The sequence below is a fragment of the Terrabacter aerolatus genome (assembly GCF_007991735.1).
Classification (GTDB): domain Bacteria; phylum Actinomycetota; class Actinomycetes; order Actinomycetales; family Dermatophilaceae; genus Terrabacter; species Terrabacter aerolatus.
In genome coordinates this window covers 54929-112173 of sequence record NZ_BJYX01000001.1, presented here as the reverse complement: position 1 = coordinate 112173, position 57245 = coordinate 54929, and the positions used below count along the sequence as shown (strand labels likewise).

Here is a 57245-nt window from a genome sequence, read left to right as displayed (position 1 = left end):
GACCGCGAGCTCGGCCCCGCCTGACCGGGGTCACGGACGGGGCGTATGCCGTGTCCTCGCCACCCGGCATACGCGACGCAACGTGGTTGCAACGTTGCGCTGCCTACGGTCTCGCCAACCCCTCTGCGGGGAACCACCAAGGATGTTGGGAGATCAACCATGACCGTCTACGCACCGCCCGGCTCGCCGGACTCGCTCGTCACCGTCCTCGACCGCTACGGCCACTTCATCGGCGGCAACTGGGTCGACCCGAAGAAGGGCCTCTGGTTCGAGAACATCTCGCCCGTCAACGGCAAGCCGTTCTGCGAGGTCGCGCGGGGCACGGCCGAGGACGTCGACGCCGCGCTCGACGCCGCCCACGCGGCCGCCCCCGCCTGGGGCAGGACGTCGCTCGGCGAGCGCTCGCTCATCCTCAACCGCATCGCCGACCGCATCGAGGCCAACCTCGAGGCGCTCGCCGTCGCCGAGACGTGGGAGAACGGCAAAGCCGTGCGCGAGACGCTGGCCGCAGACCTTCCTCTCGCCGTCGACCACTTCCGCTACTTTGCGGGCGTCCTTCGAGGACAAGAGGGTTCGAGCAGCGAGATCGACGAGAACACCGTCGCCTACCACTTCCACGAGCCGCTCGGCGTCGTCGGCCAGATCATCCCGTGGAACTTCCCGATCCTCATGGCCGTGTGGAAGCTCGCCCCGGCCCTCGCCGCCGGCAACTGCGTCGTGCTCAAGCCGGCCGAGCAGACCCCGTGGTCGATCCTCAAGGTCGTCGAGCTCGTCGGGGACCTGCTGCCCCCGGGCGTGCTCAACGTCGTCAACGGCTTCGGTGTGGAGGCCGGCAAGCCGCTCGCGAGCAGCCCCCGCATCGCCAAGATCGCCTTCACGGGCGAGACGACGACCGGCCGGCTCATCATGCAGTACGCCTCGCAGAACATCATCCCGGTCACGCTCGAGCTGGGCGGCAAGAGCCCCAACGTCTTCTTCGAGGACGTCGCGCAGGAGCGGGACGCCTTCTACGACAAGGCACTCGAGGGCTTCACGATGTTCGCGCTCAACCAGGGCGAGGTCTGCACGTGCCCCTCACGGGCACTCGTGCAGAGCTCGATCTACAGCGACTTCGTGCCCGACGCCGTGGCCCGGGTCGAGAAGATCAAGCAGGGCAACCCGCTCGACACCGAGACGACGATGGGCGCCCAGGCGAGCAACGACCAGCTCGAGAAGATCCTCTCCTACCTGGACATCGGCCGGCAGGAGGGTGCCAAGGTCCTGACCGGCGGCGACCGCAACGTGCTCGACGGCGACCTCGCCGAGGGCTACTACGTCGCTCCGACGATCTTCGAGGGCGACAACTCGATGCGGATCTTCCAGGAGGAGATCTTCGGCCCCGTCGTCTCGCTCACGAGCTTCGACGACGAGGCGGCCGCGCTCTCGATCGCCAACGACACGCTCTACGGTCTCGGGGCCGGCGTGTGGACGCGCGACGGGTCCCGCGCCTACCGGATGGGCCGTGGCATCAAGGCGGGGCGGGTCTGGACGAACTGCTACCACCAGTACCCGGCGCACGCCGCGTTCGGTGGCTACAAGCAGTCGGGCATCGGCCGCGAGAACCACAAGATGATGCTCGACCACTACCAGCAGACGAAGAACCTCCTCGTCTCCTACTCGCCCGACGCGCTCGGGTTCTTCTGAGCGGGCCGGTCCACGTGGACCACACGCCCCCCGAGACGGTCGCGCCCGGTGAGCCATCGGCTTCCCCCAGCCGGGTCGACCTCACCGGTGAGGCGGCGGACCTGCTCCGCCGCCTCACCGGGATGCACGGCCCGTTGATGTTCCACCAGTCCGGTGGCTGCTGCGACGGCAGCTCTCCCATGTGCTACCCGGCCGGGGACTTCATCACGAGCGAGGCCGACGTGCACCTGGCCGACCTCGCCGTCGACGGGGTCGTGCAGGTGCACGGGCCGATCGGCTTCTGGATGTCGGTGTCGCAGTACGAGTACTGGAAGCACACGCACCTGACCGTCGACGTCGTGAAGGGCCGCGGCAGCGGCTTCTCCGTCGAGGCGCCCGAGGGTGTGCGGTTCCTCATCCGCTCCAGGCTTTTGACCGACGGCGAGCTCGCCGCCCTCGGCATCGCCGCACCGCTCGTCGGTCGGGTCGGTCGCGTCGGCTGACCTCGCAGCGACCGTGGAGGTCCGCACCCGCTCCCCGGGGTGCGGACCTCCTCGTGCGCGTGCCGTGACGCGGCCGTATGCCGTCAGGCGGCCGCGTGCCGTCAGGCAGAGGGCGCTGCGGCCTCGCGTCGCTGCCCGGAGCGTCCCAGGGCGTCGGCCACGAAGCCGGTCGCCTTGAGCTCCTCGACGAGCTCGCGCAGGAAGTCGACCGTCTCGGGTGAGCGGGTCCGGGTCGTCCCGACGGCCTGGCGGATCTGCATGAAGGGTTCGTCGATGACCCGGAGTCCGGCGCGCGACCGGGCGAAGGCCGTCACGGGCTCGCGGATCCCCGCCCCGACCTCGAGTCCTTCGGCGGCGAACACGTCGACGCCCTCGTCACCGCGGACGAGGCTGGCGTGCTCGAGGGTGCGCGTGAGGTGCAGGTCGTAGGCCGACCCGGTCTTGACGCCGATCCGGACGCCGCCGGCGTCGACGTCGGCGACCGTGCTCAGTGGCGAGTCCTCCGGCACGACGTAGACGCCGTCGATGAGGACGTAGGGCTCGGTGAAGGCGACCTCGTCCTCGCGCGCCGGGTCGATCGCGAGGAAGCAGATGTCGGCTGCGCCGGTGGCCATCGCGTCGTACGACCTGCGTGCCGCGTCGAAGCACAGCAGCTCGAGACGCAGCCCGAGTCTCTCGGCGACGGCACGAGCGATGTCGACCGTGACCCCGGTGGGCGCCTGCGGAGTGCCTTGCGCGAGAACGGGGTTGCCGAGGTTGATCGAGGCCCGTAGCGGACCGGTCGGAGCGAGGTCGCGGGCCACGGCGGTGAGGTCGGCACTCATCGGCTCACCCTACGGGGCCGCGCGGCGCCGTGCCTCCCGGCCCGACGGCATACGACCGTCGGGCCGGGAGGTGTCGTGCTCAGGGGTAGTCGACGACGGTGACGGGCACGTCCGGGTTGGCGGTCGTCGACGAGCCGCCGACGCCGTTGACGACGTTGCGGATGCCGCCCTTGCCGGTGGACGGGTCGAGGAAGATCGTCAGCAGGTCGTGCAGGTGCACCCCGGGTGTCATGGGCACCTCGAAGGCGTTGGCGGCGAAGACGTCGACGCCCTGGTTGAAGAAGCTGTAGGAGCCCATCCCGGACCCCGAGAAGCTCTTCACGCCGGGCCCGACGAGCAGGGCCGGGTAGCCCTCGTGCCCGGGAGCCGACATCCAGGCGGCCTGGCTCGGCGGGTCGTAGGGCAGCTCGTTCTGGAAGAAGGTCACCGACCCGTGCTCACCGTTCCAGATGACCTCGGCCTTCTGGTAGTGCTCGACGAACAGGCCCGTGGCCGTGACGTGGTCTCCGTTGACGACGAGACCGGTGTCGGCGGTGTTGCTCGTCCACCCGACGCCGTTGCCGTGGTCGGCGCGCCACGCCCAGATGTCGTCGAGCACGACGTGGTCGCTGTTGACCTCGAGGCTGACGGTCGCCTTGCCGACGTACGGGCCGCCGATGCGGAAGAAGACGTCCTGCAGTCCAGTGGGGTCGGCGGCGCTGCTCCAGCCCGCCCGGCTCGCGGCCGGCGTCCCGGCAGCCCGCTGGTTCCCGATCCGGAGCAGGACCGGCGAGCTGACGGGCCCGGCGTCGAAGGTGATGCCGGCGATGTCGACGCCCGGCACGTCGGCGACACTCATCGCGACCTGTCCGTTGGTCGGCGTGAGGCTGGCAAGACCGAGCCCGAGCACGACGGTGTCGGCCCGCTTGACCTTGAGGGTCTGGTCGAGGTGGTAGACGCCGGGGGTCAGGAGCAGGTTGCGACCGCGGGCGAGCTCGCGGTTGATCGCCTGCGCCGAGTCCGACGGCCTGGCCACGTAGAAGTCGCCGATGCCGATCGAGCGGCCGGGAGTCGACCCGGACGCCCACGAGACGCCGCGCGAGTCGGTCGCGGCCGCCGGCACGAAGACGCGGTAGGCGCCCGAGGCGTCGACGTAGAGGTAGGGCTTCTCACGGCTCACCGACGTCGTGTCGACGGTCGTGTAGGGCCCGCAGCCGTTGGCCACGCCCGGGAAGCACTCGGCCGGAGCGCCCTCGGTGCCGGAGAAGACCTGGTTCCAGACCCCGTTGGTCCAGCTGCCCAAGGAGCTGTTGCGGGTGAAGAACTGCTGCTGCGAGCCGTTGATGACGACCCCGTCGAACCTCGAGTCGGCGATGAACCCGCCGCTGGCGAAGGACGGCCCGGTGCAGTAGTCCATGAGGGTCGTCTGGCCCTTGACGTGGACGCGGCGCAGCGGCGCGGCCTGCGAGACGGCCCAGAACTGGCCGCTGTAGCAGCCGAAGCCGGGGGTGGTGACGTTGACGGTGAGGTTGGACAGCGATCGCCAGAAGTTGTTGAGCGCGATGCAGTTCCCTGTCGCGCTGCACTGGTTGCGCACGTAGACCGAACCGTTGATGACGACGTCGCCCGGGTTCTGGCCGAGGCCGGCGACCTCGGTGTAGTAGCCGACCTGGAAGTTGAGCGGCTTGTCGGCGGTGCCGTAGGTGCCGGGCTTGAAGAGGATCGCGTGGCGTTCCGGACCCATCTCGTTGGACACCTGTGCGGCGGCGACGGCGTCCACCTTGGCCTGGATGTCGGCGGTGGACATGGACGGGTCGAGCACGAGGGTGCCCGGCCCGAGGTCGGGGGCGGCTGGGGCCGCGGCCACGGCGGACGAAGGCGCGGGGGTCGCTCCGGCCCCGGCGACGGCAATGGTCGGGACGGCCGCGGTGGCGACGGCCAGGGCCGCGAGGGCCAGTCGGTGGAGCCCGCGGGAGGGCCACCCACGTCGATCTCGTCGTTGAGTCATGGGCTCACCCTTCACCGTCGCGGGGGGTTGGGCAAGAGTTTGTGAGAGCGTTCCCACGGTTCGGCGGCGACGGTGTCGTCACCGGGCACGCCGAAGGCCCCCTCCCGTGGGAGGGGGCCTTCGTCACTGCGGAGAGGACGTATGCCGTCCGCCGGGCTCAGCCGACCGGCGTGGGCTCGGGGTCGGGCTGGGGCTCGGGCGTCTGTGCCTCGTCCGGCTCGCCGCCGCCGTCTCCGCGTCGGACCGCGGCGAGGAGCATCTGCGCGACGTCGACCACCTCGACGGCGTCGGTGGCCTTGCCGTCCTGGATGGCGGCGTTGAGGCCGTCGGAGAGCATCACCTTGCAGAAGGGGCAGCCGACGGCGATGCGCTCGGCGCCCGTCGCCAGGGCCTCCTCGGTGCGGTTCGTGTTGATCCGCGTGCCGAGCTTCTCCTCCATCCACATGCGGGCGCCACCGGCGCCGCAGCAGAACGACTTCTCCTTGCTGCGCTCCATCTCGGCGTACTCGACGCCGGGCAGGATCTGGAGCAGCTCGCGCGGCGGGGCGTAGACCTGGTTGTGCCGGCCGAGGTAGCACGGGTCGTGGTAGGTCACCTTGGCGCCGGTCGAGGCGGCTCCGGTCAGCGTGCCGGCGGACGAGGCGTCACCCGGGCGGGCCACCGGCGTCAGGCGCTTCTCGCGGACGAGGCGGTTGAGCAGCTGCGTGTGGTGCAGCACCTCGTACTGGCCGCCGAGCTGGGGGTACTCGTTCTTGATCGTGTTGAAGCAGTGCGCACAGGTGACGACGATCTTCGTCGCGCCGACCTCGTTGAGCGTCTCGACGTTCTGCTGGGCGAGCATCTGGAAGAGGAACTCGTTGCCGGCTCGGCGGGCCGAGTCGCCGGTGCAGGCCTCGCCGTCCCCGAGCACCGCGAAGGAGACGCCGGCGGTGTCGAGCAGCTCGGCGACGGCGCGGGTCGTCTTCTTGGCTCGGTCCTCGTAGGCACCGGCGCAGCCGACCCAGAAGAGGTAGTCGACCTCGTCGAGGCTCTCGACGTCCTGGCCGACCTGCTTGACCTCGAAGGGGAGGTCCTTGGCCCAGTCCATCCGCAGCCGCGGCGCGAGGCCCCACGGGTTGCTGTTCTTCTCGAGGTTCTTGAAGAGGCCGTTGAGCTCGGCGGGGAAGGCCGACTCGATGAGGTTCTTGTAGCGGCGCATGTCGACGATGGCGTCGACGTGCTCGATGTCGACGGGGCACTGCTCGACGCAGGCGCCGCACGTCGTGCACGACCAGAGGACGTCCTCGTCGATGACGGCGTCGGGTCCGTGGGGGTTGTACGCCGTGAGCGGGTGGCGGATGTCGTAGCCGGTCTCGCCGACGAGCTGCTCGGTGGCGACGGCGCCCTTCGTGGCGTCGCTGAAGCCGTCTGCCGACTCGATGCCTCCGGCCCGCACCTCCTCGGAGGCGAGCAGCCACGGGGACTTGGCGTGCGCGTGGTCGCGCAGCGTCATGACGAGCAGCTTGGGGGAGAGGGGCTTGTCGGTGTTCCAGGCCGGGCACTGGCTCTGGCAGCGGCCGCACTCGGTGCAGGTCGTGAAGTCGAGCAGGCCCTTCCACGTGAAGTCCTCGACCTTGCCGACGCCGAGCGCGGCGTCCTCGTCGAGCTCGTCGACGTTCTCGAAGTCGAGGGGCTTGCCGTCGACCCGGATCGGCTGGAGCTCGCCGAGGCTGGTGCGGCCGTCGGCGTGGCGCTTGAAGAAGATGTTGAAGAAGGCGAGGAAGCGGTGCCAGGCCACGCCCATCGTCGGCTGCAGGGCGATGGTGATCATCCAGGCGAAGGAGATGAGGATCTTGATCGCGGCGATGATCACGATGAGGTTCTCGATCGCGCCGACCGACAGGCCGGTGAAGAAGTTGCCGATCCAGCCGGTCAGCGGGAAGTGCAGGGCGTTGTCCATGCCGGTGCCGGTCTCGCGAGCGAGGGTCCACTCGAGGGCGCGGAGCAGGCCGATGCACAGGGTGACGCCGAGGATCGTCAGCTCGACGTAGTAGGCCTGCCACCACGTGGAGCCGAAGAAGCGGCTGCGGCGCCCGTCCTCACCCGCGGCCGAGCGCGGGTGGTTCTTCTGGCGGATCGCCATGAGCACGACGATGCTGATGAAGCCCGCGAAGGCGAAGAAGTCGGTCACCCACTCGTAGAGGAAGAAGTGCCCGATGACCGGCAGCGCGAACTCCGGCGAGAAGAGCTGGCCGAACGCGTTGAGCAGGGTGAAGAAGAGGATGCCGAAGCTGACCATCGTGAACCAGTGGGCGATGGCGACGACGGGCAGCCGCGACATGCGGGTGTGGCCGAGGAACTCGCGCAGCAGGGTGCGGGTGCGGGCTCCCTTGTCGTCACCGCGGTCCTCGGGCTGCCCGAGCCGGAACGTGGCGAGGAAGTGGTTGACCGTCTTGACGAGCAGGGCGACGGCGACGGCTGTGACGCCGAGGCAGACGACGACGGCGACGATCTGGAGCGCACTCATGCCGGGGAGTCTACTGACGAGTTAGCAAGCGCTTAGTGAATGTGACGGCCGTCGCGCCGTGACGCTCGTCCCGTTCCGTCCCCTTCGTTCCGGCACCCTCCGGCGGCGCCTCGTCCGCCGTGCCGCACCGGCGGCCGACTCGACCCGGCCACGCCGGGAGATCGGGTATGCCACGTCCTGGCCACCCGGCATACCGGATCATGGGCGCTTGGTGGCGCGAGATAACGACGTGTTGGAATATGTATAACGAGGACCCGGTTGTCGACAACGACCAGGTCGCCAGACCGATCCGCACCCCGGCGAAAGGGCTTCCGCACATGCCGATCTACGACGACGTGACCCAGCTGATCGGCAACACGCCGCTCGTGCGCCTCAACAAGATCACCGACGGCGCCGACGCGACCGTGGCGGCCAAGCTCGAGTTCTACAACCCGGCCAACTCCGTCAAGGACCGCATCGGCGTCGCGATCGTCGACGCGGCCGAGGCGAGCGGGGACCTCCAGCCCGGCGGCACGATCGTCGAGGCGACGTCGGGCAACACCGGCATCGCGCTCGCCATGGTCGGCGCGGCCCGCGGCTACAAGGTCGTGCTGACGATGCCCGAGTCGATGAGCAAGGAGCGCCGCGCGCTGCTGCGCGCCTTCGGCGCCGAGCTCGTCCTCACCGACCCGTCGACCGGCATGAAGGGCGCCGTGGCCAAGGCCGAGGAGATCGCCGCCGAGCGTGGCGGGGTGCTCGCGCGCCAGTTCGCCAACGTCGCCAACCCGGAGATCCACCGCAAGACCACCGCGGAGGAGATCTGGAAGGACACCGACGGCCAGGTCGACATCGTCGTCGCGGGCATCGGCACCGGCGGCACCATCACCGGCATCGGCCAGGTGCTCAAGGCCCGCAAGCCCGGCGTGCAGATCATCGCCGTCGAGCCCGAGGAGTCCGCGATCCTCAACGGAGGCCAGCCCGGCCCGCACAAGATCCAGGGCATCGGCGCCAACTTCGTCCCGGAGATCCTCGACACCGAGATCTACGACGAGGTCATCGACGTCAACGCCGAGACCTCGGTGAAGTGGGCCCGTCGCGCCGCCACCGAGGAGGGACTGCTCGTCGGACTGTCCTCCGGCGCCGCCCTCGCGGCCGCCGTCCAGGTCGCCCAGCGCGAGGAGAACAAGGGCAAGACGATCGTCGTCATCATCCCCTCGTTCGGCGAGCGCTACCTGTCGACGATCCTCTTCGAGGGTCTCGTCGACTGACGTCCCTTCTGTCCTCAGCGTCCCCGTCGTCCCCAAGGAGTCGTGCCCATGAGCACCGCACCACAGATCGAGCCCGAGCCGCGCCCGGCCGAGAAGCCGCTCACGCTCGTGCGCGGTGACGACGTGCCGCAGACCGGTGCGCTTGCCAGCCTGGCGCCCGAGGAGCGGTCGTATGCCGGCCCGCTCGGCTTCGTGCGCAAGCTCGCCGACCGTGCGCTCGAGGACGTCGACGGTGCCATCGCGCGGGACCCGGCTGCGAACTCCCGCCTCGAGCTCGTCCTGACGTCGCCGGGCCTGCACGCGGTGTGGGCCCACCGGGGCCTGCACGCGCTGTGGAAGCAGCCGGGCGGGCGGCTGCCGGCGCGGGTGCTCGCGACCCTGGCGCGCTCCATCACCGGCGTCGAGATCCACCCTGCGGCGCGACTCGGCCGGCGCTTCTTCATCGACCACGGCATGGGTGTCGTCATCGGCGAGACCGCCGAGGTCGGCGACGACGTCATGCTCTACCACGGGGTCACCCTGGGTGGTCGCTCGCTCGCCCACGTCAAGCGCCACCCGACGGTCGGCAACCGCGTCACGATCGGCGCCGGTGCCCGGGTGCTCGGGCCCGTCCTCGTCGGGGACGACGTCCAGATCGGCGCGAACTCCGTTGTCGTCAAGGACGTTCCGGCCGGCGCGGTGGCGACCGGTATCCCGGCCGTCATCCGCTTCCCGAAGCGCGACGCCACCAACCAGTGGCTCGACCCCGCCATCTACATCTGACCTGCCTCCGCGAGCCGGCCTCCGGCGAGTGGAGCGTCGTCCTGCAGATGGTCCTGCGTCTGGTGGCGTCCTGACCCCACTGGACGCAGGACCATGACGCGCACCACCTGGCAGGTCATGGCCGGCGGCTCGCGTGATTCGGACGGTGGGGCCGGCCGCGGATAGACTTCCGCGGACACTGGAGGGCTCGCATAGTGGCCGAGTGCGGCGGTCTTGAAAACCGCTATGGGTTCATAGCCCATCGTGGGTTCGAATCCCACGCCCTCCGCCATCGCCCCGAGGGCGCGGAGCGCCCTCGAAGCAGCCGGCGCAGTCGGGATGCAGACGTCCGGGCACGAAAAAAGGGGCCCCGGAGATCCGGAGTCCCTTTTGTTCTCGAGCGCTGACCTCGACGGTGAGCTCAGCGTGCAGACGTCCTCTCAGAGCAGGCCGAGCCTCTCCTCGAACGTCGTGCTGGAGTTGTACTGACCGACCGGCATGGACGTGGACGGACGGTTCATGGCCGCGAAGAACGACACGATGTACGACATTGCTGTATTCAGTTTCCTTCTGGCTGAGCCCTGACAACGCGTCGAAGGGGCTCGGTGGTCGACCGTCATTGCGGGACGATCAGGACCGGCGGACCACCCGCGACCAGGCCGGGAGCGTGGCCGGGCCGGGGGTGACGTCTGCCCCACAATGGTAACAGTTGCGCAACCATGCTCGGTGCACCGTTGACCTTTGACCAACCGCGTGAAAGACGACAGTGTGACCTCACTTCCCGGCTCGGATGCCGTGCCCGACAACGCCGAGATCCTGAGCCGGATCGCTGCGGTCCAGCTCTCGTCGGCGAGCCCACTCGTCCTGCGCGGCAAGCGATTCGACGCCGGGTCGCCGGCGGTCATGGCGATCGTCAACCGGACCCGGGACTCCTTCTTCAGCGGCAACCGGCACGCCGACCTCGAGTCGGCCAAGGCGGCCTTCGTCGGCGCGGTCGAGCTCGGCGCCGACCTCGTCGACGTCGGCGGCGTGCGGGCCGGTCAGGAAGGTGAGGTGGTCGACGCCGACGAGGAGATCCGGAGGGTCGTCCCCTTCCTACAGTGGGCGAGATCCGAGCACCCCGACGTCCTGCTGAGCCTCGACACGTGGCGCTCGGAGGTGGCGCGCGAGGCCGACGGTGTCGTCGACCTCGTCAACGACACCTGGGCCGGCCACGACCGCGACCTCGTCCACGTGGCCGCGGGCATCGGCGCCGGCTACGTCATCTCGCACACCGGCGGTCTCCCGCCCCGCACCGACCCGGTGGACGTCACGTACGGCGACGACCCCCTCGACGTCGTCCGGGACGTCGTTCGCACCCTGGCCGACGGTGCCCGCGCGGCCGAGCGGGCCGGCATACCTCGTGAACGCATCCTCGTGGACCCCACGCTCGACTTCGGCAAGACGACGGCGCACTCGCTCGAGGTGCTCCGGCACACGGCCGACGTCGTGGCCCTGAACTACCCTGTGCTGCAGGCGATGTCACGCAAGGACTTCGTCGGAGAGTCGCTCGACCTGCCTGCCGAGGAGCGGCTCGAGGGGTCGCTGGCGGCCACCGCCGTCGCGGCCTGGCTCGGGGCGACGGTCTTCCGCGCTCACGACGTCCGCGCGACCCGCAGGGTGGTCGACATGGTGGCCACGATCCGTGGTGACCGACCGCCGCGGCTCGCCCTGCGAGGCACTCGGCGTGACGACGCGGCCAACGCTTCCTGAACGACCAAAATCTGGTGTCATCCGACAGGCTGACCGCGCGGTATTCTGCTAGGTTCGTCGCGGTTGCAGTTGCAGTTCCTCGAAGTCGAGCAGGTGCCCGTCATCCGCAATGGTGGCGGGATTTCTTTTCGACAGCGGCGGGTTCGCCCGTCCCATGGAGTCAAGGCGGCAGCTTGGGATGCGCGAGGTGCGTCGTTCCACACGCTAAAGAAGGAAGAGTTACCCGTATGGCACAGGGCACCGTCAAGTGGTTCAACGCCGAGAAGGGCTTTGGCTTCATCGCCCAGGACGGCGGCGGCCCCGACGTTTTCGTCCACTACTCGGCCATCCAGTCGAACGGCTACCGTTCGCTGGAAGAGGCGCAGCGAGTCGAGTTCGAGGTCACCCAGGGTCCCAAGGGTCCCCAGGCTGACGCGGTTCGCCCGCTCTGATCACTCGAGATCAACAGCAACGAGCGACACACAACCTCAGTCGTTTGTGACAAAGCCCCCGGCCATCGGCCGGGGGCTTTGTTGTGACGGCGGGCCGGCGCTGGCCGGCCCGCCGTCAGCACTTGTCGTACGGCGTCGTCGTCGGCGACGGGGTGCTCGTCGGCGTCTTCGCGGGCGTCTTGGGCGTCGCCGGGGTGGTCGACGGGGTCGCCGGCTTCGGGGCCTGCAGGCTCTTCTGGACGAAGGCGTGGATCTCGTCGTAGTTGGGCCTGACCGAGTTGAAGTCGGGGATCTGGGCCAGCGAGATGCTGCTGATCTTGTTGCCCTTCTGGACCCGCTCGATGAGGTCGACGAACGCCGGGAGGTTCTGGGCCGGGATGTCGGTGTAGATGTTGTCGCGCGCGATGCGGGCGATCTCCGGGTACTTCGAGACCATCTGCGACGGGTCGACCTGCTTGACGACCGCCTGGACCACGCAGCGCTGGCGGTCCTGGCGGTAGGTGTCGCTGTCGGCCGCACGGGTGCGGGCGTACCAGAGCGCCAGGTTGCCGCCGAGGTGCTGGACGCCCGGGCTGAAGTAGCCGGTCTCGCCGATGACGCCGCCGTTGCCGTCGCTGTGGCCGCCGATGGGCAGCTTGGTGCCGAACCCGCTGAGCTTGACGTTGATCGTCACGCCGCCCATGGCGTCGATGAGCTGGGAGAAACCCTTGAGGTCGACGACGACGGTGTGGTCGATCTTGAGCCCGAGCACCTCGGAGATGACGTTGCGGGTCTCGTCACGGCCCGGTGCGGTGCCCGTGTAGGAGCCGGGGTGGTCCTGGCGGTACTGGTCGACCTCGGTCCACACGGCGTTGAGCATGCACTGGTCGTTGGGGTCCTTCTGCTCCCGGAAGCACACGGGGCGCCCGTACGTGCCGCTCGGGTAGAGCCCGCGCAGGGGGCTCGACTTGGGCAGCGGCACCCGCTGGAGGTTGCGGGGGAGGGAGATGAGGGCAGTCCGACCGGTCTTCGTGTCGATGCTCGCGACGATCATCGAGTCGGTTCGGGTGCCGGTGCGTCCGACGCCGGCGTCGGAGCCGAGCAGCAGGATGTTGACGCGGGCCTGGTCGGCCCACGGGTCCTCACCCTGGGCCACCTGCGCACCCACGCCCGGCTTCACCGGGGCGGTGCCGAAGACCTGCGCGACGGTCGTCTGCGTGATGCTGGCGTACTCGGCGAACTTGAAGGAGGACGCCGCGACGAGGAAGACCATGAGCGTCGTGAACCCGGCCAGCAGGCGCGTGCGGGCCTTGTCGAGGCGCGTGGGCCGGGACTGGACCGCGGTGAGGATGATCGATCCGCACCACAGGATGCCGATCACGACGAAGGCGACGGCGATCGCCTGCAGGACGGCGGGCCGGGCCACGAGCGACAGCACGGCGTTGGTCAGGCCGGTGCGCAGCACGTAGTAGGCGCCGAGCCCGATGCCGATGAGGGCGATGACGAGGATCACCCAGCCCGTCTTGCGGCTGCGGGTCTGCGTCAGCCCGGCACCCGGGACGACCGTGCCGAGCGCCGTGAGGCCGAGCGACCTGCGGAAACCAGACCTGAGTTCACGTCGCAGCGCGTCGCGTGTCGGGGGCGCATCCTGACCTCGCGTGTTCGGATAGCTCATGAAGTCCTCTCTGATCGGCCCATGCGCACGGGCCGATGCACATTGTGCCCTGCGAACCTGTTATGCGCCGCATCGACTCGGGTAACGCGTGCGGGTCTGCGCCACCCCGGTTTGGGCCCGGGCCACGGCTGCCGGTAGCCTGTGCTCGCCCGTGCATCCGAAGTCGCCTCGGCGGCCTCGTGCCGGGCACGGAGGCGTCGCATAGTGGCCTAGTGCGCCCGCCTGCTAAGCGGGTTGAGGATAAAACCTCTCGCGGGTTCAAATCCCGCCGCCTCCGCCAGCAGGGGCTAACGATTCGCAGCGAGAATGCGGACGTTAGCCCCGTCGGTTGAACCCAGAAGCGGCGCCCACCATCACGGTGGGCGCCGCTTCGGCGTGACGGTCCCGGCCCACCGCCGAACGGCCCTCTCGCGGCGTCCAGGCACTCGATGGGCGGGTCCGCGGGCATGCGTGCGGCCCGTCCGGCGTGGGGGCCTGACGGGTCGTGGTGGTGCGGGTGGTGGAGCTCTGCTGCGGTCGGGCGACGGGTGCGGGCTACGCGTCCGGTGGCGGGTCCGGGACGGCGCCTGCTCCGCCTCCTGGTGCAGGTTGATGGGCGGCGACTGCGTCGGCGGCGGCTCGTGCTGCCGCGACCCGGGCGCGGGTGGCCTCGATGAGGAGGGTGCGCCGGCGGGGCCGGCGGGCGCGCGGCGCAGGCCGGGTCAGCTCGTCACCGGCTCCGGCTCGGGCCTGGGCGTCGCGGCGCAGCTGCCACGCGTCAAGCAGGCGCAGGTTGACGGCCATGACGGCGACCATCGTCATGAACGCGGTCTTGGCCAGGCCCATGACGCGGAAGTTGCCGCGGGTGATGTTCTGGGTGGCGTCGTTCTTGAGGTTGCCGAAGATGCCCTCGATGCGGTTGCGCCGGTTGAACGAGTCGTACCAGGCCTTGGAGCCGTAGAGGTCCGGCTGCCAGTACGGCAGCTCGTCGCGGCTGATGCGCGACTTCTCCTGCCCGCAGACCTTCGGGGTCCGGCCGGCCGGGGGCGTGAACACGGTGGGTGTCGTGGTCGGCTTGGTGAGTGGCAGGGTCAGCGAGCGGGGCTTGAGGTCGCAGCGCAGCTGCCCGAGCAGGGCCATGGCGCGGCAGCCGAAGTCCCAGGAGCCGTCTTCGTTGCGTCCGCCGACGGCGTGCAGCGCGTAGATGGCGCGCTGGGCGATGCTGGCCTGGTACGCGGCGATGGTGGCCCGGTCGGCGCCGATGGGCGGCGGGGTGAGGGTGCGCAGGTGCGCGGGCAGCCTGGGGGAGTAGGGCTGCCCGTCGATGACCAGGGCGCCGGAGGTGGGCTTGGGGGTACCGCGGCGGGCCGGGCCGAGCTGGTGGACGGTCAGGTCGTGCACGGAGGTGAACCCGAGCTCCCACAGCGGCCAAATCCAGTCCTCGGCCTTGCGGTTCTCGGAGGTGTAGGCGCGGTCGGCGAGCACGTCGCGGCGGGGCCGGTCAGGCGTTCCGGCGGCGGCGTCGGCGTTCTCGTGGTCGGCGACCATCCGGGTCAGCATGCCCAGGCCGGCCTCGCGAACGTCGGCGTTGGCCGCGGTGAGGTCGATGCGTTCGACCAGGCACGGGACGTCATCGCCGTTGCCGGTGCTGGCGTTGGTGGCGGCGCGGCTGGCTTCCGGGACACGGACCAGGGCGTGCAGCCAGTAGCCGTACCAGCCGTTGGAGCCGTGCGTCTTCTTCCCGTTCCAGGACGCGTCCGGGTCCGGGTAGAGCCACGGCGCCTTCGGCTGCTTGCGGTTCTGCCGGGCCCAGGTGCGCACCTCGGAGGAGTCCAGCGCGTAGGAGCCGGTGTGCGCGATCTGGCGCGGGTGGGTGGCCTCGACGCCGCGGTCCAGGACCCAGCGCAGGCGGGTGAACCGGTCGGCGAGCGCGTCGGCGTGGCCGGCCTTCAGCTCGGTCAGGGCCGCGCCGAGGGCGGTCTCGTCGATGACGCCGTCGGGGTCGGCGTGCGCGGCCACGGCGTCATCGCGGGCGCGTTCGTAGGCGTCCCGATTGCTGGCGGCGTGCGGGGACGGGTCGATGAGGGCGAGCATCCGGTTGAACAGGTAGGAGACCATCCGTTCGGTGACGGCGCCCTCGCCGGTGACCCCGGTCCGGGGGATGCCCAGGCGGTGCTTGGTGCTGGGGGTCATCGCGTTCAGCAGCCGGGCGGCGTCGCGCAGGATGAGGGGCTGCTCGGCGGCCGAGAGCGTGAGAAGCGCGACGAGCAGGGCGCGGGCGTTCAGGGTCCGGCGGCGGCCGCCGGCGCGGGTGTCGGCCCCGGCGAGCTCGGCCTCGAACCAGGCGCCGAGCCCGGAGGTGTCGATGACCGCCTCGAGGCGGTGCACCAGGGCGGGGTCGGCCCGCAGGTGGAAGACGCGGGCCGGCCCGGCCAGCACAGCGGTGGTGCTCATCGGCGCGCGCCCTTCCCGCTCGAGCTCTTCGTGGTGGTTCTCTCGGTGATGGCGACGTCGTCGCGGAGCGGGACGCGGGGGCTCTCCCACGGGTTCCCGTCGAGCTCGGGCCAGCCAGCTGCGACCGCCTGGCTGTCACGGTTGCCTGCGCTGTCCCCGCTGTCCCCGCTGTCTCCACGGACCTGGGTGAGGTAGGCGTGCTCGTCGAGGGGCTCGAGCAGGGGGACGCTCGCGTACCAGGTGTCGGTGCTGGTGATGTGCGCGGCGCGTACGTACGCGGGCAGCCCGCATCCGGAGGCGAGGACGAACGCGCTCCACGTGGCGCGCAGCCGCTGCCCGGTGGGGCGGATGCCGGGCGGCAGCGCCAGCTGTTCCCAGAGCCGGTTGGAGACACCGTGCGCGGCGAAGAGCACGGGGGCGCCGTCGGCGTCGCTCTGGCGGTCGTGGGTGAGCATGAGGGCGTGCGCGCGTGCCGCCAGGGGTGCGAAGTCGCGGTAGACCGGCACGAGCCGGCCACGGCCGGCATCGTCGGGCACGAGGACGCGGACCGGACCGGGGTCGGTGACGAGGCTGTCGGGGCGCAGCAGCCGCAGGTCGGCATCACGCAGTCCAGCGCCGACGGTGAGCGCCAGGACCAGGCTCGCGCGTCCACGCCACCGCGGGGACTCCAGCGTGGTGACGGTCTCCATGAGGGTGGCCAGCTCGTCGGTGCAGTAGGGCAGTTGGGCGCCGTGCCGGGTGAACTGGACGGGCTGGAGCGGCTGTCCGACCGGGACGAGGTTGCGGGAGATGCGCCGAAGCGGCGCCGCCATCGTCGCGGTGCTGCGCGCGCTCCAGGGGCCGGCGCCAAGCGCGAGGGTGTGCTCGACCTGGGGTGGGGCCCACACGCCGGGCACCGACAGGTCGGCGCCGCGGGCCTCGCACGCACACACGTGCGCCAGCACGATGCGCCCGATGCGCTCGACGACCTTCACGCTCGGGGGTAGGTAGCCGGCCAGGCCGACCCGGACCAGCGGCGCCACCCGGTTCCAGGTGGCCGGCACGTGGTGCGGGCGGTAGCCGGAGATGCGCTCGGCGACCGGCGAGGACAGGTGCGCCATCAGGTGCTCCAGAGCCGTGTCCGGTGCCGCCGGTACCGTGGTCTTCCACGGCGGTCTGGGCGGCGTAGGGCGGGGGTGAGCTGGCGTGCTGGCCATGGAGTCGGTGTCCTTGCTGGCTTCGGTGTCGGGCTGCGTTGTGCCGTCGCCGGCGGCGGTGTTGTTGAGTCGCCGGATACGGGGGTCGCTGTGCAACGTGCCGGGGAGGTCCCGGTCCGACACGCCCGCGTGTGCGTCGAGGTGCACGGTTCATGGCGTTGTAGGTTCACGTTTCGGCGCGTAGCTCAGACGAAGGCAGCGACAGGGTTGGCGACAGGGGTGCACGTGGGGTACAAGCGGCTACCAGTGGAGTTCTGCGCGCCGGGGACATGGCCCCGGGGCCCGTTCCAGGACCGGGCCACCGGGACTGGTGAGGGCGCCGTCAGCGACGGTGATGGTGGGCAGGGGGATGGGGTCGTGACCGCAGCCGCGACCGTGGGCCGGCTTGCGGCAGCCCTGCACAACCGGCGCACGATGCGCGGGTGGTCGCAGGCGATGCTGGCGCGCCAGTCCGGGGTCGGGCAGCACACGATCGGCAGGATCGAGGCTGGCCGGACCTGGCCGGACCTGGCCACCGTGGCTCGGCTCGCTCAGGTCCTCGGGATGGCGGTGACGATGGGCTCCGCAGGCACCGGGCCCGTCGGTGACGCAGTCCCGGCGGCACCCGGAACGCCGGCTGCTGCTGGGGTGGCGGGTGGTCCGTTGCGGCTCGGTGGCGCCGGGGTGTCCGCGGCGCAGGCCATCGACCTGCTGTTCGCGCACGACCCGCGGCTGGCCTCCGAGGTCGCTGCACTCGCGCAGACCCGGCGCCGCACGGCGTACACGGCCGCAGCAGCAGGGGCAGCACGGGCGGCAGGCGCGCGCGCATGAACCCGGACGACTACCACCTCGAGTTCTACGACGACGGCAGCCGGCAGCCGGTCCGGGACTGGCTCGAGGACCTGGAGCAGGACGAGCCGGCCAAGCACGACGCCCTGATGTACGGGCTGTCCGTGATCCTGGCCCGGCAAGGCACCAACGTGTGCGGCACCGAGTTCGGGAAGAGCCTCGGCAAGGGCCTCTACGAGTTCCGGCTGCGGCACACCCGAGACGAGTTGCAGGCCAAGACCCAGCCGCACCTGAGCGCCAAGCAGCCCGAGGGTGACACCGGGGCTGCGCCCGAAGGAGCAGGCGGGGCAGCCTCTGGACCCCGGGGCGATGACCCGGTCCGACTGGTGCTGCGGGTCTTCTTCTCCGTGCACGGCGACAAGATCGTGCTGCTGCTCGGTGGCTACGACAAGGGCAAGGACCCCTCGCCGCGACGGCAGAACAAGGAGATCGCCGAGGCGCGCAAACGCCTCAAGGACCACCAGGCAGAGATGGCGGCCGAGGCGAAGCGGGCCGCGAAGGACGCAGCCAAGGAGTCGGCGAAGGGTGCGGTTGGGGCAGGCCGGTCGTCGCCCGGCCTAGCGGCCGGCACGGCGTCGACCGACTCCGAGGACCCGACCCGCGCGGCCGAGCAGCGGGTGTCGGCCGGTCGCAGCTACCTGCTGTGGTTCCGCAAGCGCCGTCAGCGGGGCGCCCGCGGCACCCGCCCCGGCCGATGAGGGAAACCTCTTGGCCGTATGTGGCAAAACACATATGATGGAGCACGGTGAGTGTGAGGAGGACACGATGAGCACCCGCAGCAGCAGGAACACCAGCTTCGACAGCTACGTCGCCGACAAGGAGGCGTCCGCGACGCCCGAGCGGCGCGCCCAGATGGACGCTGCCCGCGAACACGCGGAGGTCCTCTACAAGGAGCACTTCGGCCTCGGTGAGCAGCTGGCGTCGCTGCGCAAGGCCCACCACCTGACCCAGGGCGAGCTCGCGAGTGCGACCGGCATCGGCCAGTCCGAGATCAGCCGCATCGAGCAGGGCAAGGCGAACCCGACCCAGGAAACCCTGTCCCGGCTGGGCGCCAGCCTCGGGGCAGTCCTGACGTTCGCCACCGAGGACGGGCGCCCCGTCTCCGTCTGAAGAGACGCCGCCGACCCGCACCGGCCACCGCGGTGACTGGCTGACCAGTGCGCTCACGGAACGCGGAAGCACTCCTGCGGGCATGCCGATGAACGGGTGTGCCTCAGCGACCTCCGGCTCAGTGCGCTGTTCGAAGGCGGCGGCACTCTTCATGACATGCGGAAGTTGCGGCCCAGCCACGGACCGGGTCATGGGCGATGATCAGCACATGTGGCCCCGACGCAGCACCTCCCCAGGCGGGCCGCCCCCAGCGGCGCTCATACTCGCGGACGACTTCCGGGTCCTCCAGATCACGATGGCCACCATCGTGATTGGACTGATCGCGGTCGCGATCGCGGTCGGGAACGCGGCGGATTGGGCACCGTGGGCCGGCATCGCCTCGGCCATTGTCCTTGTCCCGGCGTGGCTGCTCCTGGTTGTCCGCGCTGGCCGCTCCCGCGTCGAGGTCAGCACGGGCGGCGTGCGAGTCCGTCGAGTCTTCTCCACCCGGGAAATCGCACCGCAGGACTACGACGGTGTCACTTGGAACCCAAGCATCTTCCCCGTACAAGGCGCCTCCCTTGCGGTCCGGCGCAAGTCCGGTCGACCGGTCAGTGCCCCCTCAGCCATAGGCATGCTGAAGAACCCCCTCAGAACTGTTGAAGACGAAGTCGCCGAGATCGGGGAGCAGGTCGCCGCCTGGCTGAGCGGGCCGCCGGCAGGCTCCCACCCATACTCGTCCCCCTGAGGCCGTTCTAAGCGCCGTCGTTCCGAGGCGTGCTCCTCTCAAGCTTCGCGCGGACATGCCGCTGGTGGTGCAGCAGCCGGCCGCCGTTGCCTCCAGAACCCCACGAAGCCGAACAGGTCCGAGACAGGGCCGCCACTCAGCCGCTCGTTCGCGGGCATCCGCCACGACAGCGCGCGCCCGGGCGGGCCCACGCCGCCGTGGCGGGCGGCCCTGCCCTAGCCGCCTGCATGCCCACACCGGGGAAGGCAGTTGTGTAAGTGTCGGAGAGCGAGCGTGTAAGTGGCAGGCCCATCCGGCCGTGTCGTCGCAGGTCAGGGCAATCGTTAGCACCCGGCCAGCACAAGACAGAAGGACCCCGACACGCTTGTCGTCGGGGTCCTTCTGTCTTGTGCTGATCGAACGCGTGGGACGGCCTCTGCCGCCGGCGAGGACACGCACCACGGCCAGGCCACCCGTGGCCTCTCGACCGTTGCGAGGGGGCCGTGCGTGGCTCCTCGACGGGATCGCCCGGGGCCGCAGGGGCCGCAGGGGCCGCAGGGGCGCGGAGCTCGCGTATGCCGTGGGCCCGGCGACACGGCATACGACTGCGGTGACCGATCGTGCACGACGGGCATGACGGAGGGCCCGGCACCGTGTGGTGCCGGGCCCTGCATCACGTCGTCCGCCGCCCGCCGGCCAGCAGGCGGTGGACCGACCTCAGTGACCGCTGACGCGGGCCTTGAGACCGTCGAACTCGGCCCACAGCTCCGCGGGGAGCTGCTCGCCGAACTTGTCGAACCACTCCTGGATGAGGGGCAGCTCCTTCTCCCAGTCGGCGGCGTCGACCTTGAGGGCCTTGGCCACCTGCTCGGGCGACATGTCGAGCCCGTCGACGTCGAGGGAGTCCGCGGTCGGCACGAACCCGATCGCGGTCTCCACGGCGTCGGCGTCGCCGTCGAGGCGCTCGATGACCCACTTGAGGACGCGGCTGTTCTCGCCGAACCCGGGCCACAGGAAGGAGCCGTCCTCCTCGTCGCGACGGAACCAGTTGACGCCGAAGATGCGGGGGAGCTTGGAGGCGTCCGCGCTCTTGCCGATCTCGAGCCAGTGGTTCATGTAGTCGCCCGCGTGGTAGCCGATGAACGGCAGCATCGCCATCGGGTCGCGGCGCACGACGCCGACGGCGCCGGTCGCGGCAGCGGTGGTCTCCGAGGAGAGCGTCGCGCCGATGAAGGTGCCGTGCTGCCAGTCGCGCGACTCGTAGACGAGCGGCACGGTCGTCTTGCGGCGGCCGCCGAAGAGGATCGCGTCGATCGGGACGCCGTCGGGGTTGTCGTACTCCGGGGCGATCATCGGGCACTGCTTGGCCGGCGTGCAGAAGCGGCTGTTCGGGTGGGCCGCCTTGGTGCCGGCCTCGCCGTCGGCGGGCGTCCAGTCGTTGCCGTGCCAGTCGGTCAGGTGGGCCGGGACCTCGTCGGTCATGCCCTCCCACCACACGTCGCCGTCGTCGGTCAGGGCGACGTTGGTGAAGACCGAGTTGCCCTTCTCGATGGTGGCCATCGCGTTGGGGTTGGTCGACTCACCCGTGCCCGGCGCGACGCCGAAGAGCCCGAACTCCGGGTTCACGGCGTAGAGCCGGCCGTCCTCGCCGAAACGCATCCAGGCGATGTCGTCGCCGACCATCTCGGCCTTCCAGCCGGGGACGGTGGGGGTGATCATCGCGAGGTTCGTCTTGCCGCACGCGGACGGGAAGGCGGCTGCGACGTAGTGGACGGAGCCCTTGGGGGAGGTGAGCTTGAGGATGAGCATGTGCTCGGCCATCCAGCCCTCGTCGCGGGCGATCGCCGAGGCGATGCGCAGCGAGTAGCACTTCTTGCCGAGGAGGGCGTTGCCGCCGTAGCCGGAGCCGTAGCTCCAGATGGTGCGCTCCTCGGGGAAGTGGACGATGTACTTCGTGTCGGAGCACGGCCACGCGACGTCGGCCTGGCCCTCTGCGAGCGGCGCGCCGACCGAGTGGAGGGCGGGCACGTAGTCCGCGTTCGTCTCCTCGATCGTGTGGAGCACCGCGTCACCGCAGCGGGCCATGACGAGCATGGAGACGACGACGTAGGCGGAGTCGGTGATCTCGACCCCGAACATCGGGACCTTGGCGTCGAGGTGACCCATGACGAAGGGGATGACGTACATCGTGCGGCCCTGCATGCTGCCGCGGTAGAGCTCGGTCATCCGAGCCTTCATCAGCTCGGGGGCCATCCAGTTGTTGGTGGGCCCGGAGTCCTTCTCGTCGACGGAGCAGATGTAGGTCCGGTCCTCGACGCGGGCGACGTCGGTGGGGTCGCTCGCGCAGTAGAAGGAGTTCGGCTTCTTGCTCTCGTCGAGCCGCACGAACGTGCCGGCCGCGACGAGCTGGTCGGTCAGCTCGGTCCACTCGTCGGCGGAGCCGGTGATCCAGCGGATGTCGCGCGGCTGCGTCAGCTCGGCGACCTGCTCGACCCATGCGGTCAGTCCCGCGTGCGTCGTGTGTGTCTGTTTCTCGTGGGTCGTGGTCAACTCGGGGCCCATCCCTTCGCGCGCGGTGCCGCCCGGCACCACGTCGTGCCGGTGTGAAGCTGTTCCCCACGTGGATCCTGGGCAGACCCGGATCGGGCTGCAGGTGTCCACATGCTGAACAGATGACGTGATGAGTTCAAGGTACGCGCCGCCGGGAGCGCCTTTGGCCGCTAGCGGGACGGGGGCCGGTGAGACGGCTCACACCGGGTCGGGGCCGCAAGAAATCCGACGATCCACTGTCGGTTTCTTGCAGGATTTTCAGTACTCATCCGTAGGTCGGGCGGTCTCGCCGACGCGGTCGCCGGGCACCCCCGGCGTATGCCGTGAGTGCTGGCCCGACGCCCCGCCCGGCCGCCGTTCGGGGCCCGATTTCGTGGATGCGGACCCGAGGCGCTAAGGTAACTTTTCGTTCCTCCGAGTGACGGAACGACGCACCCGTAGCTCAACGGATAGAGCATCTGACTACGGATCAGAAGGTTTGGGGTTCGAATCCCTACGGGTGCACTCTGTGTTGAGACAGAACACGAGACCCCGACCGGTTGCCGGTCGGGGTCTCGTGCTTTCCGGGCCGCCCGCTGCGGAGCGTGGGCGTGTCCATCACCGGCCGAGCAGTGGGCCGACCAGTGGGCCGAGCAGTTGGCTGAGGAGTTGACTGAGGACTCACCCCCGGAAGGTGATGGGCCGCCCGCCCGACTGCTGGATCGTCGGGGTCAGAGGGTGTGGCCGGCCGACCGCCGGACGGCGGCGGCCGCCCCTCCCGGGCGGAAGGGAACTGGACGATGGCCGACGTCAAGCTGGAGCGCACGGAGTCGCTGTCCCGGCAGGAGGCCGCCCAGTGGCTCGCGGTGCTGTCCAAGGCCTTCGCCCGTGGGGGAGAGGTCACCCTCCCGATGGGGGCGGCCACGGACGAGCTGCACCTGCCCGAGCGGGTGCGCGCCGAGTTCGAGGTCGAGGTCGACGGGGACGAGGTGCAGATCGAGCTCGAGTTCACGTGGTCCACGGCTCACCGCGTGGACGGCCGGGCGCCGTCGGTGCCGGTGGCGGGCGAGCGCCCCGCCCCGGAATGACCGGGAGCGGGCGTCGGGCCTGGTGGGCCCGGCTGGCGCTCGTCCTCGCGGCGCTCGCCCTCCTGGGGCTCGTGCTCGTGGCGGCGACGCGCGCCCTGTGGCTCCTGCTCGTCGTCGCGTTGGCCGTGGTCGTCGTCGTGGGGGCGGGCTACTCGTTCCTGGCGCTGCGGGGCTGGCGGCGCACCGTCTGCCTCGTCGTCGTCCTCGCGGTTCCACCGGGGCTGGTCGTGCTCCTGGCGCTGAACGGCCTCGTGCTCCCGCTGCTCACCTGCGCGGCCGTGCTCGTCCTGGCGGTGGGTGCGGGCCGGGTCGCGCTGACGCCCGAGGCGGGTGCCGAGCGCATGCCCGAGCGGGTCGTCCCCCCACCCCGCCATCCGTTCATCGTCATGAACCCGCGCTCGGGAGGGGGGAAGGTGGCGCGCTTCGACCTGCGAGCCAAGGCCGAGGCCCTCGGCGCCGAGGTGGTCGTGCTCGGCGGGCCCGGGTTCGTCGACGTCGCCGAGCTCGCCCGGCAGGCCGTGGCTCGCGGGGCGGACCTGTTGGGCGTGGCCGGGGGCGACGGCACCCAGGCGCTGGTGGCCGGGGTGGCGGCGGATCTCGACGTGCCGTTGGTCGTCATCAGCGCGGGCACCCGCAACCACTTCGCGCTCGACCTCGGGCTCGACCGGGACGACCCGTCGAGGTGCCTGACCGCGCTCGGGGCCGACGCCGTGGAGCTGCGCGTCGACCTCGGGGTGATCGCGGGCCGGGCATTCGTCAACAACGCCTCCTTCGGGGCGTATGCCGTCGCGGTGCAGACCCCGGGGTACCGCGAGGACAAGGCACGCACCACCCTCGACGTGCTGCCCGACCTGCTGAACGGCGCCAGGGGACCCGGGCTGCGGGTGGAGGTCGACGGGAAGGTCGCGCATCACCCGCAGGCGGTGCTGGTCAGCGACAACCCCTACGGGCTGGGCGACCTCGCGGGGCTGGGCCGGCGGCCCCGCCTCGACACCGGGCGGCTGGGTGTCGTCTGGGTGACCGCGGCGAGCGCACGCCAGGCCGTGGGGATGCTCCGCGGCGCCACGCGCCACGGCCTCGTCGCTCGCACGGCCCGCGAGGTCCTCGTCTCGTCCGAGGCCCCGGAGATCCCGGTGGGCATCGACGGCGAGCCCGTCGTGGTCCCCACGCCGGTGCGGTGCACCGTCCGGCCGAAGGCGCTGCGGGTGCGTGTCCCGCGGGACCGGCCGGGCGTCCCACCCCGCCGGCCGGTCTGGGGCTGGGCGCAGCTGGTGCACCTCGCGGCGTCCTCGCGGAGAGGAGGGCGGCGGTGATCCGGCTACCCCCACGTCTGCGTCAGGCCGGTCGCGAGGTCCTCGACCTGGACCGCGCCGTGTATGCCGCGGTCCACGCGACGCCGACGCCGCAGATCGACCGCGCGCTCGCCGGGATCTCGCGCACCGCCGACCGGTCGCTCCTCTGGGTGGGGGTCGCGGCGGCGATGGCGGCGTCCGGGCCGCGGCGGCGTCGGGCCGCGCTCGTGGGACTGGCGGCCATCGGGGCGACGTCGGCGACCGTCAACCTCGTGGTCAAGCCGGGCTCGAGGCGTGGTCGCCCCTCGCTCGAGGGCTCCGTCCGCACGCACGGGGTCCGCATGCCCGGCTCGCACTCGTGGCCCTCCGGCCACACCGCCTCGGCGTTCGCGTTCTCGACGGCCGTGGGCGCCGGCGCTCCCGAGCTGGACACGGTGCTGCGGCTCGCGGCCACGGCGGTCGCCTACTCGCGGGTGCACACCGGGGTCCACTACCCCGGGGACGTCATGGCCGGTGCTCTCATCGGCGCGGGGATGGGGTCACTCACCCAGCACCTCGCGCGCCGGGTCCTGCCGGCGGGCGTCGACCGACGCAGCGTGGCCGGCGCATCCGGCGGACCCCCGTGACGCCGGCGGGGGTCATCCTCTCTGGGTGAGGCGCCACCGTCGGTGCCGGCGCGATGCTGGGCTCATGACCAGCGCACCCGTGCGGAGCAAGGCCGGGATGGTCCTCGCCGTCCTGGCAGCGAGCCAGTTCCTCATGACGCTCGACAGCTCGGTCATGAACGTCTCGATGGCCGTCGTCGCCAAGGACCTCGGCACGACGATCAGCGGCATCCAGACCGCGATCACGCTCTACACGCTCGTCATGGCCACCCTGATGATCACCGGCGGCAAGCTGGGGACGATCCTGGGCCGGCGCCGCGCGTTCGCCGTCGGCCTCGTCGTCTACGGGGCCGGCTCGTTCGTCACGGCCATCGCCCCGAACCTGACCGTCCTGCTCCTCGGCTGGTCACTCCTCGAGGGGCTCGGGGCGTCGCTCATCATGCCGGCGATCGTCGCGCTCGTCGCCGCGAACTTCCCGGCCGAACGACGCGCGGCCGCGTACGGGCTCGTCGCCGCGGCCGGTGCCATGGCGGTCGCGGCGGGGCCGCTCATCGGCGGCGCGGTCACGACCTTCGCCTCATGGCGCTACGTCTTCGCGGGTGAGGTCGTCATCGTCGTCGCGATCCTCGCCCTCCTGCGCAGGGTCGCCGACGTGCCGCCGAGCCCGGCCCGCATCGACTACGTCGGGTCGCTGCTGTCGGTCGTCGGTCTCGGTTCCGTCGTCTACGGCGTCCTCCGCACGAGCGAGTGGGGCTGGATCGTCGCCAAGCCGGGCGCTCCCACGATCCTCGGGGCATCGCCCTCCATCTGGCTGATCCTGCTCGGTCTCGTGGTGGTCTTCCTCTTCATGCGGTGGGAGAACCACCTCGTGCGCACCGGCCGGGAGCCGCTGCTGCGACCGGCGCTGCTCGGCAACCGCGGCCTCGTCGCCGGTCTGTCGATGTTCTTCTCGCAGTACATCGTGCAGGCGGGTGTCTTCTTCGCGGTGCCGCTCTTCCTCTCCGTCGTGCTCGAGCTGGACTCCCTGCAGACCGGCCTGCGGATCCTGCCGCTGTCGTTCGCGCTCCTCATCGCGGCCGGGGGCATCCCCAAGGTGTGGCCGCGGGCCAACCCGCGCCGGGTCGTGCGCGCCGGGCTCTTCTCGGTGCCCGCGGGCATCCTCGTCCTCGTGGGCGGCATGGACCCCGGGGCCAACGCCGGCGTGGTCGCCGTCCCGATGCTGCTCATCGGCCTCGGGCTCGGGGCCCTGTCCTCGCAGCTGGGCAGCGTCACCGTCTCGTCGGTGCCCGATTCCGAGAGTGCGGAGGTGGGCGGCCTGCAGAACACCGGCACCAACCTCGGCGCCTCCCTCGGCACGGCGCTCGTGGGCTCGGTCCTCCTGGCGACCCTGACGGCATCGGTCGTCTCCGGCATCCAGCAGAACCCGACCGTCCCGGCCTCGGTCAAGGCCCAGGCCTCGACGCAGCTCGTCGGCGGCGTCCCCTTCATCTCCGACAAGCAGCTGACCGACGCGCTGGCGGCGACCTCGCTCGATGCCCCGACCGCCGCGGCCGTCGTCGAGGTGAACGCGGCTGCCCGCCTCGAGGCGCTGCGGGAGGCGTTCGGGGTCACGGCCCTGCTGGCAGCGGGAGCCCTGTTGTTCACCGGGCGCCTACCGGACCGTGCGCCCGGTGACGACGGAGACGGAGACGACGGAGAGGGTGACGGGGGCGAGGGGCTCGGCGAGGAGGACGACGACGCGGACGCCGACGTCCGGGTGTGAGTTCGCTCCACGTCACGAGCGTTCCCTTGTGCCCGGGGTTCGACCGGGGTTGGGTGTGATCAGACCCCGTCCACCGCCGCACGCCGGGAGGCCACCGATGACCGCCGCACCGCCAGTCCCCCTCGACCCGACCCTCTCGCACACGCGTGGTGAGACGGACACCCCGCTGCTCGAGACGACGATCGGCGACGACTTCGACGCCACGGTGGAGCGGTTCGGCGACCGCGAGGCCCTCGTGGACGTGGCTCAGGGCCGTCGATGGACGTATGCCGAGCTGCGGGCCGACGTCGACCGGCTGGCTCGGGCGTTGCTGGCCGTCGGGGTCGAGACCGGAGACCGGGTCGGCATCTGGGCGCCGAACTGCTCGGAGTGGACGCTCGTGCAGTACGCGACGGCCAAGATCGGCGCGGTGCTCGTCAACATCAACCCGAGCTACCGCTCGCACGAGCTGCAGTACGTCCTGAGGCAGGCCGGCATCTCGACACTCATCGCGGCCGAGTCGTTCAAGACGAGCAGCTACCGACAGATGGTCGACGAGGTGCGTGGCGAGGTGGAGACGCTCGAGCGGGTCGTCTACATCGGTACGCCCGACTGGGACGAGCTCGTCGCGCGCGCCGACGAGGTGTCGGTCGAGGAGCTCGCCCGGGTGCAGTCCGGGCTGAGCAACACCGACGCCATCAACATCCAGTACACCTCGGGCACCACGGGCTTCCCGAAGGGCGCGACCCTGAGCCACCGCAACATCCTCAACAACGGCTACTTCGTCGGCGAGCTCTGCGACTACACCGAGGCCGACCGCGTCTGCATCCCCGTGCCCTTCTACCACTGCTTCGGCATGGTCATGGGCAACCTCGCCTGCACGACGCACGGCGCCTGCATGGTCATCCCGGCGCCCGGCTTCGACCCCGCCGCGACCCTCCGGGCCACGCAGGACGAGAAGGTGACCTCGCTCTACGGTGTGCCGACGATGTTCATCGCCGAGTGGAACCTGCCCGACTTCGGCGCCTACGACCTGTCGACGGTGCGCACCGGCATCATGGCCGGATCTCCTTGTCCCGCAGAGCTGATGAAGAAGCTCATCGCGGCCGGCATCGAGGAGATGACGATCTGCTACGGCATGACCGAGACGTCACCCGTCTCGACGCAGAACCGCACCGACGACACCTTCGAGCAGAAGGTCGGCACGGTCGGTCGGGTCGGGCCGCACCTCGAGATCAAGATCGTGGATCCCCTGACGGGAGAGACCGTTCCGCGGGGCACGGCCGGGGAGTTCATGACCAAGGGCTACTCGGTGATGATCGGCTACTGGGACCAGCCCGACAAGACGGCCGAGGCCATCGAGGACGGCTGGATGCACACCGGCGACATCGGCGTCATGCACGACGACGGCTACGTCGAGATCACCGGTCGCATCAAGGACATGGTGATCCGCGGCGGTGAGAACGTCTACCCGCGCGAGATCGAGGAGTTCCTCTACACCCACCCCGACATCCTCGACGCCCAGGTCATCGGGGTGCCCGACCCCAAGTACGGCGAAGAGCTCTGCGCCTGGGTCCGCATGAAGGACGGCGCGACCCCGCTGACCGCGGAGTCGCTGCGTGAGTTCTGCACGGGTCAGCTGGCGCACTACAAGATCCCGCGCTACGTCGAGATCGTCGACGAGTTCCCGATGACCGTGACGGGCAAGATCCGCAAGGTCGAGATGCGCGAGACGACCGCCAGGAAGCTCGGGCTCGGCTGACGGCGACCTGCGGAACGGGCCGCGGCCCGATGACCGAACTGGCGTGCTGGGTGCCGCAGGGGTGCTCGTGCGCAGTAGGTTTCGGGGGACGCGGCCGCGAGGGCCCGTAATCCGTGAGGGGAATGGCATGTCCGACACAGGCAAGACGGTTCTGTGGATCGTGGTGGCGATCGTCGTCATCGCAGTGATCATCTGGTTGTTCGTCTCCGCAGGTCGCCGCCGCGAGGTCGAGGCTCGTCGCTTCGAGGCCGGCGAGCTGCGGGCCCGCGCCGAGCAGCGCCGGCCCGAGGTGCAGGACACCGAGGACCGTGCGTCGGTCACGGCGGCGATGGCAGCCGACGCCCGCGCCGAGGCCGAGCGAAAGGCCGCCGAGGCCGAGCGCAAGGCTGCCGAGGCCCGCCGTCTGGAGGAGCAGGCTCAGCAGCACCGCGCGAACGCCGAGTCCGCCCGCCTCGAGCACGTCGGCCTCGAGCGCGAGGCCGACCGCGTCGACCCCGACGTCCCGACCGACGACGAGGGCTTCCGCGTCGACGGTGACGGCAACCGCCTGCCCGGCCAGCAGCCGCAGCGTCGGGCCGGGGGTGACACCGCCCTCGCCGCCGGGGCCGCGGGTGCTGTCGGAGCGGCGGCCGTCGGCGCTGCGGCGTTCACCCACGACGACGACGAGGACGACCTCGCCGATGCCGAGAACCCCTTTGCGCCGGCTGCGCCCGAGTCGAGCGCCAGCACGGCCCCCGAGTCGCCCGAGTCGCCTGAGTCGCCTGAGTCGCCCGAGTCGGCCGCCGAGACCCTCGCTGGGACCGAGCCGTCGTCTGCCACAGGGACCGACGGTCACGGGCCCGACCTCGCGAGCGAGGCGGACCGGGGGATCGACGAGCACGAGGCCGAGGAGTCCTCCTACGCCTCGCAGGAGCCGGAGGTCCTCGGCCAGGACGTCGAGCACGACGGCGAGGCCACCTCGGCCGCCGGCGTCCCGGCCGGGGACGAGCCGCCCTCCGGGGAGGCGGTCGGTGGGGCGTCGCCCGTCGGAGTGGGTACTGGGAGTGCACCGGAACGGCTTCCCGACGAAAGGTCCACGGCGATGAGTGACGACACCGACACCGACACCCAGGCCAGCACCCCCACCGGCTCTGGGACGGACACCGAGCGAGCGCAGCACGTGCCTGCCCCGCCGGTGGCCGACGCCGAGGAGCCGGCTCACGTCGACGTCCCGGCCCTCGACGAGCGCGACGACGTGATCGCCGGCGGCGGCACCCCGGCCGGTGACCCCGGCGACCACCGGGGCCAGGCCTGGGCCACGACGCCCGGCGAGCGCGGCCTCGACGACGAGGCCGGCTCGGACGACGCCGCCGACGAGGGCCTCGACGTCGACATGGCGCCGCACTCGCACGAGAGCGACGAGGACGAGGAGCTGGCCGAGCCGGCGCGCGACGGGGCGAGCGACCGCACGGCCCCCGGCGCGACCATCGGCTCGACGGACACCGCCGCCGACCGCCCCGGCGAGGAGGTGGCCGACACGGCCTGGACCGACGCCCCCGACCACACCGGCACCGTGACCGACCGCGACGAGCAGCCGCGGGACGAGGCCGAGCAGCAGGTGGGCACCGCACCGACGGACACCGCGTGGTCGGTGGACGACTCGACGCCGGAGGACACGGCAGCGACGGAGTCCTCTGACGACGGGGGTGACGACCGGGCCGACGACCACGGCCACGAGCCGGCGCAGGACCAGCCGTCCGCTGGCCGACGGATGTCCGGGTTCGACGAGGTGGTCGACGGGGGGTTCGGCATCGGCTCGGCAGCACCCATCGCCGACGGCGCGCAGCCGCTCGGACACGCGGTCAAGGGCCGGCGCGACGGCACGACCTTCGTCGGCCCCGACGACGCCGGGTACGACGACGTCGAGCCCGACGTGTGGTTCTACAACGAGGAGGCCGCCCGCCGCGCGGGCTTCCGCCGCGAGGGGGAGTGACCACGCCCTGACGGGGCGAGTCACCTGAGGTCGAGTGGCCACGTGCACACGGTGCACGTGGCCACCCCCGTCCTCCCGGCAGACCCGATGTGAGCTCCGGCAGCCCCGCCGAGGCGAGGCGGCCGCGGGTCCCGGGCACACGGCATACGCTCACGGGCTCAGCCGCCGCCGTCCGGCGGCCGGGCGGAAACCCCGGCGCGGGCACACCGCGCGCACAAATAGACTGACCGACATGGTTTCCCCGCTCGTCGCGCTCACGCCCAAGGTCCAGTCCGCGATCGCCGCCGCCCTCGGTGACGACTTCCGCGAGGCCGACCCGGTGCTGCGTCCGTCGCAGTTCGCCGACGTGCAGGTCAACGCCGCGCTCGCCCTCGCCAAGAAGGTCGGGCTGCCGCCGCGCGACGTCGCGGCCAAGATCGTCGCCGCCCTCGACCTCGACGGCGTCTGCGACGCGGTCGAGGTCAGCGGTCCCGGCTTCATCAACCTGACCTTCTCCGACGCGTGGATCGCCGCGCTGCTGCAGGACGTCGAGGCCGACGAGCGCGTCGGCGTCGCCCTCCAGCCGACGCAGAACATCCCCATCGACTACTCCGCCCCCAACGTGGCCAAGGAGATGCACGTCGGGCACCTGCGCACGACGGTCGTCGGCGACTCCATCGCGCGCACCCTCGAGCACCTCGGCCACAACGTCATCCGGCAGAACCACATCGGCGACTGGGGCACGCCCTTCGGCATGCTCATCGAGCACCTGCTCGAGGTCGGCGAGGGCTCCGACGAGGCCGGGCTGCTCGTCACCGACCCGAACGCCTTCTACCAGGCGGCCCGCGTCAAGTTCGACACCGCCGAGAAGGCCGAACCGGCCGGCAGCGCAGGCGACTTCAACGTGCGCGCCCGGTCGCGGGTCGTGCTCCTCCAGGCCGGTGACGCCGAGACCCTGCGGCTCTGGAACGAGCTCGTGGACCTCTCCAAGGTCTACTTCAACAAGCTCTACTCGACCCTCGGCGTGACGCTGACCGACCTGCACCTCGCCGGTGAGTCGATGTACAACGACGCGCTGCCGGGCATCTGCGAGGAGCTCGAGTCCCGGGGCATCGCCGAGGTGTCCGACGGCGCGCTCTGCGTCTTCCTCGACGGCTACACCGGCCGCGAGGGCAAGCCGGTGCCGCTCATCATCCGCAAGTCCGACGGCGGCTACGGCTACGCCACCACGGATCTCGCGACGATCAAGTACCGCGTGCACGACCTCGGCGCCCACCGGGTGCTCTACGTCATCGGCGCCCCGCAGTCGCTGCACCTCAACATGGTCTGGGACACCGCCCGCAAGGCAGGCTGGCTGCCCGACGACGTCGTGCCCGTCCACGTGCAGATCGGCAACGTGCTCGGCGAGGACCGCAAGATCCTCAAGACCCGCTCGGGTGCCCCGCTGCGCCTCATGGCGCTGCTCGAGGAGGCCGTCGACAAGGCGCGCGCCGTCATCGACGAGACGCGGCCCGACCTCGACGACGCGCTGCGGGCGACCATCGCCCGTCAGATCGGCATCGGGGCCGTGAAGTATGCCGACCTGTCCGTCGCGCACGACAGCGAGTACGTCTTCGACCTCGACCGCATGGTCGCGCTCACGGGCAACACGGGCCCGTACCTGCAGTACGTCGTCGCCCGCATCCGCTCGATCTTCCGCCAGGTCGGTCTCGACCCGAACGCCCAGCACGCCGAGATCTCCCTCGGTGAGCCGCACGAACGCGCCCTGGCCACGCACCTGCTCGGCTTCGGCGAGGTCGTGGCCGAGGTCGGCGACACCTACGAGCCGCACCGGCTCGCGGGCTACCTCTTCGAGCTGGCCCAGGCGTTCTCGGCCTTCTACGAGAACTGCCCCGTGCTCAAGGCCGACCGCGACGAGCTCAAGGAGTCGCGCCTGACCCTGTGCGCGCTCGTGCTCCGTGTGATGACCACCGGTCTCGACCTGCTCGGACTGGAGTCCCCCGAGCAGATGTGACGCGCCGGGGTGCTGACGAGGTGCTGACAGGTGCTGACGAGGTGCTGACGACCGAGAGGACGTCAGCACCTCGTCACATCTCGCCCGTTGTGGGGGAGCCACGACGGGAGGACAGTCGGCTCATGACCGTTTCGAACGACTGGGACTTCAGCGGCCTCAGGGCCACCTACGTCAACTGCACCCTCAAGAAGAGCCCCGAGGTGAGCCACACCCAGGGCCTCGTCGACGCCAGCGCGGCCATCATGCGCGAGCACGGAGTCACCGTCGAGGAGATCCGCCTCGTCGACCACGACGTGGCCACGGGGGTCTACCCCGACATGCGCGAGCACGGCTGGGAGACCGACGCGTGGCCCGAGCTCTATCCCGGCATCCTCGACAGCCAGATCCTCGTCGTCGCCGGCCCCATCTGGCTCGGCGACAACTCGAGCGTCACCAAGCGGCTCATCGAGCGCATCTACTCCCTCAGCGGGATGCTCAACGACCAGGGGCAGTACCTCTTCTACGGCAGGGTCGCCGGCTGCCTCATCACCGGCAACGAGGACGGCATCAAGCACTGCGCCCAGAACGTCCTCTACAGCCTCCAGCACGTCGGCTACACGATCCCGCCCAACGCCGACGCGGGGTGGATCGGCGAGGCCGGCCCCGGCCCGAGCTACCTCGACCCGGGCAGCGGCGGCCCGGAGAACGACTTCACCAACCGCAACACGACCTTCATGACGTGGAACCTCATGCACCTCGCGCGGATGCTTCACGACGCAGGCGGGGTGCCGGCACACGGCAACCAGCGCTCGGCCTGGAACGAGGGGGAGCACTTCGGGTGGCACAACCCGGAGTACCGCTGACGGCTCGGGTGCAGAGTCACCCCGTGAGGATGATGCCGGCCTGCAGGGCGCTGCCGACGATGGGAGTGAGCACACCCGACTGGGTCGCTGCCCTACGAGAAAGGTCGCCCCGACATGTCGTTCTGGGACATCATCTGGTTCATCATCGTCTTCTTCGCGTTCGCGTCGTACCTCATGGTTCTCTTCTCGATCGTGGCCGACCTCTTCCGTGACCCCGAGGTCTCCGGCGGGATGAAGGCGGTCTGGGTCATCTGCCTCGTCTTCTTCACCTTCATCACGGCGATCGTCTACCTCATCGTCCGCGGGCGCGGCATGAACGAGCGCACCATGAAGATGCACGAGCAGGTCCGTCAGGCGCAGGAGGACTACGTGCGCTCGGTGGCAGGCGCCGGCACCTCGGCCCCCGAGCAGATCGCCAAGGCCAAGGACCTGCTCGACTCCGGAGCCATCACCGCCGACGAGTTCGCCTCCCTCAAGGCCAAGGCGCTGGCCTGAGCGCCGGGTCGCCGGTCGTGAAGACGGCCTCCGTGGGCGTCCTCCCGGAAGCGTCGGCCTCGCGTGCCGAGCGCGTCCGGGAGGCCCGTTCGCGTATGCCGCTCGCCTCGCACGCGCACCTCGCACCCTCGGGTGCCCCGGACGTCGTCGCCGTCCTCGAGGAGCAGGGGCACGCCCGCATCACGGAGCTGTTGCCCGTCCGGTACGGGCGGATGCTCTCCTCGCCCTTCGCCTTCTACCGTGGAGCCGCCGCCGTCATGGCAGCCGACCTCGCGGCCGGATCCGACACCGGGCTGACGGTGCAGCTGTGCGGAGACGCACACGTGTCGAACTTCGGGCTCTTCGCGTCGGCCGAGCGTCGGCATCTCTTCGACCTCAACGACTTCGACGAGACGTGGCCGGGCCCGTTCGAGTGGGACGTCAAACGTCTCGCCGCGAGTCTCGAGATCGCCGGCCGGGGAAACGGCCTGCGACGCAAGCGACGTCGCGCGATCACCAAGGCGGCCGTGCGGTCCTACCGTCTGTCGATGGCCGAGTTCGCGAGCCAGACGGCCCTCGAGGTCTGGTACGCCCGGCCCGAGCTGCAGCCGGGACTGCCGCGGCTCAAGGAGGCCCTGCCCAAGTCGGCCTGGACGGCGGCGCGGAAGGTCGTCGTCAAGTCCCGCAGCCGCGACTCGCTGGCGGCCCTCGGCAAGCTGACGACGGTCGTCGACGGGCAGCCGCGCTTCGTGAGCGACCCGCCCCTGCTCGTGCCGGTGCGCGACCTCGCGCCCGAGCTCGCCGAGGACCTCGAGGAGTGGCTCGCCCGGATCCTCGAGCAGTACCGGGAGAGCCTCCAGGCAGATCGGCGCGTCCTGATCGACCGCTTCCGGGTCGTCGACCTCGCCCGGAAGGCCGTCGGAGTGGGTTCGGTCGGCACGCGCGCGTGGCTGCTCCTGATGCTCGACGAGTCGGGGGATCCCCTTCTGTTGCAGGCCAAGGAGGCTGTCGAGTCGGTGCTCGCAGCCCACCTGCCGTGGCCGCCGCTCGACAACCAGGGTCGCCGCGTCGTCGAGGGACAACGCCTCATGCAGGCGAGCAGCGACATCCTGCTCGGCTGGCAGCGCACGGCCGGCGTCGACGGTGTCGAGCGCGACTACTACATCCGCCAGTTCCGTGACTGGAAGGGCGGATTCGAGATCGAGGCCCTCGACGAACCCACCCTGGACCAGCTCGGGCAGGCGTGCGGGTGGACCCTCGCCCGGGCTCACGCGCGGTCCGGGGACCGGCGCGACATCGCCGCCTACCTCGGCTCCGGAGAGAGAGGGACCGAGGGCGGCGGCGACGGGGTGGACTTCGACGAGGCCGTGGCCGACTTCGCCGTGGCCTATGCCGACAAGAACGACGGTGACCACGCGGCGCTTGCCGTGGCCGTCGAGTCCGGCCGGGTGCCTGCACGGCGCGATCTCTGACGCCGGACCCGTCACGGCCTCGTGGGTCCTCGCACTGCGGGCGGTGGTCTCCGTCCTCTCGAGCGCGACCTGCTGGCCGGGCTCGACGAGGCCGCGTCGTGCCCGGGGCGGCTCAGCGCCCGTGTACGTGGGCGACGAGGTCCTGGTAGCGCGCCACGACGTCGGCCTGCGCCTGCTCGTCACCCGGCGGCACGGCATGCTCCGAGTCGATCTCGAGGGTCCACGTCGGCGGCTCCTGAGACCCGGACAGGGCCCAGGCGGCCTGGCGGGCGGCGCCGACCCCGACGTACTCGGCCGGCGCCGGCACGACGACCGGCGCCCGGAACAGGCCGGGCGCGACCTGCCGGACGGCCGCAGAGGCCGCGGCGCCACCGATGAGCACGATGCGCCCGACCTCGACGTCCTTGGCGCGCAGGGCATCGACCCCGGCGACGAGGTTGCACAGCATCCCCTCGACGGCGGCCCGGGCGAGGTTCTCGGGCGTCGCGTTGGACCGGGTGAGGCCGCTCAGGGTCCCGGTGGCGTCCGGGAGGTCGGGGGTGCGCTCGCCGTCGAGGTAGGGCAGCAGGCTCAGCCCTCCGGCGCCCGGGGCCGCTCGGAGCGCCAGGCGGTCGAGCTCCGCGAGGTCGACGCCGATCATCGACGCCGCGGCGGAGAGCACCCGGGCGGCGTTGAGGGTGCACATGAGGGGGAGGTGGTGGCCCGTCGCATCGGCGAAACCGGCGATGGCGCCGGTCTCGTCGCGGAGGGCCGATCGGTGCGGGGTGAAGACCGTGCCGCTCGTGCCGAGGGAGACGACGACGTCACCGGGGTGGAGGGTCAGGCCGAGGGCCGCGCCCATGTTGTCGCCCGTGCCTGCGGCGACGAGCATCCCGGCCGCGGTCCGACCCGCAGGCTGTGCCGGCGAGAGCACCTCGGGCACCTCGACGGTGCGCCCGAACGCCCGCTCGAGCAGGTCGAGTCGGTAGTCTCCGTCGGCGGCCGACCAGTAGCCCGTGCCGGACGCATCGCCCCGGTCGGTGCTCCAACGCTCGAAGCCGTTGCCCTGCTTGAGGATCCGTCCGGTCATCCAGTCATGGGGCAGGACGACACGCTCCACCTGCGCGGCGTGGTCAGGCTCGTGCTCGGCGAGCCACCGCAGCTTCGTCACGGTGAAGCTGGCGACGGGGACCAGGCCCACCGCATCGACCCAGGCGGCCACGCCACCGAGCTCGGCCGTCAGGTCCCGAGCGGCTCCGGTACTACGGGTGTCGTTCCACAACAGCGCCTCGCGCACGACCTCGTCGTCCTCGTCGAGGGTCACCATGCCGTGCTGCTGCCCGCCCACGGCGAGGGCAGCCACCCCGTCGAGGATCCCTGCCCGGCTGGCCTGCTCGTACGCCTCCCACCACCGGTCGGGGTGCACCTCCGTGGCGTCCGGGTGCGGGGCACGCGCCGTGCGGACCACCTCGCCCGTCTCCGCGTCGCAGACGACGATCTTGGTCGACTGGGTCGAGCTGTCGACGCCCGCCACCAGCGTCCGGCCGTCGGTCACGTGGTCACCCTGGTGCTCCATGACTGCAGCGTCTCCCGAGCGCCCTTCTCGTGCAAGGCCGACAGCGCGTCGGTGAACACCGAGACGAAACGTTCGTCGTCGACGAGGTCCCCGAAGAGGTCGCGGCTCCGAAGGAAGGCCACCGGGTCCTCGCCCTGCCTGGCCGCGGCCGCCATGACCCGGTCCTTGACACGGTCGACGACCTCGATGGGCCGGCCCTGCTCGTCGAGTCCCTCCGCGTAGCGCGCCCACGACGCGACGACGAGCGCCGAGCGGTCGATGTCGCCGCCCGTCGCGAGGTTGCGGTTGATGACGGGCACGAGCCACTTCGGGATGCGGTCCGAGCTCTCGGCGCAGAGCCGGGCGAGGGTGTCGCGGACCTCCGGGTTGGCGAAGCGCTCGATGAGCTCGTGCCGGTAGGCGTCGAGATCGACCCCGGGCACCTCCGGGAGCGTGGGGCTGCCCTCGCGCTCCATGTAGCCGAGCAGGAAGTCGACGAAGAGCGGGTCCTGGCACACCTCGTGCGCGTAGCGGTACCCCGCGAGGTAGCCGAGGTAGCACAGGGCCTGGTGGCTCGCGTTGAGCAGGCGCAGCTTCATCAGCTCGTACGGCACGACGTCCTCGACGAGCTGGACACCCGCCTCCTCGAGCGGAGGCCGGCCGTCGGTGAAGCGGTCCTCGAGCACCCACTGGGTGAACGGCTCGCAGACGACGGGCCAGCCGTCCTCCACGCCGAACTCGTCGGCGAGGCGTTCGATGTCCTCGGGAGCGGTGACGGGGGTGATGCGGTCGACCATGCAGTTGGGGAACGAGACGTGCTCGTCCATCCAGTCGGCGAGCGACGGGTCCTTGAGCCTCGCGAAAGTCGTCATCATCTTGCGGGCCACGTCGCCGTTGCCCGGCAGGTTGTCGCACGACATGACGGTGAACGGCTTCCCGCCGGCCTCCCGCCGGGCGGCGAGCCCGGCGATGACGTAGCCGAAGACGGTCCGGGGCACGGCGCCGACCTCGAGGTCTGCGCGGATCGCCGGGTCGTCGGCGTCGAACTCGCCCGTCACCTGGTTGACGAGGTACCCCCCCTCGGTGATGGTCAGCGACACGATGCGCGTGCGGGGGTCGGCGAGCCGGTCGACGACGGCCTGCGGGTCGTCCGGCGCGAACACCAGCTCGACGAGGCTGCCGACGACCCTCGCCTCGCGGTGGCCGTCAGGATGCTTGACGACGAGCGTGTAGAGCCCGTCCTGCGCGGTCAGGATGTCGACGATCCGGCGGTCCTGCGGGAGGGCCCCGACCCCGCAGATGCCCCAGTCGAGGCCGACGCCGTCGTTCATGAGTCGGTCGACGTACATCGCCTGGTGGGCGCGGTGGAAGCCGCCGACCCCGAAGTGCACGATGCCTGCCGTGACCGTGGAGCGGTCGTATGCCGGGCGGCCCACGGAGGGCGGCAGGGCGGCATACGTGCTCTGCGACAAGGGGATCGGCGCCGGAGCGGGCGGAGCTGGCGGGGCGGGCGTCGTGGTCATGGGTCCTCTGCGTGATCTCGAAGGTGCGGCCGGGCGGGGAGGGGCGGCTCAGTGGACCTCGGACATGCTCCACATGGTCCAGAGCTCGGTCCGCATCCGGCGCGGCTGGCCGAGGGTGTAGACCACCGCCCGGGCGATGTCGGTCGGCTCCATGAAGTCGCCCTCGCTCGGGTCCCGGTCGCCGAAGCGCCCGTCGGCGGCGGCGAAGGGCGTGTTGACCCCGGCCGGTGCGATCGTCGTCGTGCGGATGAGCTCGGGGCGCAGCTCACGGTCGAGCGCGTAGCCGAGGTTGATCTGGGCGGCCTTGGTGGCGGCATAGACGGCCTCCTTGCCGCCGCCGATGAGCAGCCCCGCGACCGAGCCGATGATGACGATGTCGCCACCGTCGCCCTGGGCACGGAACTGGCGGACCGCTGCCCGGGCGAGCCACACGGTCCCCTTGACGTTGACGTCGACCATGAGCGCGACCTCGTCCGCCGAGTAGTCGAGGACACCCCCGTAGAAGCCGACGGCGGCGTTGGCCACGACGGAGTCGACGCGGCCGAAGGCCGACACTCCGGCGGCGACGAGCGCGTCGGCCGTGGACTCCTGCCGGACGTCGCCGACGGCGGACACGAGGCGGTCCTCGCCCCACGCGTCCCGCAGCGCGGCGAGCGCCTCCGCGCGGAGGTCTCCGGCGACGACCCGCCCGCCCGCGTCGAGCACGAGGCGGGCGATGGCGCCCCCGATCGCCCCGCCCGCACCGGTGACGACGACGACCGTGCCCTCGAGGCTCCGTCCGTCCCGGACCGCGGGTGCGGTGCCCGTCACTTGATCGCTCCCATCGACAGGCCACGGACGAGCTGCTTCTGGGCGACCCAGCCGGCGATGATGACCGGGAGCGCGGCGATCGTCGCGGCCGCCGACAGGACGGCGAGGAACTGACCGCGCCCGTCGACGAAGCTGCCGAGGAAGGGTGGTGTCGTGCGGGCCGCCGAGCTCGTCAGCAGCAGCGCGAGGAAGTACTCGTTCCACGCGAAGATGAAGCTGATGAGGGCGGCTGCCGCGACCCCGGGCAGGACGAGCGGCAGGACGATCCGCACGATCTCGCGGAACATCCCCGCACCGTCGACCCGCGCCGCCTCGATGATCTCGAAGGGCACCTCGAGCAGGAACGAGCGCATCATCCACACCGTGACGGGCAGGTTCATCGCCCCGTAGACGACGGCGAGGACGTAGATGTTGTCGAGCAGCCCGACGGTCTTGAAGATCATGAAGAGCGGCAGGACGATCGCCGCCAGCGGCATGAACCGGGTCGAGATGAAGAAGGAGAGCGAGTTCTCGACGTTCTTGACCCGGCGGATCGAGAGCGCGTAGGCGGCGGGGATGGCGAGGACCACCGAGATGATCGTCGCGGTCACCGCTGCGGTCAGCGAGTTCTGCAGGTAGCCGGACATCCCGCGGTCCATGGCGAGCTGGTAGCCCTCCGTGACCGGCTTGAAGATGAACGTCGGGTCGACGGACGAGGCCAGCGACTCCGGCTTGAACCCGTTGAGGAACATCCAGAGCACGGGGAAGAAGAAGACGAGGACGAGGATCCAGGTGACGAGCGTGACGAGGGCCCCGCGGGCCGATCGGGTGGAGCGGGTTGAGCGGGTGGAGCGGGTGGAGCGGGTCATCGACTTCCTCCTGCCATGAAGACCTTGAAGACGCTCTTGAGAGCGATGGTCGCGACGATGATCGTGAGGACGACGGTCACGACGCCGTATGCCGCTGCCTGCCCGACGTCGAGGCCGATGAAGGCCCGCTCGTAGAGGAGGTAGGCGAGGGTCTTCGTGCCACCGGTGCCCTTGGTGAGGATCGCGATCGGGTCGAAGACCTGCAGGATGATGACCGAGCCGAGCAGCACCCCGATCTCGATGTACATCCGCAGGTGGGGCAGCGTGATCCACGTGAAGGTGCGCCAGGCACCGGCGCCGTCGACCTGGGCGGCCTCGAGGATGCCTCGGTCCTGACCCTGGAGGCCGGCGAGCAGGATCAGCATCATGAACGGCGTGAACTGCCAGGTGAGGACGATGACGACCGTCATCATCGGGTGCTCGGTGCTCCACGACACGACGGGCAGGTGCAGGGTCCGGAAGAGCCAGTTGAGCATCCCGATGTTCGTGTCGAACATCGAGTACTTCCAGATGAGGGCGGCGGCCGCCGGCATGATGAGGAACGGCGTGATCATCAGGGTCCTGGCGAGGGCCCGACCGTGGAACTGCCGGTCGAGCAGGATCGCGAAGAGCAGCCCGAACAGGAGCGCCATGACGACCGAGAAGGCCGTGATGAGCACGGTGGCCACGATCGAGGGCCACAGGTCCCCGGAGGTCAGGGCGCTCATGTAGTTGTCGAACCCGGCGAAGGCGCGGTCGTTGGGGTAGAGCAGGTTCCACTTCGTCAGCGAGAAGCCGATGGTCGTCAGGAACGGGATCTGCGTCAGCAGCACGAGGAAGATGACGGCCGGAAGGAGCAGGCCCCGGTTGCGCCAGAGCTCCTTGCGCTGCAGGCGCCGCTTGTCCGTCGCGGTGTCGGCCCGGACCTCGTCCAGCTGGGGTGGTTGCGTGGTGGTCGTTGTCGTCATGTCGGCACTCCCTCGTGCGACTGCGGGTTGGAGAAAGGGGGGTGGTGCCGGGTCCGGGGCGTGCCGGACCCGGCACCACGTGTCACCTGGTCGTCAGCGAGACGTCGGCGAGACGTCGGCCAGACGTCGGCGGGACGTCAGCTCTTGTGCTTGTCGCCGGCGGCCTGGGCGATGCTCTGGCACTTGCCCAGCGCGTCGTCGATGGTTCCGCGGTTGGCCAGGTAGTCCGCGACGAGCTGGGCGCACTGGTTGCCGACGTCCTGGAACTCCGGGATCGAGACGTACTGGATGCCGACCCAGGGCTGCGGGTTGACGCCGGGCTGCTTCGGGTTGACCGAGCTCATGACGTCGAGCGTGATCGGGGCGTAGGCCTTGGCCGCGTCCTTGTACTCGGGGATCGAGTAGGTCGAGGTGCGCGAGCCGGGCGGGACGTTGGACCAGCCGATCTTGTTGCCGACGAGCTTGATGTAGTCCTTGCTCGTGGCCCACTTGACGAACTTGATCGCCGCGTCCTTCTGCTTCGTCGAGGCCGGGACCGCGAGGTTCCAGCTCCAGAGCCAGCCCGACTCCTTGGTCTTGTCGACCGGCATGTGGGCGTAGCCCATCTTGCCCTTCACCGGTGAGTCGGAGGCCTCGAGCATTGAGGCGGCGACGGAGGCGTCGGCCCACATGGCGGCCTTGCCCTCCTTGAGGGCGGTCAGGCACTCGTTGAAGCTGTAGGACACGGGGTCCTTCTCACCGGAGTCGTCGAGCATCTGCTTGTAGAAGCCGACGGCCTGCTTCCACTCCGGGGTGTCGACGGTGGCCTTCCAGTTGCTGTCGTACCAGCTGCCCCCGAAGGTCTGCACGACCGTGGTCAGGGGAGCGAAGAGGTCGCCCCAGCCGGGCTTGCCACGCATGCAGATCCCGGCCATGTCGGCGGTCTTGACCTTCTTGGCCGCGTCGGCGACCTCCTGCCAGGTGGGGTTGCTGCCGATCTTGACGCCCGCCTTGTCGAGGACCTCCTTGTTGTACATGAGGATCGAGGACTCGCCGTAGAACGGGACGGCATACAGCTTGTTGTCGTAGGTGTTGACGGCGCGCACCGGGGGGAGCAGGTCGTTGACGTCGTAGGACGAGTCGGACTGGAGGGCCGGGGTGAGGTCGACGAGCCAGCCGTTGGCGCCCCACTGCGGCGTCTCGTAGGCGCCGATGGTGACGATGTCGTACTGGCCGGCGCCGCTCGCGACGTCCGCCGTCACGGCTGCGCGGAGGTCACCCTCCTCCATGACCTGGAAGTTGACGGTGACGCCGGGGTTCGCCTTCTCGTACTCGGACTTGAGCTTCTCCATGTCCTTCATCTGGCCGTTGTTCACCGTGGCCACCTTGAGGGTGATCGGTGCGCCGGCACCGCCGGTCGAGCCGCCACCGGACTGCACGGCGCCGGACGAACAGGCAGTCACCGTCATGGCCACCGCCACCGCGCCCGTCCCCAGCGCGATCATGCGCTTGTTCGCAAGCATTCCTAACTCCTTTGGTAGGCATCTGTCGTTCCGGCCCGAGTTCGACGACCACGGGTGAGGCAGGCACACCGATCGGATCTGGCGTCCGCAACAGTTTCTTGACTGGAACTTGCCGGAACGGTAATGAGGCGACGAGGACGTCAACAAGCACCGTGAGCCCTCTGTCATTGATACGATTTTGCGAGCGGGACCGGCTCAGAGTGCTTCTCGAGCGCGCTTCCCCGCACGAGTCGGTGACGATGAGGTCCCAGCCCTACGAAGGACGCAATGGTTTCGTATCGATCCGGAGGGTCTCCCAGCCGTGGAACCGCGCACGCGCCGGAGGTGAGTACCACCTCGCCGTCCTCGTCCGCGCTGCAGCTGGGCGCGCCGATGCGCAGGGAGGTCATCCCACCGCACCCGCAGGCGTCGGTGCGTGTCCTGACCCACGACTTCCCGAGCGAGATCTGCGGGTGGGGCTTCCACCCGGAGTACGAGATCCACCTCATCACCAAGACCCGGGGCAGCTTCATCGCCGGCGACCACATCGGCACCTTCGCGCCGGGTCACGTCAGCATGATGGGCCCGAACCTGCCGCACGACTGGGTCAGCGACCTCGCCGACGGTCAGGTGGCCGTCGACCGCGACGCCGTCATCCAGTTCAGCGACGAGTGGATCCGGGCTGCCACGGAGCACCTGCCGGAGCTGGCCGAGGTGTCCGAGCTGCTCCACCGGTCGACGCGGGGACTCGTCTTCTCGGGCGCCACCGCGTGGCGGGCCGCCGAGACGATCCTCGCCTGCGTGCACAGCCACGGGGTCGAGCAGCTCGGCCACCTCTTCAAGCTTCTCGCCCTGTTCGCGCACGCCCCCACCGACGAGTACGAGCTCGTCGCGAGCGAGTGGGTGGGCCGTCCCACGGACGCTGCCTCCCGCGACGCCGGTGAGGCCGGGCTCAGCTACATCCTCGACAACCTCACGGGTGACGTGCGCCTGTCGACCGCGGCGCGGCTCGCCTACATGTCGGAGCCGACCTTCTCGAAGTACTTCAAGACCGCGACCGGCATGACGTTCTCCAACATGGTCAAGAAGCTGCGGATCGCCTACGCGCGGCGGCTGCTCGACACGACCGACCACTCCGTGGCCCAGGTCGCCGACATGAGCGGCTACCACAACATGGCCAACTTCAACCGGCAGTTCCTCGCCGAGGTGGGCATCACGCCGAGCGCCTACCGTCGGCTCGAGTCCGACCAGAAGCCTCCGCCCGAGCTGTTCAGCCTGGGCCTGCGGGCGCCGTCGTCCTGACGTCGACGGACTGGGGCCGCACCGGGATGCCCACCATCAGAGACGATTCGGTCCTGGTGCTCGTGAATTGTGTGACGTGCCCGGCAGAGCCGCCGCTACCCACCGGTCGTGCCCTAGGTTCGTGAACCAGTGCCCACAGCCCTCCGCGCGAAGGAGCCCAGCGTGCAGATCGGTGTCCCCCGAGAGACCCGTGCCCGTGAGACCCGCGTCGCCGCGACGCCCCGGACCGTCGAAGCGCTCGTCGCCCTCGGCTACGACGTCGCGGTGGAGACGGGGGCGGGAGCGGCTGCCAGCTTCGCCGACGAGGCGTATGCCGCAGCGGGCGCTCGCGTGGTCGCCGCCGAGGAGGCGTGGGGCTCGCCGATCGTGCACAAGGTCAACGCCCCGTCCGACGAGGAGATCGCGCGGCTGCGACCGGGCACCGTCCTCGTCTCGCTCATGGCTCCGGCCATCAGCCCCGACCTCGTCGAGAAGCTGCGCGCCGCCGGGGTCACCGCCATGGCGATGGACGCCGTGCCCCGCATCAGCCGCGCCCAGTCGCTCGACGTCCTGTCGTCGATGGCCAACATCGCCGGCTACCGCGCCGTCGTCGAGGCCGCCCACGAGTTCGGCTCGTTCTTCACGGGGCAGGTCACGGCGGCGGGGAAGGTCCCGCCTGCCAACGTCCTCGTCGCCGGGGCCGGCGTCGCGGGGTTGGCGGCGATCGGCACGGCGCGCTCGCTCGGCGCGATCGTCCGTGCCACCGACGCGCGTGTCGAGGTCGCCGAGCAGGTCGAGTCCATGGGCGCCGACTTCCTCGCCGTGCAGCTGCCGGAGGTCGACGATGCCGCCGCCTCGAGCGACGGCTACGCCAAGGAGATGGGGGAGGAGTACAACCGGCGCGCTGCCGAGCTGTATGCCGCGCAGGCCCCCGACGTGGACATCATCATCACGACGGCGCTCATCCCGGGGCGTCCGGCACCACGACTGATCACCGGCGAGATGGTCGCCTCGATGCGGCCGGGGTCGGTCATCGTCGACATGGCCGCGTCCAACGGCGGCAACGTCGAGGGGTCGGTGGCCGACGAGATGGTCGTCACGGCCAACGGCGTCAGGATCATCGGTTACACCGACCTCGCCGCCCGACTGCCCACCCAGGCCTCGCAGCTCTACGGCACGAACCTCGTCAACCTCATGAAGCTGCTGACGCCGGGCAAGGACGGGCAGCTGGTCCTCGACTTCGACGACGTCGTGCAGCGCAACATGACGGTGGCTCGGGACGGTGAGCTGCTGTGGCCGCCGCCGGCGATCCAGGTGAGCGCGGCGCCCGTCGCGCAGTCACCGGCCGGCAAGAAGGTCGCCAAAGAGCCTGAGCCGCCGAAGGACCCGCGGCGAAGGTACGTCGGGATGGGTGTCGGCGCGGCGGTCTTCGCAGCGGTGGCAGCGGTGTCGCCGGCGAGCTTCCTCGGCCACTTCACGGTGTTCGCGCTCGCGGTCGTCATCGGCTACTACGTCATCGGCAACGTCCACCACGCCCTGCACACCCCGCTGATGTCGGTGACCAACGCGATCAGCGGCATCATCGTCGTCGGCGCGCTGCTCCAGCTCGGGGCGGCCCGGACCTCGCCGGGCTCGCCGGGCTCGTCGGGCTCGCAGCTCGTCATCGTCGTGCTGGCCTTCGTCGCCACCCTGATCGCGAGCATCAACATCTTCGGTGGCTTCACCGTGACCCGCCGCATGCTGACGATGTTCAGGAAGGGCTGAGCCATGACCGACGTCAGCACCTCACTGATCCAGGCGGCTTACATCGTCGCAGCGCTGCTCTTCATCATGTCGCTCGCCGGACTGTCGAGGCACGAGACGGCCCGTGACGGCAACGTGCTCGGCATGGTCGGGATGGGCATCGCGCTCGTCGCCACCCTGTGGCTCGCCCTGCGGGACGCCCCGTGGGGCAACGCCGTCGCCGTCGCGGTGGCGATGGCGATCGGGGCCGCCATCGGCATCTGGCGGGCGCGGCGCGTCGAGATGACGGGCATGCCCGAGCTGATCGCGATGCTCCACTCGTTCGTCGGCGCGGCGGCCGTGCTCGTCGGGCTCAACACGTTCCTCGCCTCGGACGGGGTGGGGGACTCGGTCCACCTGGTCGAGATCTTCCTCGGCGTCTTCATCGGCGCCGTGACGTTCACCGGTTCGATCGTCGCCTTCCTCAAGCTGTCGGCGCGGATCTCGAGCAAGCCGCTCATGCTTCCGGCCCGGCACTGGCTCAACCTCGCCGCGCTCGTGGTGTCGGCCGGCCTGCTCGTGTGGTTCGTCGCCGGGCACTCCCTCGTGCCGCTGCTGCTCATGACGGCCATCGCGCTCGCCTTCGGGTGGCACCTCGTCGCCTCGATCGGTGGCGGGGACATGCCGGTGGTCGTGTCCATGCTCAACAGCTACTCGGGCTGGGCGGCCGCCGCAGCGGGCTTCATGCTCGGCAACGACCTGCTCATCGTGACCGGTGCGCTCGTCGGCTCGTCCGGTGCGTACCTCTCCTACATCATGTGCACGGCCATGAACCGGTCGTTCGTCTCGGTGATCGCGGGCGGGTTCGGCTCGGACGGGGCGGTGTCCGACTCCGACGTCGACTACGGCGACCACCGCGAGACCACCGCGGCGGAGGTCGCCGAGCTGCTCAAGAACGCCTCGTCCGTCGTCATCACCCCCGGCTACGGCATGGCCGTGGCGCAGGCGCAGTACCCGGTCGCCGAGCTGACGTCCAAGCTGCGGGAGCGCGGCGTCGACGTCCGGTTCGGCATCCACCCGGTGGCGGGGCGGCTGCCCGGCCACATGAACGTGCTGCTCGCCGAGGCCCGGGTGCCCTACGACATCGTCCTCGAGATGGACGAGATCAACGACGACTTCCCCGACACCGACGTCGTCCTCGTCATCGGCGCCAACGACACGGTCAACCCGGCTGCGGCGGAGGACCCGACGTCGCCCATCGCCGGCATGCCGGTGCTGCAGGTGTGGAACGCCAAGGACGTCGTCGTCTTCAAGCGCTCCATGAACGCGGGTTACGCCGGCGTGCAGAACCCGCTGTTCTTCCGCGACAACTCAGCGATGCTCTTCGGCGACGCCAAGGAGCGCGTCGAGGACATCATCAAGGCCCTCTGAGCACAGGCGTCGTCGGGAGAGAGACGCGGCCCGTTCGCTCGCAACCTGCTCCCCGTTCGGGAGCAGCTCCCGAGTCGTGGGGACATTGGTGCGGGAGGTTGCCTATCGGAACTTGCTCCGGTTTCGGGAGCAGCTCCCGAGTCGTGGGGACATTGGTGCGAGAGGTTGCCTATCGGAACCTGCTCCGGTTTCGGGAGCAGGGTGCTAGGGCGCGGGTGTCGGCGGTCCCTGTCAGCATCTCCTGCACCAAGGGAGGGGTGGCCATGAGCATGTCGGTACGAGAGGGGTCCTCGGGGTCGATCGAACCGGGCGGCCCGGACCGGTCGGGCGAGGTCTTCGACGGGGCGCGCTACATCGTGCGCGCACGGCGACTCGCCGACCTCAGCCAGCGGGAGCTTGCCGACGAGATCGGGGTGGCGAGGGCCACCATCGGGCGACTGGAGTCGGGGGCCGCCAAGGTGGACACCACGACCCTGTCGGTCATCCTCGCACGGGCGGGCCTGCGGCTCGCTGTCCTGGACCACGCCGGCCTCGAGGTGGGGCCGATCCCGGTCGACGTCCTCCGCGACCGCGCTGACCGGCGGTTCCCCGGGCACCTGGACGTCCGGCCGCCCCACGACGCACCGTCCGACCGGGTTCACCCTCGCCGCGGGACGCCCGAGGCGCGCGGCTGGTTCGAGCAACGCCCGTCGAGAGCCGACCGCCGCGATCGAGGTGGTGTGCCGGTGGATCATCCGACGGTGAGCGGACTCCGTGAGGAGCGGGAGGTGGCCTACTGGAGGGGCGTGGCTGCCGCCGAGGCCCGCCGGGCAGCCGACCCCGAGCCGGAGTGCTCGTGCTTCGACGGCTGCTTCGAGCGCACCTGTTTGCCCGACTGTCCCTGTCAGTGCGAGCCGAACCACGGGTCAGCGCTCAGCTCGATCCGCGTGGTCCACCAGGGCCGTACGACGATCGGCGACCAGGAGGGCCCCTGACAGCCGACAGCCCGCCCGTGAGGTCACGGGCGGGCTGTCGGGTGCGCCGGGTGGGCGTGCAGTTCAGCGTTCGCGGACGACCTCGGGGGCGCTGCGAGCGCCTTCCTCCTCCTCGCCCGTCGCCAGCTTGCTGTGGTGGCGTGAGTAGAGGAAGTAGATGAGGAAGCCGAGGACCATCCACACGACGAAGCGGATCCACGTCTCGACCGAGAGGTTGAGCACGAGGTAGAAGCACGCCAGGGCGGACAGCCACGGGATGACCGGGTTGCCGGGGACCGTGAAGGACCGCTTGAGGTCGGGGCGGCGCTTGCGCAGGATCGGCACGGCGAGCGAGACGAGCATGAAGGCCGTCAGCGTGCCGATGTTGACCATCTCCTCGAGCTTGCCGATCGGCGTCAGCGAGGCGATGAGCGCGACGACGGTGCCGATGATGAGCGTCAGCTTCACCGGGGTGCCCGTCCTGGGGTTGGTGCGTCCCAGGCTGGCCGGGATGAGGTGGTCGCGGCTCATCGCGAAGGTGACGCGGGTGGCACCGATGATGAGGGTCATGACGACCGTGGTCAGTCCGGCGACCGCGCCGGCCGAGATGAGCGTCGCGAAACCGTCCCTGCCGACGTGGGTGAACGCCGTGGCGAGAGCGGCCTTCGGGTCGATGTCCTTGTAGTTCTGCATGCCCGTGATGACGAGCGTGACGGCGACGTAGAGGACGGTGCAGATGGCGAGGGAGCCGAGGATGCCGCGGGGCAGGTCGCGCTGCGGGTTGCGGGCCTCCTCCGCGGTGGTCGCCACGACGTCGAAGCCGATGTAGGCGAAGAAGACGATCGCGGCGCCGGCCATGATCCCCATGACGCCGAAGGTCGCGGGCGTCATGCCGCTGATGAGCTGGATCAGCGGGGTCGTGAGCCCCTCGGCTGCCTGGCCGGGCTGGCTCGGCGGGATGAACGGCGACCAGTTGGCGGTGTTGATGTACGAGATGCCCGCGAAGATGACGAAGAGCACGATGAAGAGCTTGACGCCGACGAGCACGAGGTTGACGCGCATCGACTCCTTGATGCCCTTGGCGATGAGCAGGGTCAGCAGCGCGATGAGCAGGAAGGCCGGCAGGTCGAAGTGCGACCCCGGCCCGACCGAGTCGGGCCACTTCACCCCCACTTGTCCCAGCAGGGTCACGAAGTACTGCGACCATCCCTGGGCGACCACGCTCGCGCCGAGCATGAGCTCGAGCAGCAGGTCCCAGCCGATGATCCAGGCGACGAGCTCACCGAGCGTCGCGTAGGAGAACGTGTAGGCGGAACCGGAGATGGGCACCGTCGAGGCGAACTCGGCGTAGCACAGCGCGGCGAGACCGCAGACGATGGCGCCGACGACGAACGAGAGCGCGATCGACGGGCCGGCGTACTCCTTGGCGGCCTTGCCGGTCAGGGTGAAGATACCGGCGCCGATGATGACGCCGATGCCGAAGACGGTGAGGTCGAGGGCGCTGAGGGTCTTCTTCAGCTGGTGGTCGGCATCGTCTGCCGATGCCATCGACGCCTCGATCGACTTGGTGCGGAACACACTCATGCTGACCTCCGAGCATGTCGGGTGACGGGCGGATCACCACAAACTAGCGGGGAGCGCGACCGCCTGCGAGTCCTGCCCGGGCGTCGTCGGCCGCGCGCCGCGGATGGGACCACGGCTACCGGTTGGTACCCGCCCGGGCCGGATCCCGGTCACCGAGGGTCGCGTCAGCGCGCTCAGTCCCGGGCCCGCGGCCAGATCGGGCCCGTGTCGGCGCCACGGCGACGGCGCTTGAGGTCCTCGCTCTCGTAGACGGTCTCGGGCTGCTCGGCGGGTCGCTGGATCGGGACCGCCCGCGAGTAGGAGTCGAGCCGGTCCTGAATGGGGTTGTGGGTGCGGTGCACGTCGGGGAACGCCGCGTCGCCGCCGGACCCGGCCGGGCCTCCACCGCGGGTGGGGCCTCCGGGCATGCCGGGGTCGCCGGGCAGCTCGTCGATCTCCTCGAAGTCCTCGTCGCCCGGCGGCGGGACGATGTGGAAGATCTCGGCGCAGATGTCTCGGTAGGTCTCGTCGGGGTTGGGCACCCACTTGATCTCGCGCAGGGCCTGGTCCTGGCCGGCGCTCTCGAGGACGAACTTGCCGAAACCGAGGAACTGGCCGGGGATCGACCGCACGTAGCTCATGTCGGTGACCTTGAGCAGCGGCATCATGGCGACCTTGTGGGAGATGAGCCCGTAGCGCAGCAGGAGCCGCTTGTCGGTCGCGACGAACCAGTTGTGGCTCCAGTCGAGCAGGCACCAGAGCATCCGCGCGAGCAGCGCGAAGAAGACCCACCAGAAGATCGTGCCCATCGCCTGGGTGGACTTCGTGACGTTCGAGTCGACCCACACGGCCACGATGAAACCGATGGTCGTCGTCGCGACGGGCTCGGCGAGCTTGGCCCAGTGCGCGCGCACCGCGGTGACGAGCCGCTCGCCCGGGAGCAGGATCGGCGTCAGTCCCGCCGGGACCTCGGTGCTCCGTAGGAACGCCATGGACTCAGTGTGCGCTCATCAGCGGTTGAGCAGGGAGCTGAAGAACCGCAGGATCGCGCTGAAGCCGTCGACGAGCACGCCCCAGATGTTGTTGACGATGTCAGCAGCCTTGACGGGCGAGGTGAAGACGGCATAGACGAAGAACGCGAGCACGATGATCAGGATGATCTTCTTGGCCTTGGCGCCCATGGTGTGTCGCTCCTTGGAGGGAAGGTGGCGGGGCTGCCCTGACAGCCTCCCGGCACAGAGGTGTGACCAGTGTGCCGTACGGGGCGGGTGGGGTCCCGCACGCCCGCCCGCGTGTCGGGCGGTGGTCCGGCCTCGCGCCGCTATCCTCCTCGCGTGTCGCGAACGCCAGAGTATGCCGTCGAGCTGCATGCCGCTCTGAGGCGCGCGGTGGGCGGGATGGACGAACGAGAGCTGGCTCGGGCGACCGAGGCACTCGTCTCGCGGTACCGCTCGGTGGCCCCGGCGACCGCCCCGATCCTCGCCTCACGCGTGCACGTCGCCGCCTACGCCGCATACCGGATGCCGGCCACCCACGCCGCCCTGGCAAAAGCCCTCGGAGCCGTCGCCGACCGCGGTCTCGCACCCCGCTCGTTGCTCGACCTCGGCGGCGGCACCGGGGCGGCGGCCTGGGCGGCGGCCGGCGTCTTCGAGTCCCTGGAGGCGGTCACGGTCCTCGACCAGGTCGAGGACGCCCTCGCACTCGGGCGGGACCTCGTCGCCGACGCGACGTCACCGGCCTTGTCCGGCGCGACGTTCCGGCAGGCCCGGGCCGGCGCGTGGCCGGACCTCGAGGCCGACCTCGTGACGGTGTCGTACGTGCTGAGCGAGCTCGACCCGCAGCAACAGGATGCGCTCGTCGCCGACGCCATGCGCCGGGGTGGGGCGGTGGCTGTGGTCGAGCCGGGCACACCCGACGGCTACGCCCGGGTGCTCCGGGTGCGAACGAGGCTCATCGACGCCGGGTGGACCCTGCTCGGGCCGTGCCCGCACGCGGCGGAGTGCCCACTGGCGCAGGGCGACTGGTGCCACTTCGCGGCACGGGTGAATCGAAGCGCCGAGCACCGCCGGCTCAAGGGCGCCGAGCTCTCCTACGAGGACGAGAAGTTCTCGTGGGTCGCGGCCGCGGCGCCCGGCGTCGCCGAACCTCTTGTCGCAGAGGCACTTCCAGGGCGCATCCTCCGGCATCCGTTGAAGCGCAAGGGCTTCGTGGAGTTCCAGGTCTGCCGCCCCGACGGCACCGCCGGCCGCGAGGTCATCTCCAGGAAGGCGGGGGAGCGCTACCGGAACGCGCGCGACGCCGAGTGGGGCGACGTGTTGCCGTGACCACACGGCATACGCCGTCGGTGGTGTTCAGACGACGCCGTAGAGACGGTCGCCCGCGTCGCCCAGGCCGGGGACGATGTAGCCCTTCTCGTTGAGCTTCTCGTCGATGGTGCCGAGCACGACCTTGACGGGGATGTCGCTGTCGGAGAGCTCGTCCTCGAGGTGCTTGATGCCCTCGGGTGCGGCGAGCAGGCAGACCGCGGTGATGTCACGGGCGCCCTTGGCGGTGAGGTAGTCGATCGCCATGACGAGCGTGCCGCCGGTCGCGAGCATCGGGTCGAGGATGAAGACCTGGCGGCCGGTGAGGTCGTCGGGCAGGCGGTTCGCGTACGTCGAGACCTCGAGCGTCTCCTCGTTGCGGATCATGCCGAGGAAGCCCACCTCGGCGCTCGGCAGGAGCTTGACCATGCCGTCGAGCATGCCGAGGCCGGCGCGCAGGATCGGGACGATGATCGGCTTGGGGTTGGACAGCTTGATGCCGGTGGTCGGCGCGACCGGCGTCTCGATGTCGAACGGCTCGACGCGGACGTCGCGCGTGGCCTCGTAGGCGAGGAGCGTCACGAGCTCCTCGGCGAGGCGCCGGAAGGTTGGGCTGTCGGTCCGCTTGTCGCGCAGGTAGGTCAGCTTGTGCGCGATGAGCGGGTGGTCTGCGACATGGACGTCCATGGGTGGAAACTTAGCGCGTGGCGAAGCGATCCGAGACCCCTGGCAAGGCCTCAGTCCCCCCGCCGGAGACGTATGCCGCGTGGATGGGGCAGGCGCTCGAGCTCGCCGCCGCCACGGCGGGCGCCCAGGACGTGCCGGTCGGGGCGCTCGTGGTGGCCCCCGACGGTGGGGTGGTCGGCCGCGGCCACAACGTCCGGGAGGAGCTGGGCGACCCGACGGGGCACGCCGAGGTGGTGGCGCTGCGCGAGGCGGCCGGGGTGGGGGGCTCGTGGCGGCTCGACGGCTGCACGCTCGTCGTGACGCTGGAGCCGTGCGTCATGTGCGCCGGGGCGGCGATGGCGGCCCGGGTGGAGCGCGTCGTGTTCGGTGCGTGGGACCCCAAGGCGGGTGCGTGCGGGTCGGTGTGGGACCTGACCCGGGACCCGCTCGCGACGCACGTGGTGGACGTCGTCGGGGGCGTGCTCGCCGAGGAGTCGGCGGCCCTTCTGGTCGATTTCTTCGAGGGCCGCAGGCTCCGGTAAGGTCTCTCCCGGTGGCGTGTCCGAGCGGCCTAAGGAGCACGCCTCGAAAGCGTGTGTGGGGGTAACTCCACCGTGGGTTCAAATCCCACCGCCACCGCCAGAACGACGAAGGACCCCGACGGCTTGTCCGTCGGGGTCCTTCCTCGTTCTGGCGAGCAGCCACCGGTCCACGAGATCGTTTCGTCGTGGTCGCCCCATCTCCGCGATTGCTTGATATATCAACTAAGCGGCTACGCTGGTCCCATGGACACGACACCCCGATGGCTCGACGCCGACGAGCTCGCCGCCTGGAAGCGGCTCGTCGCGGTCGTCGAGCTCGTCCCGGCCGCCCTCGACGCCCAGCTGCGCCGCGACTCCGGCCTCACCCACTTCGAGTACCTCGTGCTCGCGATGCTCTCCGAGGCGCCCGACCGCACCCTGCGCATGACGAGCCTCGGCCAGCGCACCAACGCCACGCTGACCCGCCTGTCGCACGTCGTGCGCCGGCTCGAGGAGCGTGGGCTCGTCGAGCGGTTCGCCTGCCCCGAGGACGGACGCGCCACGAACGCGCGTCTCGGCGACGCCGGGCACGCAGCCCTCGTCGCCGCAGCACCGGGCCACGTCTCGACGGTGCGCGCCACGGTCATCGACGCCCTGACCCACGAACAGGTCGAGCAGCTCTCCGCCATCTCCGCGGCGATCCTGCAGCGCCTCGACCCCCACCACCGTCTCCAGGTCCTCGCCGACACGGAGCCGGGGACGCCGGCCGCCGCCGTCGGACTCCCCGAGACCGCCGCACCGGCCGTCCGCGCCGGGGGAGGTGCCGCACTGGCAGGATGAGCGCCATGACCACGGACGTCCCGCTCAGCGTGCGCACCCCTTCACCGCTGGGCGAGTTCCTGCGCAACCGCCGCAAGCAGCTCGCGCCCGAGGAGGTCGGCATCAAGCGGGTCAAGGGCCGGCGCCGGGTGGGTCTCAGCCGCACCGAGGTCGCCGAGCTGGCCAACATCTCCGTGGCGTACTACGACCTCATCGAGCGCGGCCGCGACCTGCGCCCGAGCAAGAGCGTCATCGACGGGCTGGCCCGTGCCCTGAAGCTCGACGCGGACGGACGCTCGCACCTGCACGCCCTCGCGACCGGTGCGCCGTCGCGCCGTCCGCAGCCGCACGAGGAGCTCACCGAGGAGCTCGAGGAGCTGCTCGACTCGCTCGACCCCAACCCGGCCTACGTCGTGGGCGCGCGCTGGGACGTCCTGGGCGCCAACCACACGGCGTGCCAGCTCTTCACCGACTGGGAGAGCAAGCGCACCAAGCGGGAGCGCAACCTGCTGTGGTTCTACTGCTGCGACCCGGCCGCCCGCAGCCTCTTCGTCGACTGGGAGCAGGAGGCCGCCGACCAGCTCGCACTCTTCCGCGAGGCATACGCGCGCCACCCCGACGACCCGTCGTTCAAGCGCGTCCTCGACGAGATCTTCAAGGCGAACCCCGCGACGGTCGAGTGGTGGGAACGCCACGACAGCGACCCGACCCGGGGCCGCACCAAGCGGATCCGCCTCGACACCGGTCAGGTGATCCAGCTGCGCCAGCTCGTGCTCCAGGTGCTCGACGAGCCCGACATCCGCGTCATCAGCTACTTCGCCGACGTCGACGGCGACCTCGACGACATCGAGTTCGACGCCTGACGCCCCGGCCCGCCGCACGGCTCCCGGCGGGAGCCCCCGTCAGCGGCGGCGGGTGCCGAAGAGGCTGCGGGTGATCTCGCGGCCGATGACGGTGCCGGCCGACCGGACCATCGACTTGAAGGCCGAGCTGCCGGCGACCTGCTCGATGAGGCTCGGTTCGGGCTTGGGCGCCCGCGTGCTCGTGGGAGCCGGCGCCGACGGGGCGGCCGGGGCGGGTGCGGCAGCCTCGGGCGCCGCGGGAGCCGCCTGGAGCCGGGCCTGGAGCTTCTCGTAGGCGGACTCGCGGTCGACGACGTCGGCATACTTCGTCTTGAGCTGCGAGGCGCTGATGACGGCATCCATCGTCGCCTGCGGCGAGGGGTCCATGAGCGAGTTCGGGGCCTTCATCCGCGTCCACGCGACGGGCGTCGGGACGCCCTTGTCGGACAGCACGGTGACGACGGCCTCGCCGATGCCGAGGCTCGTCAGGAGCTTCTCCATGTCGTAGGCCGTGTGCGGATAGGTCGCGATGGCCTGCTTGAGTGCCTTGGCGTCGTCGGGGGTGAAGGCGCGCAGCGCGTGCTGCACGCGGTTGCCGAGCTGGGCGAGCACGCCGGACGGGACGTCCTTGGGCGACTGGGTCACGAAGAAGACACCGATGCCCTTGGAGCGGATGAGCCGCACGGTCTGCTCGATGGCCTGCAGGAACGCCTTGCTCGCGTCGTCGAAGAGCAGGTGCGCCTCGTCGAAGAAGAAGACGAGCTTCGGCTTGTCGAGGTCGCCCTCCTCGGGCAGGTCGTGGAAGAGGTCGGCGAGCATCCACATGAGGAAGGTCGAGAAGAGCTGGGGCCGGTCCTGCACCTGCGGCAGCTCGAGGCAGGAGATGATGCCCCGGCCGTCGGCGGCGGTGCGCAGCAGGTCGCTCGTCTCGAACTCGGGCTCGCCGAAGAAGTCGCCGGCGCCCTGGTCCTCGAAGGTGATGAGGTTGCGCAGGATGACGCCCGCGGTGGCGCTCGAGAGTCCGCCGAGGTCCTTGAGGTCGGCCTTGCCCTCGTCGGAGGTCAGGTGCGTGATGACGGCACGCAGGTCCTTGAGGTCGAGCAGGGCCAGGCCGTTCTTGTCGGCGTAGTGGAAGATCAGCCCGAGGCTGCTCTCCTGCGTGTCGTTGAGGCCGAGGACCTTGCTGAGCAGGGTCGGGCCGAAGCTCGTGATCGTGGCGCGGATCGAGATGCCGGAGCCCTTGCCGCCGAGCGCGAAGAACTCGGTGGGGTATGCCGTGGCCGTCCACTCCATGCCGACGTCGGCCGCGCGGCTGGTGATCTTGTCGCCGCCCTCGCCCGGTGTCGCGAGTCCGGAGAGGTCGCCCTTCATGTCGGCGAGGAAGACGGGGACGCCCTGCGCCGAGAGCTGCTCGGCCATGAGCTGGAGCGTCTTGGTCTTGCCGGTGCCGGTAGCGCCGGCGACGAGGCCGTGCCGGTTGAGCACGCTGAGGGGGATCTGGACCGGGGCGTCCGCATGGGCCTGCCCGTCGACGACCGCCGCGCCCAGCTTGAGCACTCCGCCGTCGAACGCGTACCCGGCCCGGATCTCGTCGATCTGGCTGGTATCACCCGTGCCGCCCGTCTGAGGGGCTCCTGAGCCTGCAGTCTCGGTCACGCTTCGCACTCTAGTCGCCGGGCGTCCACCTTCGACGCCTATGCTGACCCGGTGATTTTCAAGGCCGTCGGCGACTCGCGCCCGTACCCAGACCATGGACTCGAGACGACCAAGGACTGGTCGAACGTCCCGCCTCGGGTGGTGCAGCTCGGCGAGCTCATCACGACCAAGAGCACGCTCGACCTGCGCGGCCTGCTCGCGGACGACTCGACCTTCTACGGGGACCTCTTCCCGCACTGCGTCGAGTGGGAGGGCGAGCTCTACCTCGAGGACGGTCTGCACCGGGCACTTCGCGCCGCGCTGCAGCAGCGTCCTGTCCTTCACGCCCGAGTCCTCGTACTCTCCTGACACGAGGCCGCTCGATCACCGGGGGCGACGGACGAAGGAGCGTGGATGTCGGAGGTCGCTGACGAGGACGACCGCACCTACCGGGTGCGCCGTCAACGCCGATCGACGATCGTCATCGCGGTCGTGCTGCTCAGCCTGGCCGGCGCGTTCTACTACGCCTCGACCTACTTCCGTGCCACGACGCCGACGCCGGGACCGTGCACGACGGTGGCTCCGGTCGTCCCGCTGACCCCGGCCGACGTCAGCCTCGACGTCTACAACGCGACCTCCCGCAGGGGGCTGGCCGCCGCGGTCGCCAAGACCGCGACCGACCGCGGCTTCCAGGTCAAGGCCGTCGGCAACGACCCGAAGAGGGCCACCGTCACGCAGGTCGCCCAGATCCGCTTCGGCCCCGAGGGCGCCGACTCGGCCAAGCTCGTCAAGACCCACGTGCCCCAGGCCGTCCTCGTCGACGACAAGCGCAAGGGCGACACGGTCGACCTCGTCGTGGGCAACGCGTGGAAGAGCTTCGGCAAGGTGCCCGTCGTCCCGACGCCCACCCAGACCCTGCGCCAGTGCCCGACCGTCTCCGTCGGTTCGTGACCCGAGCGTGAACATGCCGTCCGGCGCGGACCGCGCCGGACGGCATGCTCGAGGGGCTGCTGGCA

Annotated in this window: 49 protein-coding genes and 4 tRNA genes (1 of these 53 cut by a window edge); 35 read left to right on the top strand and 18 right to left on the bottom strand. The window is 70.5% G+C overall.

Features of this window, described 5'->3' with window-relative positions:
• The 3 genes from TAE01_RS00545 to TAE01_RS00535 form a co-directional block, all read left to right on the top strand.
• Positions 1-24, top strand: partial view of a helix-turn-helix domain-containing protein gene (locus tag TAE01_RS00545; protein ID WP_147062335.1) — the final stretch only. Its footprint begins 1215 nt before the window's first position; only the last 24 of its 1239 coding nucleotides appear in the window; the start codon falls outside the window, past its left edge; its stop codon occupies positions 22-24.
• Between the two features lie 135 nt (positions 25-159).
• Positions 160-1683: an acetaldehyde dehydrogenase ExaC gene (exaC, locus tag TAE01_RS00540; protein WP_147062333.1), complete on the top strand. Its 1524-nt coding sequence runs from the start codon at positions 160-162 to the stop codon at positions 1681-1683.
• A gap of 14 nt (positions 1684-1697) precedes the next feature.
• Positions 1698-2165 (top strand): DUF779 domain-containing protein, encoded by a 468-nt coding sequence (locus TAE01_RS00535; RefSeq protein ID WP_147062331.1) that lies wholly within the window; start codon positions 1698-1700, stop codon positions 2163-2165.
• 101 nt (positions 2166-2266) lie between these two features.
• Here TAE01_RS00535 and TAE01_RS00530 read toward each other — a convergent pair whose 3' ends face one another.
• From TAE01_RS00530 to TAE01_RS00520, 3 genes are all read right to left on the bottom strand, one after another.
• Complete coding sequence (locus TAE01_RS00530) at positions 2267-2989, bottom strand: transporter substrate-binding domain-containing protein (RefSeq protein ID WP_147062329.1); 723 nt, start codon at positions 2987-2989, stop codon at positions 2267-2269.
• 79 nt (positions 2990-3068) lie between these two features.
• Complete coding sequence (locus TAE01_RS00525; RefSeq protein ID WP_147062327.1) at positions 3069-4976, bottom strand: pectate lyase-like domain-containing protein; 1908 nt, start codon at positions 4974-4976, stop codon at positions 3069-3071.
• A gap of 157 nt (positions 4977-5133) precedes the next feature.
• A complete protein-coding gene (locus tag TAE01_RS00520; protein ID WP_147062325.1) occupies positions 5134-7482 on the bottom strand; it encodes a (Fe-S)-binding protein in 2349 nt (782 codons plus the stop codon).
• Between the two features lie 317 nt (positions 7483-7799).
• Here TAE01_RS00520 and cysK point away from each other — a divergent pair, with 317 nt between their 5' ends.
• The 5 genes from cysK to TAE01_RS00495 all read left to right on the top strand — a co-directional run bounded on the left by cysK (position 7800) and on the right by TAE01_RS00495 (position 11653).
• Positions 7800-8729, top strand: a complete 930-nt coding sequence (gene cysK / locus TAE01_RS00515; protein ID WP_147062324.1) for a cysteine synthase A — start codon at positions 7800-7802, stop codon at positions 8727-8729.
• Between the two features lie 48 nt (positions 8730-8777).
• On the top strand, positions 8778-9491 hold the full coding sequence (gene epsC, locus TAE01_RS00510; RefSeq protein WP_147062322.1) for a serine O-acetyltransferase EpsC: 714 nt from the start codon (positions 8778-8780) through the stop codon (positions 9489-9491).
• Positions 9492-9671: 180 nt separating this feature from the next.
• Positions 9672-9762 (top strand) — tRNA-Ser (locus TAE01_RS00505).
• Between the two features lie 524 nt (positions 9763-10286).
• A complete protein-coding gene (folP, locus tag TAE01_RS00500) occupies positions 10287-11222 on the top strand; it encodes a dihydropteroate synthase (protein ID WP_222594038.1) in 936 nt (311 codons plus the stop codon).
• Positions 11223-11449: 227 nt separating this feature from the next.
• The gene (locus TAE01_RS00495; protein WP_030200907.1) at positions 11450-11653 is read left to right on the top strand and encodes a cold-shock protein; all 204 of its coding nucleotides are present in this window, start codon (positions 11450-11452) and stop codon (positions 11651-11653) included.
• A 115-nt stretch (positions 11654-11768) separates the two neighbouring features.
• On the opposite strand, the gene TAE01_RS00490 is transcribed toward TAE01_RS00495, so the two are convergent.
• Entirely contained in the window at positions 11769-13307 is a 1539-nt protein-coding gene (locus TAE01_RS00490) for an LCP family protein (protein WP_147062320.1), read from the bottom strand.
• A 190-nt stretch (positions 13308-13497) separates the two neighbouring features.
• Here TAE01_RS00490 and TAE01_RS00485 point away from each other — a divergent pair.
• Positions 13498-13587 (top strand) — tRNA-Ser (locus tag TAE01_RS00485).
• Positions 13588-13841: 254 nt separating this feature from the next.
• Here TAE01_RS00485 and TAE01_RS00480 read toward each other — a convergent pair.
• Positions 13842-15740 (bottom strand): hypothetical protein, encoded by a 1899-nt coding sequence (locus TAE01_RS00480; RefSeq protein ID WP_147062318.1) that lies wholly within the window; start codon positions 15738-15740, stop codon positions 13842-13844.
• Positions 15737-16840: a hypothetical protein gene (locus tag TAE01_RS00475; RefSeq protein WP_147062316.1), complete on the bottom strand. Its 1104-nt coding sequence runs from the start codon at positions 16838-16840 to the stop codon at positions 15737-15739. The genes TAE01_RS00480 and TAE01_RS00475 overlap by 4 nt, the downstream gene beginning before the upstream one ends.
• A 453-nt stretch (positions 16841-17293) precedes the next feature.
• On the opposite strand from TAE01_RS00475, the gene TAE01_RS00470 reads away from it, so the two are divergent.
• From TAE01_RS00470 to TAE01_RS00455, 4 genes are all read left to right on the top strand, one after another.
• Positions 17294-17746 (top strand): helix-turn-helix transcriptional regulator, encoded by a 453-nt coding sequence (locus TAE01_RS00470; RefSeq protein WP_147062314.1) that lies wholly within the window; start codon positions 17294-17296, stop codon positions 17744-17746.
• Positions 17743-18462, top strand: a complete 720-nt coding sequence (locus TAE01_RS00465; protein WP_147062312.1) for a hypothetical protein — start codon at positions 17743-17745, stop codon at positions 18460-18462. Before TAE01_RS00470 ends, TAE01_RS00465 begins: the two co-directional genes overlap by 4 nt.
• Before the next feature lie 67 nt (positions 18463-18529).
• Entirely contained in the window at positions 18530-18874 is a 345-nt protein-coding gene (locus TAE01_RS00460) for a helix-turn-helix domain-containing protein (RefSeq protein ID WP_222594023.1), read from the top strand.
• A gap of 190 nt (positions 18875-19064) precedes the next feature.
• Positions 19065-19601, top strand: coding sequence for a PH domain-containing protein (locus tag TAE01_RS00455; protein ID WP_147062310.1), 537 nt, complete (start codon positions 19065-19067; stop codon positions 19599-19601).
• Between the two features lie 696 nt (positions 19602-20297).
• Here the strand turns inward: TAE01_RS00455 and TAE01_RS00450 are convergent.
• Positions 20298-22142, bottom strand: a complete 1845-nt coding sequence (locus tag TAE01_RS00450; protein ID WP_147062308.1) for a phosphoenolpyruvate carboxykinase (GTP) — start codon at positions 22140-22142, stop codon at positions 20298-20300.
• Between the two features lie 419 nt (positions 22143-22561).
• On the opposite strand from TAE01_RS00450, the gene TAE01_RS00445 reads away from it, so the two are divergent.
• From TAE01_RS00445 to TAE01_RS00395, 11 genes are all read left to right on the top strand, one after another.
• Positions 22562-22634, top strand: a tRNA-Arg gene (locus tag TAE01_RS00445).
• Between the two features lie 275 nt (positions 22635-22909).
• Positions 22910-23197 carry an amphi-Trp domain-containing protein gene (locus tag TAE01_RS00440; protein ID WP_147062306.1) on the top strand — a complete coding sequence of 96 codons (288 nt, stop codon included), beginning with the start codon at positions 22910-22912 and terminating at the stop codon, positions 23195-23197.
• Positions 23194-24510: a diacylglycerol/lipid kinase family protein gene (locus TAE01_RS00435; protein ID WP_147062304.1), complete on the top strand. Its 1317-nt coding sequence runs from the start codon at positions 23194-23196 to the stop codon at positions 24508-24510. The genes TAE01_RS00440 and TAE01_RS00435 overlap by 4 nt, the downstream gene beginning before the upstream one ends.
• A complete protein-coding gene (locus TAE01_RS00430) occupies positions 24507-25115 on the top strand; it encodes a phosphatase PAP2 family protein (RefSeq protein WP_147062302.1) in 609 nt (202 codons plus the stop codon). The genes TAE01_RS00435 and TAE01_RS00430 overlap by 4 nt, the downstream gene beginning before the upstream one ends.
• Positions 25116-25179: 64 nt before the next feature.
• Positions 25180-26856 (top strand): MFS transporter, encoded by a 1677-nt coding sequence (locus TAE01_RS00425; protein WP_147062300.1) that lies wholly within the window; start codon positions 25180-25182, stop codon positions 26854-26856.
• A 97-nt stretch (positions 26857-26953) separates the two neighbouring features.
• Positions 26954-28597 (top strand): AMP-binding protein, encoded by a 1644-nt coding sequence (locus TAE01_RS00420; RefSeq protein ID WP_147062299.1) that lies wholly within the window; start codon positions 26954-26956, stop codon positions 28595-28597.
• Positions 28598-28724: 127 nt separating this feature from the next.
• Positions 28725-30569 carry a sunset domain-containing protein gene (locus TAE01_RS20410; protein WP_186814980.1) on the top strand — a complete coding sequence of 615 codons (1845 nt, stop codon included), beginning with the start codon at positions 28725-28727 and terminating at the stop codon, positions 30567-30569.
• Between the two features lie 232 nt (positions 30570-30801).
• Entirely contained in the window at positions 30802-32562 is a 1761-nt protein-coding gene (gene argS / locus TAE01_RS00410) for an arginine--tRNA ligase (protein WP_147062296.1), read from the top strand.
• Between the two features lie 122 nt (positions 32563-32684).
• Complete coding sequence (locus tag TAE01_RS00405) at positions 32685-33404, top strand: flavodoxin family protein (protein ID WP_147062294.1); 720 nt, start codon at positions 32685-32687, stop codon at positions 33402-33404.
• Between the two features lie 114 nt (positions 33405-33518).
• The gene (locus TAE01_RS00400; RefSeq protein ID WP_147062291.1) at positions 33519-33899 is read left to right on the top strand and encodes an SHOCT domain-containing protein; all 381 of its coding nucleotides are present in this window, start codon (positions 33519-33521) and stop codon (positions 33897-33899) included.
• A 32-nt stretch (positions 33900-33931) separates the two neighbouring features.
• The gene (locus TAE01_RS00395; RefSeq protein ID WP_246111048.1) at positions 33932-35350 is read left to right on the top strand and encodes a DUF2252 domain-containing protein; all 1419 of its coding nucleotides are present in this window, start codon (positions 33932-33934) and stop codon (positions 35348-35350) included.
• Between the two features lie 112 nt (positions 35351-35462).
• On the opposite strand, the gene xylB is transcribed toward TAE01_RS00395, so the two are convergent.
• The 6 genes from xylB to TAE01_RS00365 all read right to left on the bottom strand — a co-directional run bounded on the left by xylB (position 35463) and on the right by TAE01_RS00365 (position 42514).
• Positions 35463-36905, bottom strand: a complete 1443-nt coding sequence (gene xylB, locus TAE01_RS00390) for a xylulokinase (RefSeq protein WP_147062290.1) — start codon at positions 36903-36905, stop codon at positions 35463-35465.
• Positions 36881-38407, bottom strand: a complete 1527-nt coding sequence (locus tag TAE01_RS00385) for a mannitol dehydrogenase family protein (RefSeq protein ID WP_147062287.1) — start codon at positions 38405-38407, stop codon at positions 36881-36883. The genes xylB and TAE01_RS00385 overlap by 25 nt, the downstream gene beginning before the upstream one ends.
• Positions 38408-38455: 48 nt before the next feature.
• A complete protein-coding gene (locus tag TAE01_RS00380) occupies positions 38456-39217 on the bottom strand; it encodes an SDR family oxidoreductase (protein ID WP_147062285.1) in 762 nt (253 codons plus the stop codon).
• Positions 39214-40065 (bottom strand): carbohydrate ABC transporter permease, encoded by an 852-nt coding sequence (locus tag TAE01_RS00375; RefSeq protein WP_147062283.1) that lies wholly within the window; start codon positions 40063-40065, stop codon positions 39214-39216. The genes TAE01_RS00380 and TAE01_RS00375 overlap by 4 nt, the downstream gene beginning before the upstream one ends.
• Positions 40062-41012, bottom strand: a complete 951-nt coding sequence (locus TAE01_RS00370; RefSeq protein ID WP_147062281.1) for a carbohydrate ABC transporter permease — start codon at positions 41010-41012, stop codon at positions 40062-40064. The genes TAE01_RS00375 and TAE01_RS00370 overlap by 4 nt, the downstream gene beginning before the upstream one ends.
• A gap of 137 nt (positions 41013-41149) precedes the next feature.
• Positions 41150-42514: an ABC transporter substrate-binding protein gene (locus TAE01_RS00365; RefSeq protein ID WP_147062279.1), complete on the bottom strand. Its 1365-nt coding sequence runs from the start codon at positions 42512-42514 to the stop codon at positions 41150-41152.
• A gap of 324 nt (positions 42515-42838) precedes the next feature.
• Here TAE01_RS00365 and TAE01_RS00360 point away from each other — a divergent pair, with 324 nt between their 5' ends.
• From TAE01_RS00360 to TAE01_RS00345, 4 genes are all read left to right on the top strand, one after another.
• Positions 42839-43795 (top strand): helix-turn-helix domain-containing protein, encoded by a 957-nt coding sequence (locus TAE01_RS00360; RefSeq protein WP_246111047.1) that lies wholly within the window; start codon positions 42839-42841, stop codon positions 43793-43795.
• Between the two features lie 162 nt (positions 43796-43957).
• Positions 43958-45538 (top strand): Re/Si-specific NAD(P)(+) transhydrogenase subunit alpha, encoded by a 1581-nt coding sequence (locus TAE01_RS00355; protein ID WP_147062277.1) that lies wholly within the window; start codon positions 43958-43960, stop codon positions 45536-45538.
• Between the two features lie 3 nt (positions 45539-45541).
• On the top strand, positions 45542-46927 hold the full coding sequence (gene pntB, locus TAE01_RS00350; protein ID WP_147062275.1) for a Re/Si-specific NAD(P)(+) transhydrogenase subunit beta: 1386 nt from the start codon (positions 45542-45544) through the stop codon (positions 46925-46927).
• Positions 46928-47190: 263 nt separating this feature from the next.
• Positions 47191-47901: a helix-turn-helix domain-containing protein gene (locus TAE01_RS00345; protein ID WP_147062273.1), complete on the top strand. Its 711-nt coding sequence runs from the start codon at positions 47191-47193 to the stop codon at positions 47899-47901.
• Between the two features lie 63 nt (positions 47902-47964).
• Here the strand turns inward: TAE01_RS00345 and TAE01_RS00340 are convergent, their stop codons facing one another.
• The 3 genes from TAE01_RS00340 to TAE01_RS20405 all read right to left on the bottom strand — a co-directional run bounded on the left by TAE01_RS00340 (position 47965) and on the right by TAE01_RS20405 (position 50624).
• Positions 47965-49464 (bottom strand): amino acid permease, encoded by a 1500-nt coding sequence (locus tag TAE01_RS00340; RefSeq protein WP_147062271.1) that lies wholly within the window; start codon positions 49462-49464, stop codon positions 47965-47967.
• A 173-nt stretch (positions 49465-49637) separates the two neighbouring features.
• Positions 49638-50435: a PH domain-containing protein gene (locus TAE01_RS00335; RefSeq protein ID WP_147062269.1), complete on the bottom strand. Its 798-nt coding sequence runs from the start codon at positions 50433-50435 to the stop codon at positions 49638-49640.
• A gap of 18 nt (positions 50436-50453) precedes the next feature.
• Positions 50454-50624 (bottom strand): hypothetical protein, encoded by a 171-nt coding sequence (locus TAE01_RS20405; RefSeq protein ID WP_186814979.1) that lies wholly within the window; start codon positions 50622-50624, stop codon positions 50454-50456.
• 153 nt (positions 50625-50777) lie between these two features.
• On the opposite strand from TAE01_RS20405, the gene TAE01_RS00330 reads away from it, so the two are divergent.
• Entirely contained in the window at positions 50778-51767 is a 990-nt protein-coding gene (locus TAE01_RS00330) for a small ribosomal subunit Rsm22 family protein (RefSeq protein ID WP_246111046.1), read from the top strand.
• 27 nt (positions 51768-51794) lie between these two features.
• On the opposite strand, the gene upp is transcribed toward TAE01_RS00330, so the two are convergent.
• Positions 51795-52433: a uracil phosphoribosyltransferase gene (gene upp, locus TAE01_RS00325; RefSeq protein WP_147062267.1), complete on the bottom strand. Its 639-nt coding sequence runs from the start codon at positions 52431-52433 to the stop codon at positions 51795-51797.
• A 17-nt stretch (positions 52434-52450) separates the two neighbouring features.
• On the opposite strand from upp, the gene TAE01_RS00320 reads away from it, so the two are divergent.
• From TAE01_RS00320 to TAE01_RS00305, 4 genes are all read left to right on the top strand, one after another.
• On the top strand, positions 52451-52954 hold the full coding sequence (locus TAE01_RS00320) for a nucleoside deaminase (protein WP_147062265.1): 504 nt from the start codon (positions 52451-52453) through the stop codon (positions 52952-52954).
• A gap of 10 nt (positions 52955-52964) precedes the next feature.
• Positions 52965-53054: transfer RNA gene (locus tag TAE01_RS00315), tRNA-Ser, on the top strand.
• A 143-nt stretch (positions 53055-53197) separates the two neighbouring features.
• On the top strand, positions 53198-53773 hold the full coding sequence (locus TAE01_RS00310) for a MarR family winged helix-turn-helix transcriptional regulator (protein ID WP_147062263.1): 576 nt from the start codon (positions 53198-53200) through the stop codon (positions 53771-53773).
• A 5-nt stretch (positions 53774-53778) separates the two neighbouring features.
• Complete coding sequence (locus tag TAE01_RS00305) at positions 53779-54615, top strand: helix-turn-helix transcriptional regulator (RefSeq protein WP_186814978.1); 837 nt, start codon at positions 53779-53781, stop codon at positions 54613-54615.
• A gap of 39 nt (positions 54616-54654) precedes the next feature.
• On the opposite strand, the gene TAE01_RS00300 is transcribed toward TAE01_RS00305, so the two are convergent.
• On the bottom strand, positions 54655-56250 hold the full coding sequence (locus tag TAE01_RS00300) for a helicase HerA-like domain-containing protein (RefSeq protein WP_147062259.1): 1596 nt from the start codon (positions 56248-56250) through the stop codon (positions 54655-54657).
• A 51-nt stretch (positions 56251-56301) separates the two neighbouring features.
• On the opposite strand from TAE01_RS00300, the gene TAE01_RS00295 reads away from it, so the two are divergent.
• Together TAE01_RS00295 and TAE01_RS00290 are read left to right on the top strand one after the other, a co-directional pair.
• Positions 56302-56598: a type II toxin-antitoxin system VapB family antitoxin gene (locus tag TAE01_RS00295; protein ID WP_020145941.1), complete on the top strand. Its 297-nt coding sequence runs from the start codon at positions 56302-56304 to the stop codon at positions 56596-56598.
• A 45-nt stretch (positions 56599-56643) separates the two neighbouring features.
• Complete coding sequence (locus tag TAE01_RS00290; protein ID WP_147062257.1) at positions 56644-57180, top strand: LytR C-terminal domain-containing protein; 537 nt, start codon at positions 56644-56646, stop codon at positions 57178-57180.
• The last annotated feature ends 65 nt before the right edge of the window (positions 57181-57245 follow it).

Coding starts and splice junctions, on each gene's coding strand:
- exaC (WP_147062333.1), top strand. CDS start 160: ATGACCGTCTACGCACCGCCCGGCTCGCCGGACTCGCTCGTCACCGTC.
- TAE01_RS00530 (WP_147062329.1), bottom strand. CDS start 2,989: ATGAGTGCCGACCTCACCGCCGTGGCCCGCGACCTCGCTCCGACCGGT.
- TAE01_RS00525 (WP_147062327.1), bottom strand. CDS start 4,976: ATGACTCAACGACGAGATCGACGTGGGTGGCCCTCCCGCGGGCTCCAC.
- TAE01_RS00520 (WP_147062325.1), bottom strand. CDS start 7,482: ATGAGTGCGCTCCAGATCGTCGCCGTCGTCGTCTGCCTCGGCGTCACA.
- cysK (WP_147062324.1), top strand. CDS start 7,800: ATGCCGATCTACGACGACGTGACCCAGCTGATCGGCAACACGCCGCTC.
- epsC (WP_147062322.1), top strand. CDS start 8,778: ATGAGCACCGCACCACAGATCGAGCCCGAGCCGCGCCCGGCCGAGAAG.
- TAE01_RS00495 (WP_030200907.1), top strand. CDS start 11,450: ATGGCACAGGGCACCGTCAAGTGGTTCAACGCCGAGAAGGGCTTTGGC.
- TAE01_RS00490 (WP_147062320.1), bottom strand. CDS start 13,307: ATGAGCTATCCGAACACGCGAGGTCAGGATGCGCCCCCGACACGCGAC.
- TAE01_RS00480 (WP_147062318.1), bottom strand. CDS start 15,740: ATGAGCACCACCGCTGTGCTGGCCGGGCCGGCCCGCGTCTTCCACCTG.
- TAE01_RS00475 (WP_147062316.1), bottom strand. CDS start 16,840: ATGGCGCACCTGTCCTCGCCGGTCGCCGAGCGCATCTCCGGCTACCGC.
- TAE01_RS00465 (WP_147062312.1), top strand. CDS start 17,743: ATGAACCCGGACGACTACCACCTCGAGTTCTACGACGACGGCAGCCGG.
- TAE01_RS00460 (WP_222594023.1), top strand. CDS start 18,530: ATGAGCACCCGCAGCAGCAGGAACACCAGCTTCGACAGCTACGTCGCC.
- TAE01_RS00455 (WP_147062310.1), top strand. CDS start 19,065: ATGGGCGATGATCAGCACATGTGGCCCCGACGCAGCACCTCCCCAGGC.
- TAE01_RS00450 (WP_147062308.1), bottom strand. CDS start 22,142: ATGGGCCCCGAGTTGACCACGACCCACGAGAAACAGACACACACGACG.
- TAE01_RS00440 (WP_147062306.1), top strand. CDS start 22,910: ATGGCCGACGTCAAGCTGGAGCGCACGGAGTCGCTGTCCCGGCAGGAG.
- TAE01_RS00435 (WP_147062304.1), top strand. CDS start 23,194: ATGACCGGGAGCGGGCGTCGGGCCTGGTGGGCCCGGCTGGCGCTCGTC.
- TAE01_RS00425 (WP_147062300.1), top strand. CDS start 25,180: ATGACCAGCGCACCCGTGCGGAGCAAGGCCGGGATGGTCCTCGCCGTC.
- TAE01_RS00420 (WP_147062299.1), top strand. CDS start 26,954: ATGACCGCCGCACCGCCAGTCCCCCTCGACCCGACCCTCTCGCACACG.
- TAE01_RS20410 (WP_186814980.1), top strand. CDS start 28,725: ATGTCCGACACAGGCAAGACGGTTCTGTGGATCGTGGTGGCGATCGTC.
- argS (WP_147062296.1), top strand. CDS start 30,802: ATGGTTTCCCCGCTCGTCGCGCTCACGCCCAAGGTCCAGTCCGCGATC.
- TAE01_RS00405 (WP_147062294.1), top strand. CDS start 32,685: ATGACCGTTTCGAACGACTGGGACTTCAGCGGCCTCAGGGCCACCTAC.
- TAE01_RS00400 (WP_147062291.1), top strand. CDS start 33,519: ATGTCGTTCTGGGACATCATCTGGTTCATCATCGTCTTCTTCGCGTTC.
- xylB (WP_147062290.1), bottom strand. CDS start 36,905: ATGGAGCACCAGGGTGACCACGTGACCGACGGCCGGACGCTGGTGGCG.
- TAE01_RS00385 (WP_147062287.1), bottom strand. CDS start 38,407: ATGACCACGACGCCCGCCCCGCCAGCTCCGCCCGCTCCGGCGCCGATC.
- TAE01_RS00375 (WP_147062283.1), bottom strand. CDS start 40,065: ATGACCCGCTCCACCCGCTCCACCCGCTCAACCCGCTCCACCCGATCG.
- TAE01_RS00370 (WP_147062281.1), bottom strand. CDS start 41,012: ATGACGACAACGACCACCACGCAACCACCCCAGCTGGACGAGGTCCGG.
- TAE01_RS00365 (WP_147062279.1), bottom strand. CDS start 42,514: ATGCTTGCGAACAAGCGCATGATCGCGCTGGGGACGGGCGCGGTGGCG.
- pntB (WP_147062275.1), top strand. CDS start 45,542: ATGACCGACGTCAGCACCTCACTGATCCAGGCGGCTTACATCGTCGCA.
- TAE01_RS00345 (WP_147062273.1), top strand. CDS start 47,191: ATGAGCATGTCGGTACGAGAGGGGTCCTCGGGGTCGATCGAACCGGGC.
- TAE01_RS00340 (WP_147062271.1), bottom strand. CDS start 49,464: ATGAGTGTGTTCCGCACCAAGTCGATCGAGGCGTCGATGGCATCGGCA.
- TAE01_RS00335 (WP_147062269.1), bottom strand. CDS start 50,435: ATGGCGTTCCTACGGAGCACCGAGGTCCCGGCGGGACTGACGCCGATC.
- TAE01_RS20405 (WP_186814979.1), bottom strand. CDS start 50,624: ATGGGCGCCAAGGCCAAGAAGATCATCCTGATCATCGTGCTCGCGTTC.
- upp (WP_147062267.1), bottom strand. CDS start 52,433: ATGGACGTCCATGTCGCAGACCACCCGCTCATCGCGCACAAGCTGACC.
- TAE01_RS00310 (WP_147062263.1), top strand. CDS start 53,198: ATGGACACGACACCCCGATGGCTCGACGCCGACGAGCTCGCCGCCTGG.
- TAE01_RS00305 (WP_186814978.1), top strand. CDS start 53,779: ATGACCACGGACGTCCCGCTCAGCGTGCGCACCCCTTCACCGCTGGGC.
- TAE01_RS00290 (WP_147062257.1), top strand. CDS start 56,644: ATGTCGGAGGTCGCTGACGAGGACGACCGCACCTACCGGGTGCGCCGT.